The organism is Paenibacillus sp. IITD108 (assembly GCF_036541265.1).
Lineage (GTDB): Bacteria > Bacillota > Bacilli > Paenibacillales > Paenibacillaceae > Pristimantibacillus.
On the sequence record NZ_JAZHCT010000022.1, the window covers coordinates 1 to 57,671 of the forward strand.

The 57,671-nt window shown below is 45.7% G+C and carries 43 protein-coding genes and 1 pseudogene (1 of these 44 running past the window's edge); 29 read left to right on the plus strand and 15 right to left on the minus strand.

What is annotated here, in order from left to right; genetic code table 11:
* Nucleotides 1–452 precede the first annotated feature (452 nt).
* The 7 genes from V1L65_RS18585 (at nt 453) to V1L65_RS18615 (ending at nt 9,403) form a co-directional block, all read left to right on the plus strand.
* Complete coding sequence (locus tag V1L65_RS18585; protein ID WP_331700727.1) at nt 453–977, plus strand: RNA polymerase sigma factor; 525 nt, start codon at nt 453–455, stop codon at nt 975–977.
* Entirely contained in the window at nt 961–1,746 is a 786-nt protein-coding gene (locus V1L65_RS18590; RefSeq protein WP_331700728.1) for a hypothetical protein, read from the plus strand. Before V1L65_RS18585 ends, V1L65_RS18590 begins: the two co-directional genes overlap by 17 nt.
* Nucleotides 1,747–2,232: 486 nt before the next feature.
* On the plus strand, nt 2,233–3,615 hold the full coding sequence (locus V1L65_RS18595) for a hypothetical protein (protein WP_331700729.1): 1,383 nt from the start codon (nt 2,233–2,235) through the stop codon (nt 3,613–3,615).
* Between the two features lie 27 nt (nt 3,616–3,642).
* Nucleotides 3,643–5,547: an LPXTG cell wall anchor domain-containing protein gene (locus tag V1L65_RS18600; RefSeq protein WP_331700730.1), complete on the plus strand. Its 1,905-nt coding sequence runs from the start codon at nt 3,643–3,645 to the stop codon at nt 5,545–5,547.
* A 6-nt stretch (nt 5,548–5,553) separates the two neighbouring features.
* The gene (locus tag V1L65_RS18605) at nt 5,554–5,922 is read left to right on the plus strand and encodes an aspartyl-phosphate phosphatase Spo0E family protein (RefSeq protein ID WP_331700731.1); all 369 of its coding nucleotides are present in this window, start codon (nt 5,554–5,556) and stop codon (nt 5,920–5,922) included.
* 76 nt (nt 5,923–5,998) lie between these two features.
* Complete coding sequence (locus V1L65_RS18610) at nt 5,999–6,670, plus strand: class D sortase (protein WP_331700732.1); 672 nt, start codon at nt 5,999–6,001, stop codon at nt 6,668–6,670.
* Between the two features lie 303 nt (nt 6,671–6,973).
* A complete protein-coding gene (locus V1L65_RS18615) occupies nt 6,974–9,403 on the plus strand; it encodes a hypothetical protein (RefSeq protein WP_331700733.1) in 2,430 nt (809 codons plus the stop codon).
* A gap of 65 nt (nt 9,404–9,468) precedes the next feature.
* Here the strand turns inward: V1L65_RS18615 and V1L65_RS18620 are convergent, their stop codons facing one another.
* Nucleotides 9,469–10,137, minus strand: a complete 669-nt coding sequence (locus V1L65_RS18620; protein WP_331700734.1) for a PspA/IM30 family protein — start codon at nt 10,135–10,137, stop codon at nt 9,469–9,471.
* Between the two features lie 29 nt (nt 10,138–10,166).
* Nucleotides 10,167–10,388, minus strand: coding sequence for a PspC domain-containing protein (locus tag V1L65_RS18625; RefSeq protein ID WP_331700735.1), 222 nt, complete (start codon nt 10,386–10,388; stop codon nt 10,167–10,169).
* Nucleotides 10,389–10,618: 230 nt separating this feature from the next.
* Between V1L65_RS18625 and V1L65_RS18630 the strand changes: the two genes are divergently transcribed.
* Together V1L65_RS18630 and splB are read left to right on the plus strand one after the other, a co-directional pair.
* Nucleotides 10,619–10,882: a transcriptional regulator SplA domain-containing protein gene (locus tag V1L65_RS18630; protein ID WP_331700736.1), complete on the plus strand. Its 264-nt coding sequence runs from the start codon at nt 10,619–10,621 to the stop codon at nt 10,880–10,882.
* On the plus strand, nt 10,879–11,907 hold the full coding sequence (gene splB, locus V1L65_RS18635) for a spore photoproduct lyase (protein ID WP_331700737.1): 1,029 nt from the start codon (nt 10,879–10,881) through the stop codon (nt 11,905–11,907). The genes V1L65_RS18630 and splB overlap by 4 nt, the downstream gene beginning before the upstream one ends.
* 138 nt (nt 11,908–12,045) lie before the next feature.
* Here the strand turns inward: splB and V1L65_RS18640 are convergent, their stop codons facing one another.
* Nucleotides 12,046–12,525 (minus strand): DUF4362 domain-containing protein, encoded by a 480-nt coding sequence (locus V1L65_RS18640; RefSeq protein WP_331700738.1) that lies wholly within the window; start codon nt 12,523–12,525, stop codon nt 12,046–12,048.
* A gap of 223 nt (nt 12,526–12,748) precedes the next feature.
* Here V1L65_RS18640 and V1L65_RS18645 point away from each other — a divergent pair, with 223 nt between their 5' ends.
* The 8 genes from V1L65_RS18645 (at nt 12,749) to V1L65_RS18680 (ending at nt 23,600) form a co-directional block, all read left to right on the plus strand.
* Nucleotides 12,749–15,064, plus strand: a complete 2,316-nt coding sequence (locus V1L65_RS18645) for a DUF2339 domain-containing protein (protein WP_331700739.1) — start codon at nt 12,749–12,751, stop codon at nt 15,062–15,064.
* A 117-nt stretch (nt 15,065–15,181) separates the two neighbouring features.
* Nucleotides 15,182–15,493 carry a YbjQ family protein gene (locus V1L65_RS18650; RefSeq protein ID WP_331700740.1) on the plus strand — a complete coding sequence of 104 codons (312 nt, stop codon included), beginning with the start codon at nt 15,182–15,184 and terminating at the stop codon, nt 15,491–15,493.
* A gap of 752 nt (nt 15,494–16,245) precedes the next feature.
* Nucleotides 16,246–17,187, plus strand: coding sequence for a DUF2167 domain-containing protein (locus V1L65_RS18655; protein ID WP_331700741.1), 942 nt, complete (start codon nt 16,246–16,248; stop codon nt 17,185–17,187).
* 220 nt (nt 17,188–17,407) lie between these two features.
* Nucleotides 17,408–18,304 carry an aldo/keto reductase gene (locus V1L65_RS18660; protein WP_331700742.1) on the plus strand — a complete coding sequence of 299 codons (897 nt, stop codon included), beginning with the start codon at nt 17,408–17,410 and terminating at the stop codon, nt 18,302–18,304.
* 117 nt (nt 18,305–18,421) lie between these two features.
* Nucleotides 18,422–19,447 (plus strand): DUF4432 family protein, encoded by a 1,026-nt coding sequence (locus tag V1L65_RS18665; protein ID WP_331700743.1) that lies wholly within the window; start codon nt 18,422–18,424, stop codon nt 19,445–19,447.
* 279 nt (nt 19,448–19,726) lie between these two features.
* A complete protein-coding gene (locus V1L65_RS18670; protein ID WP_331700744.1) occupies nt 19,727–22,114 on the plus strand; it encodes a response regulator in 2,388 nt (795 codons plus the stop codon).
* 14 nt (nt 22,115–22,128) lie between these two features.
* Complete coding sequence (locus V1L65_RS18675) at nt 22,129–22,491, plus strand: response regulator (RefSeq protein ID WP_331700745.1); 363 nt, start codon at nt 22,129–22,131, stop codon at nt 22,489–22,491.
* 44 nt (nt 22,492–22,535) lie between these two features.
* The gene (locus tag V1L65_RS18680) at nt 22,536–23,600 is read left to right on the plus strand and encodes an HD-GYP domain-containing protein (protein ID WP_331700746.1); all 1,065 of its coding nucleotides are present in this window, start codon (nt 22,536–22,538) and stop codon (nt 23,598–23,600) included.
* Nucleotides 23,601–23,662: 62 nt separating this feature from the next.
* Here V1L65_RS18680 and V1L65_RS18685 read toward each other — a convergent pair whose 3' ends face one another.
* Both V1L65_RS18685 and V1L65_RS18690 read right to left on the minus strand, forming a co-directional pair.
* The gene (locus tag V1L65_RS18685) at nt 23,663–25,327 is read right to left on the minus strand and encodes a CoA-disulfide reductase (protein ID WP_331700747.1); all 1,665 of its coding nucleotides are present in this window, start codon (nt 25,325–25,327) and stop codon (nt 23,663–23,665) included.
* Nucleotides 25,328–25,350: 23 nt separating this feature from the next.
* A complete protein-coding gene (locus V1L65_RS18690; RefSeq protein ID WP_331700748.1) occupies nt 25,351–25,635 on the minus strand; it encodes an ArsR/SmtB family transcription factor in 285 nt (94 codons plus the stop codon).
* 285 nt (nt 25,636–25,920) lie between these two features.
* Between V1L65_RS18690 and V1L65_RS18695 the strand changes: the two genes are divergently transcribed.
* Together V1L65_RS18695 and V1L65_RS18700 are read left to right on the plus strand one after the other, a co-directional pair.
* Nucleotides 25,921–26,289: a rhodanese-like domain-containing protein gene (locus tag V1L65_RS18695; protein WP_331700749.1), complete on the plus strand. Its 369-nt coding sequence runs from the start codon at nt 25,921–25,923 to the stop codon at nt 26,287–26,289.
* Between the two features lie 21 nt (nt 26,290–26,310).
* Nucleotides 26,311–26,538 carry a sulfurtransferase TusA family protein gene (locus V1L65_RS18700; protein WP_331700819.1) on the plus strand — a complete coding sequence of 76 codons (228 nt, stop codon included), beginning with the start codon at nt 26,311–26,313 and terminating at the stop codon, nt 26,536–26,538.
* Between the two features lie 522 nt (nt 26,539–27,060).
* Here V1L65_RS18700 and V1L65_RS18705 read toward each other — a convergent pair.
* The 6 genes and pseudogenes from V1L65_RS18705 to V1L65_RS18730 form a co-directional block, all read right to left on the minus strand.
* The gene (locus tag V1L65_RS18705) at nt 27,061–27,633 is read right to left on the minus strand and encodes a hypothetical protein (RefSeq protein WP_331700750.1); all 573 of its coding nucleotides are present in this window, start codon (nt 27,631–27,633) and stop codon (nt 27,061–27,063) included.
* Nucleotides 27,634–27,698: 65 nt separating this feature from the next.
* Nucleotides 27,699–28,473 (minus strand): annotated as a pseudogene (locus V1L65_RS18710) (3-hydroxybutyrate dehydrogenase).
* Nucleotides 28,474–28,526: 53 nt separating this feature from the next.
* Nucleotides 28,527–29,192, minus strand: a complete 666-nt coding sequence (locus V1L65_RS18715) for a 3-oxoacid CoA-transferase subunit B (RefSeq protein WP_331700751.1) — start codon at nt 29,190–29,192, stop codon at nt 28,527–28,529.
* Between the two features lie 19 nt (nt 29,193–29,211).
* The gene (locus V1L65_RS18720; RefSeq protein ID WP_331700752.1) at nt 29,212–29,901 is read right to left on the minus strand and encodes a CoA transferase subunit A; all 690 of its coding nucleotides are present in this window, start codon (nt 29,899–29,901) and stop codon (nt 29,212–29,214) included.
* Between the two features lie 17 nt (nt 29,902–29,918).
* Entirely contained in the window at nt 29,919–31,112 is a 1,194-nt protein-coding gene (locus V1L65_RS18725; RefSeq protein ID WP_331700753.1) for an acetyl-CoA C-acetyltransferase, read from the minus strand.
* Nucleotides 31,102–31,992, minus strand: coding sequence for a 3-hydroxyacyl-CoA dehydrogenase family protein (locus tag V1L65_RS18730; RefSeq protein WP_331700754.1), 891 nt, complete (start codon nt 31,990–31,992; stop codon nt 31,102–31,104). The genes V1L65_RS18725 and V1L65_RS18730 overlap by 11 nt, the downstream gene beginning before the upstream one ends.
* A 149-nt stretch (nt 31,993–32,141) precedes the next feature.
* On the opposite strand from V1L65_RS18730, the gene V1L65_RS18735 reads away from it, so the two are divergent.
* Nucleotides 32,142–33,020, plus strand: a complete 879-nt coding sequence (locus V1L65_RS18735; RefSeq protein ID WP_331700755.1) for a LysR family transcriptional regulator — start codon at nt 32,142–32,144, stop codon at nt 33,018–33,020.
* A 106-nt stretch (nt 33,021–33,126) separates the two neighbouring features.
* Here V1L65_RS18735 and V1L65_RS18740 read toward each other — a convergent pair whose 3' ends face one another.
* Together V1L65_RS18740 and V1L65_RS18745 are read right to left on the minus strand one after the other, a co-directional pair.
* The gene (locus V1L65_RS18740) at nt 33,127–33,867 is read right to left on the minus strand and encodes a spermidine synthase (RefSeq protein ID WP_331700756.1); all 741 of its coding nucleotides are present in this window, start codon (nt 33,865–33,867) and stop codon (nt 33,127–33,129) included.
* A 16-nt stretch (nt 33,868–33,883) separates the two neighbouring features.
* Nucleotides 33,884–34,126 carry a DUF1761 domain-containing protein gene (locus V1L65_RS18745; RefSeq protein ID WP_331700757.1) on the minus strand — a complete coding sequence of 81 codons (243 nt, stop codon included), beginning with the start codon at nt 34,124–34,126 and terminating at the stop codon, nt 33,884–33,886.
* A gap of 183 nt (nt 34,127–34,309) precedes the next feature.
* On the opposite strand from V1L65_RS18745, the gene V1L65_RS18750 reads away from it, so the two are divergent.
* The 3 genes from V1L65_RS18750 (at nt 34,310) to V1L65_RS18760 (ending at nt 37,134) form a co-directional block, all read left to right on the plus strand.
* Nucleotides 34,310–35,107, plus strand: a complete 798-nt coding sequence (locus tag V1L65_RS18750; RefSeq protein ID WP_331700758.1) for a helix-turn-helix domain-containing protein — start codon at nt 34,310–34,312, stop codon at nt 35,105–35,107.
* 198 nt (nt 35,108–35,305) lie between these two features.
* Entirely contained in the window at nt 35,306–36,277 is a 972-nt protein-coding gene (locus V1L65_RS18755) for a Gfo/Idh/MocA family protein (RefSeq protein ID WP_331700759.1), read from the plus strand.
* A 29-nt stretch (nt 36,278–36,306) separates the two neighbouring features.
* A complete protein-coding gene (locus V1L65_RS18760) occupies nt 36,307–37,134 on the plus strand; it encodes a sugar phosphate isomerase/epimerase family protein (RefSeq protein WP_331700760.1) in 828 nt (275 codons plus the stop codon).
* Between the two features lie 95 nt (nt 37,135–37,229).
* Here the strand turns inward: V1L65_RS18760 and V1L65_RS18765 are convergent, their stop codons facing one another.
* Nucleotides 37,230–38,609 (minus strand): MATE family efflux transporter, encoded by a 1,380-nt coding sequence (locus tag V1L65_RS18765; protein WP_331700761.1) that lies wholly within the window; start codon nt 38,607–38,609, stop codon nt 37,230–37,232.
* A 134-nt stretch (nt 38,610–38,743) separates the two neighbouring features.
* On the opposite strand from V1L65_RS18765, the gene V1L65_RS18770 reads away from it, so the two are divergent.
* From V1L65_RS18770 to V1L65_RS18785, 4 genes are all read left to right on the plus strand, one after another.
* Nucleotides 38,744–39,919, plus strand: coding sequence for a phosphopentomutase (locus V1L65_RS18770; RefSeq protein WP_331700762.1), 1,176 nt, complete (start codon nt 38,744–38,746; stop codon nt 39,917–39,919).
* 67 nt (nt 39,920–39,986) lie between these two features.
* Nucleotides 39,987–41,312 (plus strand): pyrimidine-nucleoside phosphorylase, encoded by a 1,326-nt coding sequence (locus tag V1L65_RS18775; protein WP_331700763.1) that lies wholly within the window; start codon nt 39,987–39,989, stop codon nt 41,310–41,312.
* A 790-nt stretch (nt 41,313–42,102) separates the two neighbouring features.
* Nucleotides 42,103–43,542, plus strand: coding sequence for a catalase KatA (gene katA / locus V1L65_RS18780; RefSeq protein ID WP_331700764.1), 1,440 nt, complete (start codon nt 42,103–42,105; stop codon nt 43,540–43,542).
* A gap of 871 nt (nt 43,543–44,413) precedes the next feature.
* The gene (locus V1L65_RS18785) at nt 44,414–48,622 is read left to right on the plus strand and encodes a DUF4855 domain-containing protein (protein ID WP_331700765.1); all 4,209 of its coding nucleotides are present in this window, start codon (nt 44,414–44,416) and stop codon (nt 48,620–48,622) included.
* 478 nt (nt 48,623–49,100) lie between these two features.
* On the opposite strand, the gene V1L65_RS18790 is transcribed toward V1L65_RS18785, so the two are convergent.
* Complete coding sequence (locus V1L65_RS18790) at nt 49,101–49,760, minus strand: phosphatase PAP2 family protein (RefSeq protein WP_331700766.1); 660 nt, start codon at nt 49,758–49,760, stop codon at nt 49,101–49,103.
* A 189-nt stretch (nt 49,761–49,949) separates the two neighbouring features.
* Between V1L65_RS18790 and V1L65_RS18795 the strand changes: the two genes are divergently transcribed.
* Both V1L65_RS18795 and V1L65_RS18800 read left to right on the plus strand, forming a co-directional pair.
* The gene (locus tag V1L65_RS18795; RefSeq protein ID WP_331700767.1) at nt 49,950–51,161 is read left to right on the plus strand and encodes a glycoside hydrolase family 88 protein; all 1,212 of its coding nucleotides are present in this window, start codon (nt 49,950–49,952) and stop codon (nt 51,159–51,161) included.
* A gap of 92 nt (nt 51,162–51,253) precedes the next feature.
* A protein-coding gene (locus V1L65_RS18800; RefSeq protein WP_331700768.1) for a polysaccharide lyase family 8 super-sandwich domain-containing protein crosses the window boundary here: on the plus strand, nt 51,254–57,671 show its 5' portion. The gene runs 56 nt beyond the window's last position; only the first 6,418 of its 6,474 coding nucleotides appear in the window; its start codon is at nt 51,254–51,256; its stop codon lies off the right edge, out of view.

Sequence of the window (57,671 nt, forward strand, 5' to 3'; positions counted from 1 at the left end):
CGTTCCGTTATTGAGACATAATTCGCAGAAAAAGCCTCATTTAGAGCCGGATAGCGGAACGTGTGTCCGCGAAAATTGGAAAATGGCGGTTTTAAGGCAAATAACGGAACGTGTGACCATCTAGATTCTTTTGGGCAAACGTAGGTAAGCTAGGAAGCGCCAAAATACACAATGTTCGAAAATTCACAGATAGAATAAATAACGTCCATACTTATAGGAACAGGAAGCCCATAATCTACATGATTATGGGCTTTGTTTCATATAAGAGATGATATAAGTTTTTCTCTTATACTTGTTATTATTTTTCATCGGTAAACGCGCCGTCCATAGGACGGCGATAGACGTTTATCCTTAGTATTTTGACGGGGAAGCCGTTTCTTTTTATCTGCAGCAAACTTTATTGAGTTATGAAGGGTAATACTTATAGAACAGCATGAAAGAGGTGAGTGGGGTTGGAGCAGGAAACTCTCAGTCGAATACTACAAGGTGATCGGGAAGCATTCCGAAGTCTTTATGACGAATACTTCGACTACGCGCTTCGTACGGCGAAGCTGGTGACGAAGAATGGGGAGTGGGCAAAGGACGCCGTGCAGGAAACTTTCCTGCGTGTCTACCGGAATATATGGCAATATGACAGCGGGAAGCCGTTTAAGCCCTGGTTCTACTGTATTCTTCTAAGAGAGTGCTATCGGGTGATGGAACGAGAGAAGAAGGTTATGCCATTCGGGGAACAGCTTGAGCGTATCGCGGTGGAGCAGAAGCTGCCGGATGTGAGGCTGGATATTTACGACGCTTTGCAGTCGCTGCACGATATGTACAGAATCCCGCTGATTTTAAAATATTTGCACGACTATAGTGAGAGGGAAATCGCAGACATTTTGGAGCTGAATGTCAATACGTTGAAATCCAGATTGTTTAAGGGCCGCGAAAAGATAAGAAAATGCCTGGGGGGAAATTCATATGGATCGAAAGCTTAAAGAACAATTAATCGAAAAAACTAATGCAGACGACGGGGTGAAGGAAGACATTTGGGCACGCCTAGAATCGCAATTGGATAGTCAGGCATCGCAAGAGTATTATGCCAATCGGGCCACAGAGGCGGCTGCAGCAACTACGAATAGCAAAGGAAGAAGTAAAACTATGAAAATGATTAAAGTAACGACGGGTATTGCCGCTGCTGCTGTAGCCATAACCGCATTTCTATCTTTACCAGCAGGTACGGCGCTGATGAAAAGTATGCAATCCTGGTTTGAACCGGAGAAAAAAATTGAAATCTCAGTAGAAGGCGAGAAGGAAGAAACCAATGGCCAGGTTCACGTCGATAAGGAAAGCCGTTACGCGATTTACTATGACAAGGATCGTTATAAACTCGTTCAAGAGAATGGCAAAGATACAATTACAACTATCGATCCGCTGCCAGATCCATATCCGCAAGTATCGCTAACGATTGAGCAGGAAGTAGATAAGCTGCCTGAAGATCTGGCAAAAGAAATTGCTGCGAAGCTCGCCGATCAGTTCCTGGAGGTGCGCGACGTTGAGCCGGTAACGGAGCCGGTGAATGGATATCTGATCCATGCGATTAACGGTCATGACCGTCTCAGTGAGGTCGTATCCGTCTATGTGACGAGCAACGAGCAGCAAGGCAGTTTTATTTTGACGTCGAGCTACTTCCTGGAAGCGGCCGAAGGCCATGGCTCCCGGTTTAGACAAACGCTGGAGCAGTTCGAGATACTGAAAAATGACTAAAATTGAATGAGGTATCCCTTCATAGTGGATAACTATTAATTAGCAATAAGAAAGGGGAGCGGTGAGCAAGATTGGGAATGGAGAAGTGGCAGCATCCCCCTTTGTAGGCCGATTTTATCCTTTACAGTGGATAGCTGATGAAAAAATTGGACTACAACAGCGGTCGGAATCCCAAACTTGATCGTAGTAGCCTCCCTTTTCATTGCTTCTTGCCCTATTCACAACAAATCGACAGCTTCGATATTTTTATAATTCTTCTGCAAACAGGACCTGTCTAAAGAACGGTTAAGTCATTTATTTTTGTGACCTGGGCATTAATTTAGGCATTTTTCGACATTTTTTTCACTATTTCACCTCTGAATAAACCATTTTGCACATGTCTATATTTTCTCCAGTTGTGTCTTTCTTCCGATGACAGTAATTCGTCATTTTTCTATAATATTCGATATATCCCAAGGTTGTTGAAAACTGGAAGGGGGTGAATGAATGAACACATGGATAAAGTGTTTGTGTGCCTTCTTGCTTGCTGCTAGTGTGTCCTGCGTTTTCCAGGAAACAATTGATGCGCGTGGCCTATTGGGTTTATTATCAGGAAACAAAGAAAGCGCGGAAGAAGAGGCATCTGGAAGTTCCGGCTTGTTTCAAATTGTCGACGGGTTAACGGATGTGGTAGATAAAACTGTTTCGGAAACCGTCAATGTTGTCAATTCTGCAACGTCGGAGGGAAAACTGTTGTCTCCGTTTGGATTAGGCGGGACTACGGAGCATCTGACTGAAGTCGTCAAGTCGACGGTGAACACGGTGACAGAGACGACCTCTACCGTCACAAGGGAAGTCGAAAATGTAACTAATGAAGTCAGTACTGTTTTAACTGCTGAAAGAGATTTATTGTCGGGACAAGGTGTCACACAGCTTGTACAGGACGTTGCTGGCACGGTGGATTCGACTGTAAGCGCTGTTGTGAAGACAGTCGAGACAGCTGCAGGCGGTACTGAAGGTATTGTTAAAAATGTCGAAGCTACCGTTGTTTCTACTAAACCGTTATTGCCTATTCCTGAGCTTGTCGATGGTGTAGGGCAAATTGTAGGGGGTGTAGGCGAAACGGTCGGCCATACAGGCGATCTTGTAACCAGTGTCGGTGATTTGGTAAGTGGACTGATTGGAGCCGGACAGAATGAAAACAAACCTGTTGACTCTGAGGTTGACTCTGAAGTTGATTCTGAAAAAGAGAAGCCGGATACATCTCCTTCTGACGAGAATGGGAAAAGTTCGAATGAGAATACGGAAGGTTCCTATCCTCGTGAAGAGACCAGCCATTCTGAAAAAACTGGCTTCACAGAGAAACTAGAAGAGGATAGAACCTCCGGGAACATTGGAAATTCAGTAAAGTTGTCTCTTTCGCCCGATGATAGTGAACAAACTCATTATGCGGAACAATCTGTAGCTCAGCGAGAAGATTCAACAACTGAAGCAGTTGACCATGACGGCGATGCTTGGCTATTCGATCAATTGGATACTGCTGCAGACAAAGGGTTAAGGCAAGCAGCTGATGGCGAAGATATTCAATCCAAGCCAGACCAATCGAATCAGTTACCATCGCAACATCCGCTTCAAAAAGAAGATAAGGGAACCGATCCTTTTACGCTAGCTATTATTTTTGCCAAGCCAGCGCCTAAAAATGGAACGGGTTCTGGCAGTGGAAACTCGTCATCAGCAGGCGGAGTGGATATGATTCTTGGTGAAAGCGTTTCCGAGAAAGAGGCTGGAAGAAGAAACATAGCAAAAGATACGAGACAACTCATTACCAAGTGGGCCAATGAACCGCCAACAGAGCCGCCTCAGCATTTCCTTTTCTCTATATTTGCATAAAAAATGAGAAAAGGAAGTGTAACGAATATGAAAAAAAGTATTTCTTTCGGCATTGTTCTAATGGGGTTGATGATTGGTTTTTTAATGACACTAGGAAATAGCAAGGCACATGCGGCATTGCTTCCATTAAATCTTGACGAGGTTATTGAGGAGCAAGCTGGCGGCTTGTTGAACATCGGTTCCTTGCTTGAGCATACCAATGACGCTAAACTGCTCGATTTGAAGGTAGACGTTAATCTGGATGCACTTCTGCCAACAGTGGAGTCAGGTACTGACTTTCTGCTGGACGTTGATCTGAATGTGTTGTCATCAGAAAAGAAAGCGGACAAAGACAGGAGCTCCTTGCTGGATGTAAATCTGGGCGAGCTGTCCCCGACAGATAATGGCAGTACAGAAAAGGGAACCTTATTGGATGTGGACCTGGATGTGTTGTCACACAAAGGAAGAGAAAGCCAAGGTACGGAAGCTTTACTGGATGTAAACCTAGACATCCTGTCTCCATCAGATAAAGGCAGCGCAGGCACTGGCTCCCTATTGGATGTCGATTTGGACGTGTTGTCCCCAGATAAGAAGGGGACTCAAGACAAGGGCTCCTTGCTGGATGTGAACCTGGATATCCTGTCTCCGTCAAATAAAGGCAGCGCAAGCAGTGGCTCCCTATTGGATGTCGATTTGGATGTGTTGTCCCCAGATAAGAAGGGGACTCAAGACAAGGGCTCCTTGCTGGATGTGAACCTGGATATCCTGTCTCCGTCAAATAAAGGCAGCGCAGACACTGGCTCCCTGTTGGACGTAGATTTGGACGTGTTGTCCCCAGATAAGAAGGAGACCCAAGACAAAGACTCCTTGGTTGGTATAAACCTGGATATCTTGTCCCCGTCAGATAAAGGCAGCGCAAGCAGTGGCTCCCTGTTGGACGTAGATTTGGACGTGTTGTCCCCAGATAAGAAGGGGACTCAAGACAAGGGCTCCTTGCTGGATGTAAACCTGGATATCTTGTCCCCATCAGATAAAGGCAGCGCAGGCACTGGCTCCCTATTGGATGTCAATGTGGACGTGTTGTCCCCAGGAAAAGGCAGTCAGGGGAGCGGTTCTTTAGTGGACCTGGATGTGAATGCTGGTCTGGATGGCTTGCTGCCAAATGTCGAAAGCTTGCTTCCGGGTTTGGGCAGTACGGTAGAAACGGTTTTGGATTCGGTTGACGCGGTTCTGCCGATTTCAACCTCAAATCTGTTGGATACTGTGGACCATATTATCGGCGGTGTTGCCGGCTCAGCTTGTCTTGATCCGATTTTGACGCTTCAATTGCAAACGGATAGCGACTGCTCAGATAACGGCGCAATTATTCCAGAAGAGGGCAATGGTAACACTGGCGGAGGCGGAAACACTGGCGGAGGCGGAAACCCTGGCGGAGACGGAAACACTGGTGGAGGCGGAAACCCTGACGGAGACGGAAACACTGGCGGAGGCGGAAACCCTGACGGAGACGGAAGCACTGGCGGAGACGGAAACACTGGCGGAGGAGGAAACCCTGACGGAGACGGAAACTCTGGTGGAGGCGGAAAACCCGGCGGAAGCAGTAACTCTGGCGGTACAGGCAGTGCGGATGATAACAATATCATCGGGGGAGATGACAGCACAAATAACTCCGGCAAAGATGATGAGCATGCCAGCAGCGGCGCCATAGGCAATGATGGAGGCGCAAGCGGCCGCGATGGCGGAACGGGCGGCAAAACAACTGGCATTAACGATTCAGGTCAATCGACCAAAAATGCAAAGCCGGAAAAAAGCTCCTGGCAAGCTAGCTACTCTGACAAGCACGGGCTAGCTGTTCTGCCTAAAACCGGCGGTTTGCTGGATAGCAGCGTGCTTCTCATTGGAGCAATGCTGCTTATGGCTGCCGGGTTGTTAGTCAGAAGAAGAAGAGCATGATGCCATATGACAAAAATCGAGACATTGCGCAGCGAGTTGGCGGAGCTGATTCAACAGCGGGGCTTGCAGGATTCCCTAGTTATAAAAAAATCACAGCAATTGGACAATCTTATCGTGCTTTATATGAAAGAAATACCGCAAAGAAAGGCAGCGTCTGCACCGCTGAAGCGTTTGAACAGGATCAAAATGAATTATATCAGCCGCATTGAAAATTCTTTGAAGAAGGAGCTGGAACATAATTTTGAGCGAGCCGAACAGCTGAGCAAGGACGTCGAGGAGCTCACCAAGCACTATCATTTGTTTGATCCTGTTGTAATGGAGAAATCCCGTGAACTGGACCAATTGATCATGAGCAGCATTAAATTAAAAAAATAAAGCCTAACAGCAGCAAATGATCGATCCTTTTGGAGCAGACTGTGGAAGGACACTGTCCTTCCCTTTCTATTGGAGGATGATGATGAAAGTTTTGGGCAATTTGATGATCATTTTCGGTGTAGGAGTTATCATTTATCTTATGGCGGGACAGTATATACAGGAAGCGAAAACCGCGAGGCTTGTGGAGGAATTCGTACAGCTGCCCTTTGAAGAGCTGAATGAGGCTTTGCCAGATGCCATTGAGATTGCAGAATTGGCAGAGGCTTCCCCAGTTTATGAGATTGGCGACGTGCTGGCTATTTTGGAAATCCCTAAAATCGATTTAGCAGTCCCTATCGTGCACGGTGCAGGCACCGAGCAGTTGTCCGCTGCAGTCGGCCATCTTGCTGAAAGCGGAGATTTAGGTGAGACAGGCGCTAATTTTGCAATTGCAGGGCACCGGTCGGCGACATTTGGTCAATTTTTTAATCGCTTGGATGAATTGGAGCCAGGTGACGGTTTTATCGTCAGAACGCCTACAGAAACGTATTCGTACGCTATTGTCAACAAAACAGTTGTCATGCCAACGGATGTACAGGTCATCGATCCTGTTGAAAGCAAATCGCTTGTAACATTAATTACATGTCATCCTTTCCGTTCCAATAAGAAAAGACTTATCGTTGGAGCAGAATTGGTTGAGCATAAGCCCGGGGACGCCGCTGCGTCCGCCGGGCTTTCCCAATTAAATATAGGAAAGCATAAGTTTTAACCTTCTGGTTGTATCTATATTTCATCGGTAAATGTGCCTGTCCAAAGGACGGCAGAGCCGTTTATCCTTGACGCGTGAATGTCGCTCAATAAAGAATTCGTCTAGTTTTGTTTGCAAAGCTGACTATAATGCATATATGCTAGATACATAGAAGAATAACGATGATAAGCTTTCAAAAAAAGCAGCGATAAGTCTGGTAGTGACACGCTGTACAAGTCTATTACATGAAACAATTCCCAGCTGCATAGCGTTTATAAGTTATAGTTGAATTCAATGTTAATAACCGTTTAAGGGAGGATTATGATGGGAATTAAGCGAAAGTGGATGCTGCTCAGCGCGATTATCATCATCGGCTTGCTTGGAGCTGGAGTCTGGTATTATATGCACTTGCAAAGAGCTGCCGCTCCTGAAGAGGAAACTCCCTTACAGACAATAGAGATTTGGGAGCAAGTAAATCAGCGGTTTGCTACCGGAACGACGGAGCAATTGGTGTTATGGAGAAAGGATAGCCAGGAGTTATATGTCCAGCATAATCAGCTCTATTACTCGCCTGGGAAGGAAGAAGCCCCTGTGCTGCTGCAGCAGTGGGCGAGCTCGCTGCCTGCCCAAGCCTTCGTCAATGGCAATTACTTGCTGATCGGCGCTCAAACGCGTACCGCAAGCGCAAGCCAGACGGAGCCGGCTGGTCTATGGCTTGCCATTGAGCTGGCAGAGAAGCCAAAAGTAGTGGAAAAGGGAGAGCAATTTTTCGGACCGAATGAAATCGTAGCGTCTGCTTTCACGCAGTCTGCCAATTTGTTTAGCTTCACTATGAAATTACAAAACAGTTTAACTCAGCGTATATATGATCCAGCTAACAATCGTTGGCATCAAGTGTCTGACAAGCCGATTCCAGGTGAAGAGTTAGCCTTATTTGAAAAAGATAATGCGGTCCATTATTTACAGCAGCAAGAAAGCTACGAGCTTTCCGAGGATGAGACGATGGATGTTTTTGACGACAGTGGAAGCAGCCTTGTCTATTTCAGCAATCCCAGCAAGGAGATGCTGAGATTTGACGGTTATGAGCTTTTAGTTGCGAGGCCTATCCATAAGCCGGATCAGACGTTGATGATTTTAGGGCATCTTCGCGATTCCGCCGGCAATGAAGCAGCTGTTTTTTTCGAGCGGGCAGATTTAGTGCTTCCTATTGACGAGCGGTTATGGCAAGGCAAATGGCTTGCGGTCGATCCATACAATTTTGTGCAAATTACGAGTGAAGCTATCGATGTACTGCAATATGAGGAAGGTTTTGCTTCAATAGACAATGAGCCAGTCTATAAGCAATTTCAGCTTGGTGCAGCTAAGCTGATAAGCGAAAACGGCTTGCTGGCCGAATTTGAAGTTGAAGGAAAAAAGCAGCTGCTGCATTTTTATGATCTTGTTCATACAGAAGCAGATACGCTGGATTCTATTTGGGCCGAATGGATGCAGGACCCGGATGTGCAGGCAGTAGACAATTCCGAATTGGACCCCGTATGGGAAAACCATATAATTGTAGAATGGAGCGGGGAGGAGCGAAATGCGAATGCCGAAGTGCCGCCTGCGCTGCAGCGTGCCGTTGATGAGCTGTATTCGGATTCGGATTATGTTTTTGCCAAAACATATAGATACTTGCAATCAACCTGGTATGTGCTTGTAGAGAAGGATTTTTATCAATATCAAAATAATAAGCTGACCAAGCTGGGTGAGTGGCCTGTTACCATTGAAGTAGCTATTGGCGAAGGGGCGAGCGGCTTTGGTGCAATGGATTTTGTTAAGCTGGAGCAGGGCTGGCTTGTAGCCGATACGAAGGCCAATCGTGTCATCAAGCTTGACCGCGATATGAAAATAGCAGCAGAGCTATCTGTGCCGGTGCCTTCCAAACTGATTGTTAAGCAAGGCAGCGTTCATATTGAATCGCTTCTTAATGAAATAGTAACTGATTTGGACCTGCTGATGATGGAGACAAACATGCAGGAATTTAAAGCAGTGACGGCTGTTGTCGACCAGGATTATTTAAAGCCAAGGCAGTGGTATAAGGATGAAGCCAGCGGACTGGTCTGGTACAGCTTTATGGGCCGCCTTTTTCAATATGACGAGCAGAATGAACAATTTAAGTCAGCCTTCTTGGGAATTAGCCGAAATGCGCATGCAAAAGCGCAAATTTTCCCTTACAAAGATACAATTGCGGTTATGCTGGATCATCGATTAGAGCTGTTTGACCGCGAAGGAAACTGGCTGGGCGATATTCAATTTCCGAGATCCGAGCCGGACGGCATTTATGATCGGACGCCTGAAGCAGAAAACAAAGCGATCATAGATGAGGCTGCAGGAAAAATATTTTTGGTGCAAGGCTATCGGATACTATCAATCGACTTGGAATTGAAACAGGCAACTAGCTTATTCAGGCAAAATTATGCCGAAATAGCAGATATGCAAATGCATGACGGAAAACTGTATTTGCTGCTTCATAATCATATTGAAGATCGTTATCATTATTCTAATCCGGTTGGTGATGAGTCGCAGCAAAGCTATTATTCTGAGCTTGTTCAAATCGATCCAGCTGATAAGCACATTGAGCGAGCTATCGCAGAGGGCTTTTATCGTCGCATAGTATGGCTGCAGCAAGAGATTGATGAGGTTGAGGAAGGAAATGAAGAACCGGCCCAAAGTTTTGAAAAAATAGTTTTTTTGAAGGCTGAGGAAGCTCGTTAGCAGGAATTTTAACGAAAACAGTCAGGGCATTTGTCCCTGACTGTTTCGTTTTTATATGAAGACATTTAGCCTTGTCCGTTTTGTTTTTGCATCAAGCGCTGAAGCTCTTCTTCTACTCGAGTATTACGCAGCTCCTGCTGATAGCTAGCCTCATGTTGGTTTGTGTATGCGGAATAAGGCTTCGCAATTGTTTGATGTGCTTCCCATTCCATAATTTTTTGTTCGATGCGGTCAAAGCCTTGAGATGCCGTACCGCCGTATAAGGAATGAGCTGCTGAATCATGCTGTTGTTTTTCTGTATGATTTATCCGAGTCATAAGTTCGCTTCGTCTTGACTGCAGGCGGGTACGCTCTTCTTTCATTTGCTCCAAATTTTGCTCCAGCTCAGTAACGGATTTTGCTGCCATTTCCTGCAATCTTGCAGTTTCCTCTGCCTGCTCTGCATAAAGAAGCTTGGCTTCCAGTGCTATGCGCGCATCTGTTTCGCGCCCTTCAGCAATAGCCTTTCCAGCCTTTTCTTCATAGAAGCTTGCTTGCTCATGTTGGTCCTGATATTTGCCGTGAAGCATGCGCTCCTGAACCTTTTGTGTCGAAATCGCATTTTCCAGGCCGGAAATTTGCTCATCCAAGTCTCTTAAATACTGATTCAGCATCATGCCTGGCTTTTCGATTTTGTCCAACACTTCATTTGCAGCGGCTTTTGTCATATCAACTACACGTTTTAGAATACCCATATTTCAATCTCTCCTTTTAAAATTATAATTTAGTAATGATATTGGTTGTGGTAAGAAAAATGATTGATTGGCGCTTTAGGGACTAGAATGGATGCGATAATGTAAATCAGCAGAACTGATCCAAAGCTGCAAACCGCCAATACCGCGAAAACAAGTCTAATGATGGTTGGATCAATTTGCAGCAGCTCGCCAATTCCTCCGCATAAGCCAGATAGTAGTTTATTTGTATGGGACCGGTATAATTTTTTCATATTGCATTATCCTTTCGCTTCGTATTCGATGTCTTAATTGTAAGCTGTAAGCTTAGTCTAAGTAACAGTCCGGAGACTGTTTGTTATACTGGCCTTTGGTAGGGGAGAGACTGGACGGATGGCTAGGCATAATGGCAATAGCGAAATGGTTTTGCTGTGAAAGACATAGTTTGACAGCTAATAGGGAATATTTAACCATTATCTATTCACTTTAAGGAGGCTGTTGAAATATGTCATTGGAGCATGCTGCACAATCTTATCAGCCAGGCGATATTGTATACGTGCTGTATCGCAATCCGCATGTTCAAAATGTTGCGAACGTGCAAGCTGCCGCTGTCGTCAGCAATCCTGGCAACCCAGGTGAGCTGGCTGTATTTTTGTATGATCAGTATTATCCGCTTACGGAAGAAATGGCTGTATTTTCTTCAGAACAGGAGGCTGAGCAAGCGTATCAAGAGAGCTTCGGCTTAAGCTGGGAAGGCGGCTTTGAATGAACGCTCCTTTTATGCCGCGGCTCGTTTATTTTGAGCCTGATGCATTAGAGTATCCGCTTGGAAAAGAGCTGCTGGACAAGTTTACGAAGCTTGGCTTAGAAATCAGATATACGACCTCGCATAATCAGATTCGCAATTTGCCAGGGGAGTCTTATTTGCAGCGCTATCGGATTGCTAAATCAACACTTGTAGTAGGCATCCGCAAAACTTTGAAATTTGATACTTCAAAGCCTTCGGCTGAATATGCCATTCCTTTCGCAACAGGCTGTATGGGGCATTGCCATTATTGCTACCTGCAAACGACAATGGGCAGCAAGCCGTATATTCGTACCTATGTGAATGTGGATGAAATTTTGGAGGCGGCAGATGCGTATATTGCAGAACGGGCGCCTGAGCTGACGCGCTTTGAGGCTTCTTGTACCTCTGATATTGTAGGAATTGATCATTTGACCCATACATTGAAGCGTGCTATAGAGCATTTTGGACAGTCGGAGTATGGAAAGCTGAGGTTTGTTACAAAGTTTCATCATGTCGATCATTTGCTTGATGCCAAGCATAATGGAAAGACTCGGTTTCGGTTCAGTGTCAATGCCGATTATGTCATTAAAAATTTCGAGCCTGGCACATCCTCGCTTGAGCAGCGTATTCAAGCGGCTGGCAAGGTTGCCAAAGCTGGTTATCCGCTAGGCTTTATAGTTGCTCCCATTTATTTGCACGAAGGCTGGGAAGCCGGTTATGAGCACATGTTCGAGCGACTGGATAATGAATTGGATAAGGATGCGCGCGAAGACATTACCTTTGAATTTATTCAGCATCGTTTTACTAAACCGGCCAAACGGATTATCGAGCAAAATTATCCGATGACGAAGCTGGAGCTGGATGAGGCCAAGCGGCGTTATAAATGGGGGAAGTACGGCATAGGCAAATATATTTATCAGAAGGAAGAAGAGGAACAGATTAAAGAACATCTTATGGCTAGCATGAATCGTTATTTTCCGCATGCTCGATTTGAATATTTTACGTAGGGGCAAGGGGAAGGCGTCCTTCCCCAGACTTCCAATGCACAGAAAAGTATATGCTTTCAGTTTAACTTTCGCAGGATCGTGATTTTGTAGGATGCAAATGAATCAGTAACTCGCCTGTCCAAAGGATGGCAGAGCCGTTTATTCTTGTTCAATTGGCAATTGATAAACGATGATGGAGTCTGGTTCTTTGTATCTCATTCCAATCGTTTCCTCACAGCCTTTCAGTATATACAGCTTTGAAACAACAACATTGCCTTCCAGCTGTTCTTCTATCGTTTCGATTGTGCTGCAGGCAGTCTTGTAGCGCAGGTCGTTTCTTTTTTTGTTCAGTTTACTTCGTGTAGACCAGGAATATTGAATTTTCCCGTCTTTGTATTCCAGCTTTCCGATATCTGGCTGTCCTTCTACAGTAAAGTTGACGACCGTAAGCTTGGCTTGCTGCCGGCTGGCGGCATGATCCACGAATTGATCAAGCTTTTCGACATGAAGCGGACCTCCAGGCCCTCCGATAACATCTCCGTTTTTGACTGCGTCTTTATAGGTATAACCGCTGCAGCCTGTTAGTAATGTAATAAGGGTAATAAGCAGCCCAATGAAAAGGATTAATAGTGTCTTCACATCATTTTCCTCTCATTCCTGTATTAGTTATTAAATAATAGCATACTAAAGGTACTGTATGATTGTGAAAAGGAATCATTTATTGCGGGACTTTAGTAGTGAATTAGCTTTTAAATTGCAATTTGCTGCCTAATCAAGCAAGAAACGCTTCATAAAGATTGGGAAAATAAGCTATAATATGGCGATGTGATTTAGGAGTACAGCTGCAGGAGGTGGATCAAAAGTGGATGATAATCAATTGAAGGATTTATTACTAAGATTAGAGCAAAAAATCAACTCTTTAGAGGATGAAATAAGCCAGCTGCGCAGCGCTCAGAATGCGCAAACTGCTGGAGCGCAGCAGCATACTCAGCAACATGAGGCCCAGGAGTCCGGCTCATCAGAAAGTCAAGAGCCGTCGCAGCCGTCCGCTCCATACGGCTATGGGCCGCAATCGGCGCAGGGCCATTCGCAGCCGTCCGCGCCATACGGCTATGGGCCGCAAGCAGCGGAAGGCCAGTCGCAGCCGTCCGCGCCATACGGCTATGGGCCGCAATCGGCGCAGGGCCAGTCGCAGCGATCCGCGCCATATGGCTATGGACCGCAATCGGCGCAGGGCCAGTCGCAGCGATCCGCGCCATACGGCTATGGGCCGCAATCGGCGCAGGGCCAGTCGCAGCCGTCTATGCCATACGGCTATGGGCCGCAATCGGCGCAGGGCCAATCGCAGCCGTCCGCGCCATACGGCTATGGGCCGCAATCGGCGCAGGGCCAGTCGCAGCCGTCCGCGCCATACGGCTATGGGCCGCAAGCAGCGCAAGGCCAGTCGCAGCCGTCCGCGCCGTATGGTCAAGCACCTCAACAGCCGCAGGGGAGCATGCCGCATCCAGGGCAAGCAACTGCCCAGCCGCCGATACAGCCTTACGGCTATCCGCCGCCGTACCGGCCAATAGATTCCAATGGCCGATATAAAGAGAATCAGAGCTTGGAGCATGTGCTGGCCAGAGTATGGTTGCCGCGCGTGTTCATAGTTGTTCTGCTGTTGGGTGTGCTGTGGGGTTTTCTTGCGATTGTTGTAAACGGACATTTGTCGCAAGAGGTGCGGTGTATACTCGGCGTTTTGCTGGGAGCTATTTTGTACGGAACTGGCGTGCAGCAGACGAAAAAGGATCGGGCCGGGCTCGGCAAAGTATTACTCGGTGGCTCGCTTGGCGTATTTATATTGTCCATATCGGCAGCTCATCTGCTTTATGATTTAATATCAGCCCCAGTCGCTATTATATTGTACATGGCGGTATTGGTGCTCATTACGTACACATCGCTTAAATGGCGTTCCCAGACCTTGCTGGTTTTGTCAACCTTGTCAGGCTATATGATACCGTTTTTGGTCGCGTACAACAGCTCGAGCGAGTATTTGTTTATTGGCTATCAGGTCGTATTTTCTATTTTCATGTTCCTGCTGGCGACACGTTATAACTATCAAGTCGCTTACTGGTTTTCATTTGGCCTGCTGCATTTCTCGTTTATATTGGCACTGGCCCTTGATTACACAGAAAACGAAGCGCTCCTTTTAACAGCATTAACGATTCAGCATCTTGTATTGCTCGTTCAGTTTATAAGGCGCAAGCAATCAAATGCCGAACAGCTTGCTATGCAGTTTGTTTCATTCCTGCTGCTGGCGATGTGGGCAAATTTGCTGTATAACGACAGCAACCTTTATCCGATTATGCTGGCTGCAGGAGCGCTCATTTATGGAGCGGCGGCGTACCATTTTATGAAAATCGCTTCCCAAGCCGCTGCTGATCATGAGCAGCAGTCCTTTCACCGCCATCGTGTAGATGTAAGCATGGTGATAGCGACAGCTGCAGTGTTCCTGTTTATTATGAATTGGAGCGGCATGGCCTATAGCAGCATAGCTGTATTTGCAGAAGGAGTATTGGCATTAATTTTAGGGGCAAAAATAAAATATACTCTACAAAAAATTACTGGCAGCATTTTAGCGATTATATCAGGCGTTTGGATTATAACGAACGCTCCTGTGAAAATTGTATCAACTGAAACATTGGGCTGGATTGTTCTGCTGGCGGGTATTGCGGTTATTTATGCTGCTTATTCCAAATGGATTTTTCCAAAGACGCAGCAATCAACAGAAGCTGATGGTGCGATCGGGCACGACAACAATAAGCTGTTATTATCAGCGCTGTTATGGCTGGAAGCGGCTCTAGGCCTTATTTTTGTATCAATAATCGTTAACCTTGCAACCAAAGGGATGGAAAGCGATATACGGCACTTTATTTTGTCGGGGGCTTGGTTGCTGTATGCTTTAGGCGCTATCGCTGTAGGTATGATTTTCAAGCTTTCAAAAGCTAGACTGACCGGCATGCTGTTTTTATTTGTCGTGTTGATGAAGGTTATTCTTATCGATGTACCCGATGTATCGCTTTCGATCAGAGCGATTATGTTTATCGTGCTGGGCGCAGTAGGAATAGCCGTATCAAGATTACTGTACGCGGGCAAGGAAGATGCCAGCAAGCAAGCCGAGGAAGAAACAAATATATAAACGGTGTTCAAGTTGCAGTTTCAGCTGGAAACCAAAGCATAGCTCTATTCGTAATACCGAGTGTCATTCACTTTACGTGTCTCCTCTTTGAAGGGACATCAAAATGGAGGAATTAAAATGATCGTTACAACAACCCCTATAATCGAAGGATATCCAATTAAACATTATGCAGGAATCGCAACAGGCGAAGTTATTATGGGTGCAAACGTAGTGAGAGATTTTTTGGCCTCTATTACGGATATAGTAGGCGGACGTTCAGGCGCTTATGAGAGCAAGCTTCAAGAGGCAAGAGATGCGGCATTTGCAGAGATGAAGGAGCAGGCTGCCAGAATGGGTGCCAATGCCATTGTCGGTATTGATATTGATTATGAAGTTGTTCGCGAAGGTATGCTGATGGTAGCGGTAAGCGGTACGGCCGTTATTATTTAACTAGGCGGCGAAGCCGTTTATCCTTGAAGTATAGGAAAGTATAAGTTTTCACTTTATAACTGTTCCTATACTTCACCGGTAAACGCGCCTCCTTCGTTCAAGCGAAGGACGGCGGAAACGTTTATCCTTGAAATATAGGGAAGTATCTGTTTTCATCTTATACTTCATCCTATATTCATCGAGAAACGGCACATCCTTAGACAAGGACGCGCAGCGTTTCTTCTTGGTTGCTGATGTAGTAATAAAGAAGCTGTTAAGCGGTCAAGCTGACTGAAGCGTTTGTACAGTTAGCTGATGCTTTGACAGCTTCTTTTTTTGTATCAACTTGTGGATAACTTTTCAAAATCAAGTCATCAGCATGCGTTTTTGAAGAAATTCGTGCACAACCTGTGAATACTTTTGTTGATTATGTGTATAACCTCGATTCATATGTTAGTAATGCTGTGAATAACTTTGTTGTCCGCTGAATGAGCTTTAATGCGTTTTCTTCGTACAGCAGGCATCGTACACAAGCTGATACTGGCAAGTTGAATCTTTTTGACTATGAAATTGCGGTTAATAGCCTACTATTAAATCTAAAAAAAACCAAATAACGGAATAATGAAATGTCAAATGGTAAAATAAAACAGTTCTTAGTACCCAGTTCCATAGATATGGAAATATGTTACTATACAACGAGTGTCATTATTTCCAATTGGAAATGAATGGAATTCAAAGAAAATATGTTAGTAACATTTGTCGGAGGTCATGGAATGCGTTACATGAAAATGATGGTTTGCACGGTATTAATATTTTTACTTACAACAGGCACAGTATTTGCAACAGCAGAAAGTAACCCGATTGAACCGAACTGGATTGAAGGGGGAACTACTGTTAATGTAGGAGATATTTCTACACTTGAACTGGATGAATCCCTTCTTTATCTGGATCGTGAAGATACGATGGACGTTCAGGAATATTTGGGAAATAACGTAATGGGTACAGAGATGGGAAGCGTTTTTCCTGTTAATGAGGAAGAAAGCTGGTTTGTTTTATTCGAGTACGAGGATGTAGGTTATATTTCCGATAAGGATAAAAACAAAATTAATGCCAAGAAGCTGCTAAAAAGCTACCAGGACGGCACTGATGCAAGCAATGAGACGCGTGCAGAAGAAGAAAGACTGTTCGTAAAGGGCTGGCATACAGAGCCTTACTATAATGAAGAGGATCGTACTTTGATCTGGGCTTTGCTAGCAGAAGATTTCTATGGCAACGCAATTATTAACTATAATGTGCGTATTCTTACTCGCGGCGGCTATGTGTCTGTGCTTCTCGTTACAGATGAGGCTACTCTTGATAGAGAGATAGCGACGCTAAATAAGCTGATTCTGCCAAAATACTCCATTACAGCAGGCTCTACCTATGAAGATTTTGATCCTAGCGTGGACAAGAAATCTGAAGTTGGCTTGACGGGGCTAATTTTGGGAGGAGCGGGACTGGTTGCTGCGAAGAAGGCAGGTCTTATTGGCGCAGCGCTAGTATTGCTTAAAAAGTTCTGGTTTGTGCTGCTGGCGGTTCCTCTGGCGATTTGGAGATGGATTAAGGGCAGATCAGGACGCAGACAGGAAGAGGAGCAGCAAGAGCAGTCATATGTAAATCCGTATGGAACAGATAACTCATCATCGGATCAAACGATTAATAATGACCCTAAATAATAAGGGAGCAATACTATAATTTGCTGAAAATGGAAGAAGATCGTCACCCGCCTCGATTGGCAGGGGCGATCTTTTTGTTTGTTGATAAGAGCGCGTAAAAGCCGCCGCCGAACGATTCATGGTATAGTTATAAAAAGGTATGTATTTAATCATATCTTCCATGACATATAATAGTAGTAAGGATGAATACTTTCTATTTTCAGATAAGGGAGCGATCGATATGCAATATAGAAGATTAGGAAAAACGGGTTTAAATGTATCCGTTATTGGCGTCGGCACTTGGCAGTTCGGCGGGGAATGGGGTGTCCAGTATGAGCAGTCAGAGGTCGATGCTATATTGGACAAGGCACATGAGCTGGGCATTAATTTAATCGATACGGCGGAATGCTATGGCGATCATTTGTCAGAAGCTTTTATCGGCAACTATTTGGCCAAACGTAAACGTGAAGATTGGATTGTAGCAACAAAGTTCGGCCATCATTTTCACGAGCGGTTTACACGTACGGATGTATTTGAGCCGGGTGATGTAGTGAAGCAGCTGGATGCCTCGCTTAAAGCGCTGCAGACAGAGTACATAGATTTATATCAATTCCATTCCGGTCCGGACCATGTATTCGATAATGATGAGCTATGGACGGTGCTGGATAAGCAGGTGCAGGCGGGAAAAATTCGTCACCTGGGCACCTCTATTGCTAAAAATGACAATGTGCATCAGACGGAAGCTTCCACACAAGTAGGCTCTAAAGTGATTCAAGTCGTATATAACCGATTGGACCGCAAGCCTGAGGAGGCAGTATTCCCATCCTGCCAGCGTCAGGATTTGGGTGTGCTGGCTAGGGTGCCGCTAGCGAGCGGCTACTTGAGCGGGAAGTACAAACCCGGTGCTACCTTTGATAAAACGGATGTGCGCCATCGCCATGATGCCGCTCTCGTACAGACGCGCTTGCAGGAGGTCGAGCGCATTTCGCGTGAGGAAGTGCCTGCCGGCGTAAACATGGCCAGCTGGGCATTGGCTTGGTGCCTCAAGCATGAAGCGGTAACGGCAGTTATTCCTGGCTGTAAAAACCCGCAGCAGGTGGAGGCGAATGCCAAAGCTGTAGAGCTGCTCCATTCATAATAGAAGCATCTGGAGCAAGCCATTTGGCAGATGGCTTGCTTCAGGTATTTTTGTATAGCCAAGCTGCAATCACAAGTAATCTATTCTATGACATAAGAGACAGGGGCATACGGCAGCATGCAAATATTCGGAGAGCAATGGACAAGGCAACAGGTCATTAATCGTGTAGGAGACATAAGCCAGCTATGCGGAGTGAAGGGCATTCATTTTATGGATGGGCTGGAGCATGGAACGAAGGGGCTGCATGCCTGGAATGCTGCTGGCTTGCAGTTTTATGCACTGCCTGATCGCGGCATGGATATCGGGGCTTTTTACTATAAGGGAATACCTCTGGCATGGATGAGCAAGTCGGGGTATGTTCATCCTGCGCATTTGCACAAAGGGGGCTGGCTTGCCGGATTTCATGGCGGCATGCTGGCGACCTGCGGATTGAACAATGTAGGCCGGGCATGCGAGGATGAGGAAGGACAGCATGAGATGCACGGACGGATAAGCAGATTGCCTGCTGCGGAGGTTAGTTACGGCGGAAGCTGGACTGGCGATAATTATTCGCTTGCCATAAGCGGCAAGGTTAATGATGCCAGCTCGCTAGGCGACCATATGCAGCTTCATCGCCGTATTGAAGTCCCGGCCGACCAGCCTGTTATTCGCATTTATGATCAAGTAACGAATCTTGGCGCAATGAAAATGCCATGCATGATTAAATATCATATGAACTTAGGCTTCCCGCTCGTACAGGACGATACGAGCATCGAAGTAGCCAACCGTCGCCGTTTGCTGCGAAACAGTACCGAGCTGATTGATCCGCGAGCTGATTATTTCCGTAATTCTGTAAATACTGATGTAGAGATGCTCTACCATGAATGCGAATACGAGCATGATCAGATGGGAGAAGTGACTGTACGTGCACCATATCCTATTAACAATGAACAGCTTGCTCTTAAAATTCGCTACAAGCATGATACCTTGCCTCATTTGTGGCAATGGAATAATGTAATGGACGGATTGTATGTAACGGCGATCGAGCCATCCAACTGTCTTGTTAAGCCGCGCTCCGAAGCACGCAGACAAGGGCTGGTCACCGAGCTGGAGCCAGGTGAAAGCATGGATTTTGCCGTAGAGGTTTCGATTGTAAATCATTAGTAAAAAGTGGTAACTATAGTCTAAGTCGAAAGCATACTGAAAAGGATAAAGTATGCTTTTTTGCATGCCATTACGTAACAGCTATGCTGTTAATAAGGTTCCTGATTTCGCAGAAAATGCCGAAAGTAGGACTTTGTTACTGAATTATTATAAATTCGGTAAGTATTTTATAGGAAAATCGACAATAATCGAGTATAATGAATGACTAGAATTCGGGAAATTTAGTTGCTTTTCATAGTCTTTTGGTCACTAATTGATAGAGATGAGGTGGAGACCTGCATGCAGCATATTCATGGCTCACATGATATGTTACTAGTTGTTTGCTCCTATATTGTTGCTGTTATAGCCTCTTATACCGTTATTAATTTGATAGGCCTTATTAAAAGCCGAACGGGGCTAAGCCGTCTGCTATGGATTGGCTTCGGGTCAGCGGCTATGGGGATGGGCATATGGTCGATGCATTTCGTAGGCATGCTGGCGTTTTCTCTTCCAGTTCCGGTTGCCTATGATGTTCTGATCGTAGTTTTATCTGTTATAGTAGCGATTATAGCTGCATTTATCGCTTTAGTGATAGTCAGCAAGCCGCACTTGTCGGCTTCCAGACTAGTTGCGGGAGGAATGGTGCTTGCAGCGGGCATCGTAGCTATGCACTATATAGGCATGGCTGCCATGGTTATTGATATTACATACAACCCATACTATGTAGCGCTGTCTATACTCATAGCAATCGTTGCTTCTATTACGGCCTTCTGGTTGCCCTTATATTTGCATCAAGACAAAGATACTTACGTTAATTTAAAAAAGCTGGGCAGTGGACTAATTATGGGACTGGCCATAATTGGCATGCATTATTCTGGCATGCTGGCTGCAACGTTTCATATGGGCGGTAAAATAGAAGCGTCCACAGGAGTTGTGCTGGACCAAAGCAGGCTGGCTTATTTTATTACAATCGTTACGATATTCACTTTGGGATTGTCACTAGTAGCCATATATATTTCAAGAAAAATGTATTATAAGGATTCAGAGATTGAACAGAAAAGTGCCGAAATACATGCGATGAATGAACAGCTGCGCGAGCTGAACGGCAACTTGGAGCGGCTTGTGCAAGAGCGCACTGCCCAGCTGGAGCAGGCTCACGACGAGGCTATACGCGCCAACCAAATCAAAAGCCAGTTTCTTGCTAATATGAGCCACGAGCTGAGGACGCCTCTAAATGCGATTATTGGCTACAGCGAGATGCTTATGGAGGAAGCGCAGGATTTGAATCAGCCGCTTTTTGTAGATGACCTGGGTAAAATCAAAAAGGCCGGGCATCATTTGCTGACATTAATTAATGATATTTTGGATATTTCAAAAATCGAAGCAGGAAAAATGGATATTCATATTGAGAGCTTTGAATTATCGCAGCTTATTTACGATGTGGCCGGCACGATGCAGCCGCTCGCTGATAAAAATAACAATGAGCTGCGTGTGTCTGCTGCACTTGGCGAATTGTCATCAGATATGACTAAGCTTAGGCAGGTTTTAATTAACTTATTAAGCAATGCCATTAAGTTTACAAATGGAGGCGTTATTAAATTAGATGTTGCAGCTCAAAGGCGCAACCAGAATGACGGATTTGTATTTCGAATCGAAGATTCAGGCATTGGCATGACTGAGGAACAAATGAGCCATTTATTCCAGCCCTTTGTTCAAGCAGATTCATCTACAACCCGGCAATATGGCGGAACGGGGCTCGGGCTTGCAATCAGCCGCAGCTTTATGAATATGCTGGGCGGAGATATTTCGGTTGAAAGCAAGCCAGGCGAAGGCAGCATATTCACTTGCTGGCTGCCGACTATTTGTACGAATCAAACCGAATTTCGAGCAATTGATGCTGACGGGACGCCATACACGGAATGGAAATCTAGTCAAAGTCCCAAAATTTTGCTTATTGATGATGAGCCTTTTAATTATGATTTATTAAAACGGTATGTCGAAAAGGAAAACTGGACGATTGCGTTTGCCAGCAATGGCCAAACAGGCTTGAAGCTGGCTAGAGAATTGAAGCCTCAGGTGATCTGTCTGGATATATTAATGCCGAGTATGGATGGCTGGCGCGTATTGGAATCTATTAAAAGCGATCCTGAGCTAAATCATATTCCCGTCATTATATGGTCCATGACAAATGATAAGCAGCTTGGATATGCGCTTGGCGCATCGGAATTTCTTGTAAAGCCTGTCAGCAGAGATGCGCTCGTTCATGTAATTGATAAGTATGTTACGAATCTGGCGGGCAAAGCTGTACTCGTAATCGAGGATGATGAACCAACGAGCGAGCTGATGGCCAGATTGCTGTTAAAGGAAGGTTATGAAGTTACCTGTGCGCGCAACGGCAAGCTTGCACTTGACTGTGTGGAGGAAGAAACGCCTGAACTGATACTGCTGGACTTGATGATGCCGGAAATGGATGGCTTTCAGTTTGTTGCCGAGCTGCGCAAGCATGACAAGTGGAGGCATATTCCCGTTGTAGTCGTAACAGCTAAAACGATAACAGCAGCAGATTTGTTAATGCTGGGCGGTTCAGTGAGCGGGATTGTAGAAAAGGGCTCTGTAGATTATACTGCGCTGCTTGCAAGAATAAATGATTTAATAGGTTCTGCCGATAATAATAATAGAGACGATTAGGAGAAGGTGAAAGCTTGCCTACAATTTTATTAGTAGAAGACAATGAGATGAACAGGGACATGCTTTCTCGCAGGCTAATTCGTAAAGGCTATACAATCCTGACGGCAGATGATGGACAGCAAGGTGTGGATATGGCTCTCGCGCACGTACCCGATGTAATATTGATGGATTTAAGCCTGCCAATTATGGATGGCTGGGAGGCAACAAGAACGTTAAAGAGCTGTGAGGCTACTAAACATATTCCTGTAATTGTACTAACTGCTCATGCTATGACAGGAGATAAAGAAAAAGCGTTTCAAGCCGGTTGTGATGACTTCGATACGAAGCCTGTTGAATTCAGCAGGCTGCTGGGAAAGATAGTTTCTGCATTAGCATGATAGGCTTATCACGTTTTGACAGTTAAATGGAGTGTGGGAACAAAATGGGCGAATTAAAAAAGTCGAAGCTGCTGATTATCGACGATCAAGAATATAATGTCTCTCTGCTTGAACGAATACTTAGACGAGCAGGCTTTGAGCATATTCATACAACGATGAAAGCAGAAGACATTAAACATTTGCTTCACACCTATCGACCGGATATCGTTCTGCTTGATTTGCATATGCCTGTTATGGATGGCAGGGAGGTGCTCCAATTTATACGTGAACAAGTTGGAGAGGAAAATTACCTGCCTGTACTTATGCTTACCGCAGATATTACGCCTGGTGTAAAGCAGGAAGTGTTGGAGGCTGGCGCTAATGATTTTCTAGTTAAGCCTTATGATCGGACAGAGGTCATTCTTCGGATTAATAATTTGTTGAAAACCCGCCAGCTGCATAAGCTGCTGCAGCAAAACAACAACAAGCTAGAAGAACGCGTCAATCAAAGAACAGAAGAGCTGCAATATGCGAAGTTCGAAATATTGGAGCTGCTTGCAAGAGCGGCGGAGTATCGGGATGATATGACCGGGCAGCACACGCAGCGGGTAGGCTGGCTATCCGGAAAAATTGCAGAGCAGCTAGGTATGCCGGAGCAGCAAATCGAGATGATCCGAGCAGCGGCGCCGCTTCATGACATTGGCAAAATAGGCATTCCGGATGCCGTGCTGCTAAAGCCGGGCCGCTTCGAGCCAAGCGAATTTGAGCTTATGAAAACTCATACGACGATTGGCTATCGTATATTGGAAGGCACTTCATTTAGCATTTTGCAGCTGGCAGGCATTATTGCGATGTATCATCATGAGAAATGGGACGGATCTGGATACCCGATTGGCTTAAAGGGGGAAGAGATTCCTTTGCCTGCGCGAATAGTCGCATTAGCGGATTTTTATGATGCGCTTACGCATGAGCGTCCTTACAAGCGTGCATGGACGCCGGAAGAGACGATTCGCGAGGTTGAGAACCAGCGCGGCAAACATTTTGACCCTGTCGTAGCGGATGCGTTTATACGTTTATACAAGGATGGGATACTTACATCATTTACTTTGGACGGTGTTCATGTAGGGTAGAAATAGGAATAACGGAGAGCGACCAAATTTTGGTCGCTCTTTTTATTGAAACTATTATGAAATTAGGCTAGTGTAAAATTGCTCATCGTATAGCTTTTATACCCGCCGGTTAAATTTTTAACTATAAAACCATGTTGAGCAAGTATGCGTAATGCAGTATAGCCGCGCAAACCGACCTGGCAGTACACCCAGATTTCTTTATCGCGGTCCAGCTCATCCAGCCTGCTGCGAAGCTCGTCAACTGGAATAGAGATCGAGCCTGGAATATGCCCGTCATTATGTTCTTTCGGGGTACGCACATCAACCAGCATTGTATTGTCCAGATCTCTGTCTGCCAAATCCCGCGGAAGAAAAACAACTGCTCGTTCGTCAACAATATTTTGAGCAATGTATCCTGCCATATTAACCGGGTCTTTTGCGGAGGAGTACGGCGGAGCATAGCAAAGCTCAAGCTCTGTCAAATCTTCCACGGTGCCTTGCATGCGAATAACGGTTGCGATCACATCTATTCTTTTATCGACGCCATCCTTGCCAAAGGCTTGCGCGCCTAGTATTTTGCCTTCATAGTCAAAAATAAGCTTCATCGCTATTGGCGATGCGCCAGGATAATAGGTAGCATGCGAAGCGGGATGAAGATGTACGACGTGATACGGTTGATTCAGCTGCTGCAGCATACGTTCGTTCATGCCAGTGGCGGCTCCGGTCAGCTTGAAAATTTTAATGATAGATGAGCCTTGCGTTCCTTTATAAGCGCTCTTCAGACCTGCTATATTGTCCGCTGCGATTCGGCCTTGCTTATTGGCCGGTCCGGCAAGCGGAATAGCCGTTTGCTGGTTGCTTACAAAATGTGTTACCTCTACAGCATCGCCGACCGCGTATACGCCAGCAAGATTAGTTTCCATATATTCATTGACTAGAATATGCCCTTTGGCTCCCAAATTTACATTGGATTGCTGCAGAAATGCTGTGTCTGGTTTAACGCCAATGGCAAGTATGACCAGATCAGCCAGTAAGGTGCTGCCACTTTGCAGCTGCACGGTGATTTGCTCTGTTTGATGCTGTTCATTTTTTGTGAAGGATGCAACACCGTCGCCAAGCACCAGCTCGACGCCATGCTTTTTCAGCTCCTGCTCGGCATGGGCGATCATATCCGTGTCGTAAGGGGCTAAAATATGAGGCGCTGCTTCGATAACGGTAACCCCTATCCCGCGTTCACGCAAGTTTTCCGCCATTTCAATGCCGATAAAGCCGCCGCCGACAACGATGGCCTGCTTGATTGGCTTCTCATCTACAAGCTGCTTGATGCGATCCGTATCGGCAATGTTGCGCAGGCTCGTAATGCCAGGCAGCTCAATGCCAGGAATAGGAGGAACAAGCGGCTTGGCGCCTGGAGACAGCACCAAATAATCAAAGCTTTCCTCATAAGTGCCGCGATCCTTGCTGCGAATCGTGGCTGTTTTGTTATCGCCGTCAATGGCGATGACCTCGCTGAAAATTCGTACATCAATGTTGAAGCGCTTTTTCATGGCTTCCGGTGTTTGGATTAGCAGCTTAGAACGCTCTTGAATCGTTTCGCCAATATAATAAGGCAGTCCGCAGTTAGCAAATGAAATATGCTCATCGCGCTCAAGCATAATGATTTTGGCTTGCTCGTCCAGTCTGCGCAGTCTTGCAGCAGCGGATGCTCCGCCAGCTACTCCGCCAACGATTAATACTTTTTTGCTCATATAAAACCCTCCAGTTATAAAATTTATTCGTGCGAAAATAAAATAGGAATAAGCTGCTTTACTTTTTCATTATGAATGACATAAAAAACTTCTAGGCCGTTGCGCTTCGCGGTAACGATATTTGCTGAACGCAGCTTTTGCAAATGGGTAGACAATGTGGACTGAGGAAGCCCCATGCAATTTTGCAAGTAGGTTACGTTGCAAGGTTCCTCATCCAATAGCCGTTTAATAATACAAAGCCGCGCAGGATGACTGATTGTGCGCAGCAGCTCAGCGGCTTCTTCAAGCATTTGCTGCTCTTTATCCATAATGTAGCTCCTGTCTATAAATCGTTATATCTAGATAATACGATATTGAAACGGCAAGTGCAATGACGAAAGTGTGAATAACCTGACGCTGGGGAGAGTTGACATCGAAGTTGCATTTCGCTATTCTTATACCTATACGGGTATATCTAATTTCCTATTGTCTGCTGCTGTCTAATTAGGATGCAAGAAGCTGTCCGCATGAACGGCCTGTAAGTTGATCATATTATTAAATATGAAGAACATATGGATGGACATCCATATATCGGGTATAGGAGGTGTGGGGGGATGTGGAAGCATTTTATTCGCAAATCTGAAGCTAGTAAAGGGAAGGAAGCGATTAAGCATCCCCACGTCATAGGCAATGATCAGCTGTATAAGCAGTTAAGCACAGGTATGACGTGCAAGCTGATCGATGTACGAGAGCCGGCGGAATTTGCATTTGGCCATATCCCTGAAGCTATTTCTATACCGCTCGGACAGTTGGCAGAACGAATGAAGGAGCTTGATCCGCAGGACAGATATATTGTTATTTGCCAATCGGGTAATCGCAGCGATACGGCGTGCATGCTGCTTGCAGAGCAAGGATTTACCCATATTATTAATGCTTATGAAGGCATGAACAATTGGAGCTATCCTCAGGATCGCTCCGTTTAACAACAAGGGGAGGAATGAATGATGAAAAGCGATAAATTATTAGATGCTACAGGACTTGCGTGTCCTATGCCGATAGTAAGGACGAAAAAAATGATGGCTGAAATGGATGCCGGACAAATTCTCGAAGTTCATGCAACAGATAAAGGGTCACAAGGCGATATTGCTGCTTGGTCTAAAAGTACTGGCAATGAGTTATTGGAATCTGCGGAGGATAACGGTCTGTTTAAGTTTTGGATTAAAAAAAGTTAAAAAACAAGCAACTGACAATCCACTACTGGAGTTATGTTTGGGTATGGGTTGTGATCTTTCTAAGGGTTGCCACAAACGCTATTCCTGCAAAAATGGCAGCTTGAATTTTCTAACGGTTGCTATTGCGCTTAATTTCTCCAAAAGCACTGATTTTGCTCGATAAATAGTACAATAGCACTCGTGGCAACCGTTAAATGCTGAAATTAGCTAAAATAATCGAAATAGCAGCGATGGCAACCGTTAGAGCAATTTTGCCAGTTGATTATAGGGTACGTTACGAAATGTAATTTTCTAAAATATAGAACAAGCACAAGGATTCACCTTATACTTGTTCCTATAATTCATCAGTAAATGTGCCTTTCCAGTGAACGGCTAAGCCGTTTATTCTTGAAATATTAGAAATTATAAGTTTTCTGCTTATACCTGTTCTAATATTTCTCCGGAATGAAACTTATGATCGCAATAAGGACGGCGACAGCCGTTTCACCTTGATACCGTAAATAGGTTGCTTCTTGTAAAACATCAGCTTTTGGCAAGAGCATTCAGAGTATGTTGAAATAGAGCCTTTATCTCAATAGCTTGAATATGCTTTAAAAGCTCTTCCAGGATGGCATCGTTTGAACGCAGGCACGTCTGGACAAGGTCTGTAAATTGCATGCTGTTCCAAGCATTATTAAGCTTGAAAGATTCCAATATGTGAGCGCTGGCCGAGTCCGCCAGCTTGCTGTGCCAATTTTGCTGCAGCCATTGTGCAACGATCGCTTTGATCTGCTTCATAACGGGATGATTGCCAGCTTGTCTAAACCAATAATTGGCATTCCAATAATCGCCTTCCATCCGATGCATGATGCCATGCCAATAAGCGCCAGTTGGATCATGCTCGATTTGCTGTGCGTAGAAATGTGAAAGCGCCAAGCTGTCATTACGCAGATGAAGGGCGGCAATAAGAGTGATCATAGGCGTGCTAGTCGCTTCTTGCTTCAAAGATTCGATTTTTGTCTCTAGCTGTTCATCCCATGAATACAACGGAGACAGCGGCTGGAGCGTTGTTCTTTGTTCAAGCTGCTCCATAATGATAACGATAGCTGGATTCATTGCGATACTCCTCTCAACATCATGTTAATTAGAGCAAGTGTATCATAATTTCCCGCTAAATAGCGCTATTGAGCTGTATAGCCCCCATCCAGCACGACTGCTTGACCTGTTACACCTTTGGTGCGCTCGTTGGCCAAAAAAAGTGCATAATCCGCTATCTCATCCATATCCAACAAGCGCTTTTGCGGAACAAGCGGGTAGATGACCTCCTCCAGTACGCTTTTGAGCGGTACGTTACGTGTTTTAGCTAAATCCTCAAGCTGTCCGCGTACTAAAGGCGTATCAACATATCCCGGACACAATGCATTTATGGTAATGCCAGTCGGCTGTTTCTAGAGCAGCAGCTTTTGTTAAGCCGATGATACCGTGCTTAGCGCTGTTATAAGCGGATTTGCCAGCGAAGCCGACAAGCCCGTTGATCGATGACATATTTATAATTCTGCCAAAGCCTTGCCGTTTCATAATAGGGATCGCATGCTTGATAGCTATAAAAGGAGCAGTAAGCATCAGTTTAATCATAAGCTCAAACTTATTGGTGGGAAAATTTTCAAGCGGTGCAACATGCTGAATGCCTGCATTGTTGATTAGAACGTCCAGTCTTCCGAACCGGGCAACCGTTTGGTCAATTAAATTTATAATATCCTGTTCTATTGTCATATCAGCCTGAACAGAAGCAGCTTGATAGCCAAGCTCATCAAGCTGCTTTCTGGCGGTCTGCAAGGCAGAATCGTTTAGATCGGACAGCATGACTACCCCGCCTTCTCGAGCGAATCGCTCAGCAAGCTGAAGACCAATTCCTGAAGCAGCGCCTGTAACGATAATGACACGCTTATTGAACATTGCTATTTCCTCCTTCAGCAGTGAAGCCAGTCTGTCATCAAAGCAGATGCAAATTAAAATGCATTCATCCTAATATCCTCGGATAAAAGCAGCGGCGGTTCTGTTATCGCTTTAATATCTTCGACCGAGCAGCCCCGTGCAACCTCGACGAGCAATAGACCCTTGTCGGTAATATCGATAACGGCTCGATCCGTTATAATACGATGCACCACTTGCTTGCCGGTGAGAGGGAGCTTGCAATCATGCAGTATTTTCGGTTCATTGGCTTTATTGACATGGTCCATAATAACAACGACACGTTTGGCGCCGTGCACTAAGTCCATCGCGCCACCCATACCCTTTACCATCTTGCCAGGGATCATCCAGTTAGTCAAATCACCTTTGCTCGAAACTTCCATGCCGCCAAGAATAGCCAGATCTATATGGCCGCCTCGAATCATGGCGAAGGATTCTGAGCTGTTAAAATAAGAAGCGCCCAGAGCAGCTGTGACCGTTTCCTTGCCGGCATTAATCAGGTCAGCGTCAACTTTATCGGCTTCAGGATAAGGCCCTATGCCTAGCAAGCCATTTTCAGAATGTAAAATTATTTGTTTGTCAGCTGATATAAAGTTGGCTACTAGTGTCGGAATGCCAATGCCAAGATTGACATACATGCCGTTTTCTATTTCTTTTTCGGCTCGAAGGGCTATACGTTCTCTTATAGAGAGTTGTGTATTCATAAAGGGAGGCTCCTTTCCGCTAGGCTTTCATCGTTAACCGTTCGATGCGCTTCTCTTGCTTGCCGACAATAATCGCCTGTATATAAATGCCGGGCGTATGAATCAGCTCAGGATCAATTTGCCCCGTTTCTACTAGGCATTCTGTCTCGACAATCGTAGTCGTTGCAGCAGCAGCCATAATAGGGTTGAAGTTGCGGGCTGTTTTATTATATACAGCATTGCCCATACGGTCGCATTTGGCCGCTCTGATTAAGCTGTAATCCGCTTTAAGGGCATACTCAAGCACGTATTCCTTATTGCCGAACATTTTTGTTTCCCGACCATCTGCCAATGAAGTGCCGACCCCTGCTGGCGTGTAAAATGCAGGAATGCCAGCGCCGCCAGCCCGTATCCGCTCTGCCAGCGTGCCTTGGGGCACAAGCTCGGCCTCTATTTCTCCACTGAGCACCTGGCGCTCGAACTCTTTGTTCTCGCCGACATAGGAGGCTATTATTTTTTTTATCTGTTTATTTTGCAGCAGCAGGCCCAGTCCCCAATCATCGACTCCGCAGTTATTCGATATAATTGTTAAATTTTTTGTTCCTTTATTAGCCAAAGCTTTAATAAGCTGCTCAGGTATGCCGACGAGCCCAAAGCCGCCAACCATAATTGTTGCCCCGTCATGAATGTTTTTAACGGCATCTGGGAAGGAGGTTAGTATTTGCTTCATCCAAGGCCAGCACCTTTCTAATGAAATGAATTTTCTATAATCATCGCCACACCTTGACCGCCGCCTATGCACAGAGAGGCTAGCCCATATCGAGCTTTTCTGCGCCGTAATTCATACAGCAAGGTAACCAGCACTCGCGCTCCGCTGGCGCCAATAGGATGGCCCAATGCAATGGCCCCGCCGTTTACATTAAACCGGGACGGATCGATGTCAAAATGTATGGAATAGGCTAGTGCTTGCGCTGCGAAGGCTTCATTTACTTCAAATAAATCTATGTCCGTCAGTTGAAGCCCTGCCCGCTTTAGGACACGCTCGGTTGCAGGTATTGGACCTAGACCCATATAAGCTGGGTCAACTCCTGCGGCAGCATGCGCTCGAATGCTGGCAAGCGGCTTCAAGTCTAACGCGCGTGCCTTAGCCTCTGTCATAAGAAGCAGCGCAGCAGCACCATCATTGATGCCTGATGAGTTGCCAGCAGTGACGATTCCAGCAGGCTTAAAGGCAGGCCGCAGCTTTCCTAGCGCGTCTAGATTTGTATCTGGGCGCGGGTATTCATCTTCGGCAACCGTTATTGCGCTGCCTTTTTTTTGCGGCAGGCTAATCCTGACAATTTCATCCTTGAAATTACCGGCAAGCACAGCTTCTTTCGTTTTAAGCTGGCTGTTGTATGCGAATTGATCTAGCTGCTCACGCGAGAAGTTGAATTGCTCGCACAGATTTTCTGCCGTTATCCCCATCGCATAATCATTTGCCGCGCAGCGGAGGCCATCATGCATCATGCTGTCGATCACGTTTTGATTGCCCATTCGATAACCAGCGCGTGCTGCAGGCAGCAAATAAGGGGCGAGGCTCATATTTTCCATGCCGCCTGCTGCTATAATGTCGCTATTTCCGCATGAAATAGCATTAGCGGCTATACTGACTGCGCTGAGACCTGAACCGCAAACATGGTTGATCGTTAGTGCGCGGCTGGCTGCAGGTATACCTGCAGCCAGCGCCGCTTGCCTGGCAGGATTTTGCCCTAGTCCAGCCTGAAGCACATTGCCCATTATGACATCGTCTATCGCAGTTAATTCAATGCCCGAACGGTCGATCGCTGCTTGAATAGCTGCTTGGCCAAGCTCTATAGCAGATTTATCTTTAAATATCCCGCCAAAGCTGCCAATAGCTGTTCTTGCTGCGCTTACAATGACGACAGAATCAGATGTCATTGTCATTCTCCTCCTTATGCTTCATATAGGCGAGCAGCTGCTGCAGCTCTTTCATCATCTGTCTGTTTGCATGCTCCTGCTGGCTGTACGTATAATAGCCTCCGCCTGACTTGACGCCAAGCTCGCCGCGTGCGATATGGTTTATCATGCTTGCAGGGGGCTCTGTACCGTTGTTAAGCGCTGGAAAGAGATGGCCGGTCACCTTCGACCAAATATCCAATCCTCCCAGATCTGCGATTTGAAAAGGGCCTCTAAGCGCCCAGCGCAATCCAAGCCCATTCCTAACGACAGAATCAATCTCCTCTGCACCGGCGATGCCGTTTTCGAGCAGAAAGTCGGCCTCGCGCAGCAGCGCTGCCTGCAGACGGTTGGCTATAAAGCCTGGAATATCCTTGCTTAGCACAACAGGAGCCTTGCCCATCTGGCGGAGCAGCTCTGCAAGCACCTCCAAAATCCCAGGACGAGTGTTAGCCAAGCCTACAAGCTCAACCAATGGAATAAGATGCGCAGGATTAAAAAAGTGAGCGATTACGATACGATCCGCATAGGGCAATCCATCAGCCAATTGCTGCAGTGAAAAGGTAGAGGTGTTGGAGGCGACGATCGCTTCTTGCTTCAGCAGGGTAGTTAATTGCCTGTAGAGCGGCTGTTTGATTTCCATAGTCTCGGGCGCGCATTCTATGACAAGGTCGGCATTTGAAACCGCTTCCTCAAGTTCGGATACTAAATGAATCGAAAGCGCTTCTTGCGAAATCTTTTCCCTTGCAGCCTGAAGGCTGAACGGCTCATACAGCGCAACACTATAATGATGCTCGGCAAATAATTTGGCTATTGAAAATCCCATCGTTCCGGCTCCAAGAACAGCAATATGTGTCATCATTTTTGGTCTCCTTATGAGATGTAATTGAAGAGAGCTAAAGCTTTTTCTTTTTATTTTACATGAGATGGTAATATAGGGATAATACATATATAGAATACGATTTATTACTAATATCTATAAATGATAAACGCTTGAAGCGAGGTGCGGAAATGGATATTCGGCAATTACAATATTTTCTGGAGGTAGCCAAGCATAAGAGCTTTTCCAATGCGAGTAAATCTATTCATATATCACAGCCAACTCTAAGCAAAATGATTAAAGGTCTCGAGGAAGAGCTCGGCGTTGTGCTGTTCAATCGATCAACACGCGCAGTTGAGCTGACCGAGGCAGGGCAGGTTGTTCAGCTTCATGCCCAGGCTGTCTCACAGGCTATGGAAAATTTGCAGTCCGCTGTCGCAGATCTATCGGAGCTAAGAGCAGGGAGCTTCAGTTTGGGGCTGCCGCCTGTAATAGGAGCAAGCTTCTTTCCAAAAGTCATTATGGAGTTTAGGCGCTTGTATCCGCAAGTTACAATTAAGCTGACAGAGGAGGGAGGCAAGCAGATTGAGCAGAGACTATTGGCAGGCGAGCTGGATTTGGGCGTTGTCGTGCTGCCGGTGGATGGGCAATTATTCGAAACTGTGCCGATCGTCAATAGGCATTTGAAGCTTGTCGTACCCTTGGATCATCAGCTGGCGCATAAGAGAAAGGCTGTGCTTGCTGATTTGAAGGATGAGCCCTTTATATTATTCCGACAGGAATTCAGCCTGCATGAGCGAGTCAAAGAGGCGTGTATCGCGCAGGGCTTTACGCCGAATATTGCTTTTGAAAGCAGTCAGTGGGATTTCATCTATGAGCTTGTATGCGCGGGGCAGGGCGTATCTTTTCTCCCGGAAACGATTTGTGCGAGGATGGATAAGCGCAAGGTGGCCGTTATTCATGATGTTGAGCCGCCGATTAATTGGAATCTCGGTGTAATATGGAAGAAGGACAGTTACCTGTCCCATGCTGCCAAAGAGTGGATTCAATATGCGAAGAAAGTATTTTAAAATATAGCAAAGTATAAGTTTTCACCTTATATTTGTTCCTATATTTCATCGGTAAACGCGTCTTTCCAAAGGACGGCGAAACCGTTTATCCTTGCGATGAATAGAACTAATCGTCTTCTATTATATAACCGGCATTAGGCGTGTAAGGGATAAAGCCAGCCATGCTTCGCAAGCGATATTGCATTGCCTGGTTGCTGCCGACGAGCAGGCTGTTGCGTATATCTCTTTCGCTCTCGGATGGCAGAGTGAAAGCATAGACATAAGGAAATACTTGCTGCAGGGTGCTATAAATTGCGCTTGTCTGTATATCCTGCTTGCCTCTGCCAATTGCGTTGCAAAGAATGGCTCCATTTGGCTTTAAGTGTGATCGAACGATTGAAAAAAAGGTCCGCGTGCATAGATGCTTGGGAATGCCATCGCTTGTAAAGGCGTCAATAATCATATATTGATATACGTTCGTATCCTTCTCCAGCACATCCCGTCCGTCACCAATTCGTACAGCAGCCCCGTTATAGTCAAAATATTGCTTGCTTATTTGCGCAATTTGCTCGTTAATTTCCACACTGACACAATGCTTGTCTGAAAAATAACCAGCGAGCGTGCCAATGCCGTGACCGATTATAAAAATATCATCCAGCAAGCCCGAGGCGTTGTATTCCATCAGGTGAATGAGGGCACGCGGATATTCAAATACTATACGTTCTGGATGATGACAATCTATAGCTCCTTGAACGGCTTCATCTGCAAATTGCAGCACGCGAAAGCGTCCTTTTTCACCAAATAAAGTATCGGTTTCATAAACTTGTATTTTGTCCGAATCCTCGCCATATGTAGTTAGTACATTCATTCTTATTACATGGCTCCTAAAATAATGCCCGACAGCAAATAAGTAGTAAAGCAAGCAGATAAGTGCCGCCGTGTGCAGTTAATGCCGTAAGCACGTAAGTTATTGGACCGCCGCTCGACATCTCTTCTTTATTCAGACCGATTTGCTTCACCCAAGCGTTGCCGAACAAAACAGGCGAGTACCACAAGAAGCCGAGAACCATCGTTACGGCAGTTGCAATCAGAACAGCGAGATAATTAATTTCGCCAAATTGAAGCATGATTAAATCCTCCTAAATAAAGATAAAATTGAACACCTGCAAGCAGTGTAAAGGATATTTGTATAGCTGTATAGTGTTTTTATAAAGTATGATAAAGTAAGCTTAATATAAATAATAATATTGGTAACTAAGTACATAAATATTTGTAAGGCGATTGCAAAAGGCAGCGGGAGGGACAAGCTGTTGGCAGACAAAACATTTTCGATTTTAAGCGGTATTGGAACGTATAATGAAGACTGGGAAGACCCCGGCTTTCATCAAAATGCTTCACTCGAAATCGAGATCGTGCTCGAAGGCAGAGGCATATTTGAATGGGTCGACCGCAGAGTATCCATCGAAGCAGGGCATGTGATCATTATTCCCCCAGGTATTCCGCACCGCTTTGAAGCAACTGCTAAAATAAGGTTTGGCGTTATTCATTTGCAGCATATGACGCCTGCTTTAACGAGCGTAGCGGACAGGCTGGCACAGGATTATAAGTATCCGCGCATATATGCCTTGTCCCGTTTTGATCAGACTCGTTTTGAGAAGCTATACAGGGAGTGGATTCATGTTCTTTCTTCGCCGCTGAAGGAGAAGGAGCGAACGCATGAGGTGTGGGCCGAGCTGCTGCTGCTATATTTATTTGAGCATTCACAGTCTGACCTGCAGGCAATGACCATTACTAAGGCGGCTGATTACCTGCGTGAAAATTTACATGAGCAAATTAAAGTTGCCGATTTGGCCAAGCTGACTGGCATGACTGTAGTAGGATTTCGCCGAACGTTCGAGAAATTTTATAAGCTGAGCCCCAAGCAGTATCAGCAGCAATGCCGTATGCAGGAAGCGAAGTGGCTGCTCAGCGCATCGGATAAAGATATGAACGAGATTGCGGAGCAAATCGGCTTCAGCAGGCTGCACTCTTTTTCGCAGTGGTTTAAGAGCGCCGAAGGCATCTCGCCTTCACAGTGGAGAAAGCAGCGCTGGCGGATGCATGAATAGATCAGATAGCGTACTTAATCTTCGTTACAATTTCAAAACGGCTATTTTTGATCAAATAGCGCTCCTGATCTTCGTTAGAGTAAAGAGGCTGTCTTTTTGCGTAAATTAAAGCTCCATTTCAATGAATACATAGAGCCAAATATGAACTATCATTTGAAGAGAAATAAGTAAAAGCGTTATTTTGAGGAGGATCTCGACGTGGAAAAAGTAAGAATTGGCTTTATAGGTGTAGGCGGTATGGCTGAGCATCATATGAATACATTGAAGGATCTTGAAACGGCTGAGCTTACAGCTGTATATGATCTTAATGAAGAGCGAGCCAAGCAAATTGGCGAAAAATTCGGTGCTGAAGTATTTGCAAGCGAGCAGGCGCTAATGGATTCGGGCAAAGTGGATGCACTTTACGTCTGCACGCCTCCATTTACGAGAGGCAGCACTGAAATTGCGGCAGCGCAAAGAGGCATCCACCTTTTATCAGAAAAGCCGATCGGGCTTGATATGGACACGGTTAACCGTATCAGCAAGGCGATTGATGAAGCTGGCATTATTAACAGCTCTGGCTATTGCTTGCGCTATCTTGAAAGCGTGCAAAAGGCCAAGGCTTATTTGGCAGGTAAAAGAATCAATATGGTTATCGGCTATCGCATCGGCGGTCTTCCGCCTACAAAATGGTTTGCGCAGCAGGACAAATCCGGCGGTCAAAATGTCGAGCAATCGACTCATCAAATCGATTTGATCCGTTATTTGCTCGGAGAATTCGATCAGGTGCAATCGTTTTACGCGCAGCGCAGCATTCGCGATATTGACGCGGATGCCACTATTGACGATGTAGGTGCAGTAGCCTTTACTTTGCAAAACGGTGCAGTAGGCTCATTTATCAATACTTGTGTATCCAACTATAAAAATCATGGGGAAATTGAAGTTTACGGCTCGGATTTTTACTTGGAGCTGAACATTCATTCCTTAACGATTCGCGATAAAAATCAGAACATTACAGATACATGCAGCACAGACTTCTACGTTGCTCAAAATCATGCTTTTGTAGAAGCAGTACGTACCGGCAAGCAGGAGCTTGTCCTTGGCAGCTATGCGGAAGCGGCTGCTACACTTGCATTGACGCTAGCCTTCAATGAATCTGCTGAGCGCAACAGCGGTGCAGCCTTGAAATAATAATATATATTTAGGCGGTGAATGTAACAATGTTGAAGGGTGTAAACCAGTGGTGCTTTCCGGAAGGAACAGATTTGAAAACCGTATTTGAAGTTTCTCAAAAAGCAGGCTTTGATGCAGTTGAGTTAAATGTGTATGATGCTGGTGCGCCAGCGGGGTTCACAATGGATACAACACCGCCAGAGGCGGATGCTATCGCCAAGCAGGCTGCCGATCAGGGGCTTAAGCTGCGCAGCATTTCTACGGGACTGCTGTGGGGAGCACCGCTATCCTCACCGGATGCCAGTGTTCGCGAACGAGGCCGTGCCATCGTACAGAAGCAGCTCGAAATTGCTGAGCGGATCGGCGCAGATACGGTACTTGTCGTGCCTGGAACGGTTAATAGCGATTCTTCCTATGATGACTGCTACGAGTACAGCAAGCGCGAGCTGGAGCTGCTTATCCCGGAAGCGGAGCGGCGCGGCGTTAAGATTGGAGTAGAAAACGTATGGAATAAGTTTCTTCTCTCGCCGCTAGAAATGAAGCGCTACGTAGATGAGTTGAATTCACCGAATCTTGGCGTGTACTTCGATGTGGGCAATATTTTGCTGTATGGCTTTCCGGAACAATGGATTCGAATTCTCGGCAGCCGAATTGCTAAAATCCATGTGAAGGATTTCAAAACCTCTGTAGGCAATGGCGGCGGCTTTGTGCCTCTAATGGCAGGCGATGTGAACTGGCGGAAGGTTGTCGAGGCTTTGAAGGAAATCGGGTATACAGATACGCTTACTGCCGAAATCGGCATCTATCAATCCAGTTCTTATCAGGCTGTATATGATACAGCAAATCAGCTGAATGCGATCATTTCAGGTAACTAGAAATATTTTTACTCTGTTAGAAAAATAGATGGATTAGAAAAGGGTCATCCTATCGTCATTATAAATGACTGATTGGGATGACCCTTTTGGTGAGCCTATGCAGAGACGGTTTTTGCGATGGAGCCGGATTGCTGTGAGGTACGCTGAATATAGCGCAGTCTGATTAAAAAACCGATTGCCGCGCAGGATAAACCGGCAATAATACCGAGCCAAAAGCCGTAAGGACCGAGCTCTGTGCGCGCCGCAAGGAAATAGCCAAACGGAATGCCGATAATCCAATAAGAGACGAGCGCAATTATAAATGGCAAAGTGACATCTTTATATCCTCTAAGTGCCCCTTGCAGGGAGGCTTGTGCTGAGTCAGACAGTTGAAAAAAGATAACGAAGATTAAAAATTGCTGTGCCAGCAAGGCGACTTCCGATGAGTCAGTAAACCAGTAGGAAACGATATCGCGATTAAAAAATAATATAATTGCTAATGTTCCAATGACGCCAACTGCGGAGAATACACCGATCTTGCTGTAGGCTTTTGCATGTGACAGGCGCCTTGCTCCAACCTCAAAGCCGACGAGAATGGTAAGCGCCATTGAGATGCTTAACGGAATCATAAACATCATGCCTGACCAGCTTGCAGCCGCCTGATGCGCAGCAATGGTCGTTGTATCAAACATAGAGCCCATGAACAAAGCGACCAGAGAAAAGATGCTGGCTTCAAAAAATACAGACAGGCCAATTGGGATGCCGATAGCTAGCTGCGACTTCCAGGCGCGCAAGGAAATTTTGGGCCAGGAAAGAAGCAGCTTGTGCACCTTCATTTTTTCTACAAGAAAAGTCAATAATATACTCATGGCAAGTATAAACCAATAGGTGGCAGCTGTCGCGTAGCCTGCGCCTGCGCCGCCCAGCTCGGGAAAGCCGTATTTTCCATAAATCAAAAAATAATTAAGCACGATATTAAAAGGAACGGCAATTAGAATAATAAACATCGTAATCCATGTATGTCCTTGCGAGTCAAAAAAATTGCGAATAACGCAGGATAAAAATAACGGAATAATGCCAAAAGACAGACCAATTAAATATTGCTTGGCGATATAATGCACGTTCGTTTCCAGCTTCATAAGCATCAGCACAGGATCGACTAGAAAGATACCCGCTGCAATGACGCCAATACTAATAAAAAAAGCTAAATACAGCGCTTGTGTAACGGAAGGAGCGATTTGCTCCTGCTTTTTGGCGCCTACCAGCTGGGAAATAATCGGCGTAATGGCAAGCAAAACACCATTGATCGCGACAAAAACCGGCATCCACAGGTTTGAACCGATCGCAACTCCCGCAAGATCATCGGTACCGTATTTGCCGGACATAATCGTATCGAATAATCCCATCGCATTGTAGCCTACCTGCGTAATGAGAATTGGCCACATGATGAGCAGGAAAAGCTTTATTTTGTCTTTCGTTGATTGAGCGTGATACAACCTGTTTCCCTCCATCCATAAAGCTACATTATACACTACAAAAGCGCCTGCTGCTGATTTTTTAGTTATAAATTGTTATAATTTAATGCATATACAACAGCTGCTCATTCTACCAGGATTGGAGAGATTGAAAAATGACATTCAAACGAGTGTGCTTAATTGTTCTTGATAGTGTAGGGATAGGTGAACAACCGGATGCTGAGCTTTTTGGTGATGCAGGCGCTCATACGCTGGGCCATATAGCTGAAGCAGTACCGGGTTTTTCATTGCCTCATATGGAGAAGCTCGGACTAGGACGGATAGCTCCGATAAAGGGAATACATAAAGTAGACAATCCGCAAGCTTATTACGGTAAAATGCAAGAGGTTTCCTCTGGCAAGGATACAATGACAGGCCATTGGGAGATTATGGGGCTGAAAATTACAGAGCCCTTCAACGTATTTCCCGAAGGATTTCCGAGCGAGCTGATTGATCGCTTTGAAGCGGCGACAGGCCGCAAGGTGCTGTGCAATAAGCCAGCCTCCGGCACGGAGGTAATTGCGGAATATGGCGAGGAGCAAATGAAAACAGGTTCGTGGATCGTGTATACCTCATCGGATAGCGTGCTGCAAATTGCAGCCCATGAGGATATTATCCCGCTTGATGAATTGTACAAGGCGTGTGAAATTGCCCGTGAAATAACGTTGGAGGAGCCTTACCGTGTAGGCAGGGTCATTGCCCGCCCCTATAAGGGAACGCCAGGCCAGTTCGAGAGAACGCCGAATCGTCACGACTATGCGCTCAAGCCGCCTGCGCCAACGATGATGAACAAGCTGAAGGATGCTGGTTATGATGTCATTGCTGTGGGCAAAATCAATGATATTTTTGACGGGGAAGGCGTAACAAAGACAACCTCTACCAAAAGCAATATGGACGGAATTGAAAAAACGATCGAATTTCTTTCACAGCCTTTCAACGGCTTGTTATTTACCAATCTGGTAGACTTTGATTCGTTATACGGCCATCGCCGCGATCCGGCAGGCTATGCCAAGGCGTTAGAGCAATTTGATGAGCAGCTGCCGCGCATATTGAAGCAAATAGGCGAGGAAGACTTGCTAATTATAACAGCTGACCATGGCAATGACCCGACCTTCAAGGGTACAGACCATACGCGTGAATATGTGCCGCTAATAGCGTACAGCCCATCTTTGCAAGCGCCAGATTCTCTGGGCGTGCGAGCAACTTTTTCTGATTTAGCGGCGCTGCTGGCGCATAATTTCAATGTTGCTTCCACCGGCAACGGCGAATCCTTTCTTGATGCGCTCAAATAATTCTCAGCTTATTCGTGCTAATACAAGTGAAGGCTAGTATTCCAAGATACTGGGAAGGATGAGTGATATGAGAGCTTATGATATTATTGCCAAAAAACGCGATGGCGGAAAGCTGAGCAAGGAAGAAATTCACTTTTTTGTCGATGGCTATACAAAGGGAGCCATTCCTGATTACCAGGCGTCTGCGCTGAATATGGCGATTTATTTTCAAGGCCTGGACACAGAGGAAACAGCTGAATTGACGATGGCTATGGTGCAATCTGGCGATCAATTTGATTTAAGCGGCATTAAGGGAACGAAGGTGGATAAGCATAGTACAGGCGGAGTTGGAGATACGACGACGCTTGTGCTCGGCCCATGGGTAGCGGCGGCCGGAGCGCCGATGGCAAAAATGTCCGGCAGAGGGCTTGGACATACAGGAGGCACACTGGATAAGCTGGAGGCGATTCCCGGTTTCAATATTGAAATGAATGCGGAGCAGTTTATCGAAGCGGTTAATAAAATCGGCGTGGCTGTTGTTGGCCAGACGGGAAATCTCGTACCGGCTGACAAGAAGCTGTATGCGCTGCGTGATGTTACCGCAACAGTTGAGAGCATTCCTTTGATCGCGGGCAGCATTATGAGCAAAAAAATAGCGGCAGGCGCTGATGCTATCGTGCTTGACGTCAAAGTAGGCAGCGGCGCATTTATGAAAACGATTGAGGATGCGTTTGAATTGGCGCATACCCTCGTTTCTATAGGCGAGCAGGTCGGACGCAAGACGGTAGCTGTCATTACGAGCATGGATCAGCCGCTTGGCTATGCTGTTGGCAATACGCTTGAGGTACAGGAAGCGATCGCGACGCTGCAAGGGAAGGGTCCGCAGGATTTACAGGAGCTTTGCATTGTGCTTGGCGGTCAAATGCTGCAGCTTGCTCAGGTTGTTGACAGCGCTGAAGCGGGTGAACGCCGCATGCAGGAGGTGCTTGACAGCGGCGCTGCACTTGCAAAGCTTCGCGAAATGATTGCTTGGCAGCAAGGCGACGCCGCTGTAGTGGAGGATCCAGGCAAGCTTCCTCAGGCAAGCATAACGCGTCAAGTATTAGCGCCAAAGAATGGCTATGTTGGACGCATTGAAGCTGAGCAGGTAGGACTTGCTGCAATGATTATGGGCGCAGGCAGAGCGACCAAGGATGACATTATCGATTATGGTGCAGGCATTATGCTCCGTAAGAAGGTTGGCGACGCCGTCAGCCAGGGAGAATGCATGGCAGAGCTCTATACAAACCGCGAGGACAGCCTGCAGCAAGCAGAGGAAATGGTGCTAGCGGCATACGAATGGACAGAAGAGCAGCCGGCCACATCCAAGCTCGTTTACGGCATCGTTACGTCCGCCGAAGAAAAGCGATTTTAAAATTTACAGCGCACCAGTTATTTGCGATCAGCAGCAAATAACTGGTGCTTTTTTATTAAAATATAGGAAAGTATATGTTTTCATCTTATACCTGTTCCTATATTTCATCGGTAAACGCGCCTGTCCAAAGGACGGCGGAGCCGTTTATCCTTCTTAAACAATCTAAACGGTCACACGTTCCGCTATTGGGCTTAAAACTGTCATTTTTTAAATTTCGCGGTCACACGTTCCGCTATTTGGCTCTAAACGGGACTTTTTCTACGATTCTTTAGCTAATAACGGAACGTCTGTCACTTTACCAGCTCAAAACTGCGATTTTGGATGTAATAACGGAACGACTGACCAGCTAGGGGAGCGATCTATTTGGATTAGGAACGAGCTATTGTAAGGGATGCTGCAATCAAATTTAGGTGGAGGCGTGCATGCTGACGAATCATGAGAGAGTGTCGATTAATTGTGGATAAGGCAACAAGCAAACGAAAGGGATGTTACTACGATCAAGTTTGGGATTCCGACCGCTGTTGTAGTCCCGTTTTTTGATAAAATAACCCCTGTAAAGGATAAAATGGGCCTACAAGGCGGACGCTGCCGCTTCTCCATTCCCAATCTTGCACATCAATATTCTGACATACCTTTGTCCAACGAGTCATACAAATAATAAGGACAGGCTTGGAATTAATAAACAATTGTATTATTTATAATAATTATTAATTAGTAATTGACTTATAAATAATAATTGTTATCATTAAGGTATTGCTAATTTATAATAATTCTAATTGAGGTGATCGTATTGAGTACAGACAAAAAGCATTTGACGACGAGCTGGGGCGCTCCTGTAGGCGACAATCAAAATTCGGTAACAGCAGGCTCAAGAGGCCCGACGTTAATCCAGGATGTGCATCTGCTCGAGAAATTGGCTCATTTTAACAGAGAACGCGTACCGGAACGCGTCGTGCATGCCAAGGGCGCAGGTGCTCACGGCTATTTTGAGGTGACGAATGATTTGTCGGCTTATACGAAAGCGAGCTTCTTATCTGAGGTTGGCAAGAAAACACCTTTATTTATACGCTTTTCCACTGTAGCAGGTGAGCTTGGGTCTGCGGATACGGTTAGAGATCCGCGCGGTTTTGCTGTGAAATTTTATACGGAAGACGGAAATTACGATTTGGTTGGCAATAATACGCCTGTCTTTTTTATTCGCGATGCGATTAAATTTCCAGATTTCATTCATACACAAAAGCGCCACCCGCAAACTCACTTGAAAAATCCGAATGCGGTATGGGATTTCTGGTCGCTATCGCCCGAATCTCTACATCAGGTTACAATATTGATGTCTGACCGCGGAATCCCGGCAACATTCAGACATATGCACGGCTTTGGCAGCCACACGTTCAAGTGGGTTAACGCTCAAGGGGAGGCTGTATGGGTCAAGTACCATTTTAAAACCGAGCAGGGCGTTAAAAATCTGGATGTAGAGCTTGCGGCCAAGCTTGCGGGCGAGAATCCAGATTACCATACGGAGGACTTATTTAACGCTATTGAGAAGGGCGACTTTCCTTCCTGGAAGCTATGCGTACAAATTATGCCCGAGCAAGATGCCAATACGTATCGCTTTGATCCATTTGACGTCACCAAGGTTTGGTCGCAAAAGGATTATCCGCTTATCGAGGTTGGTAGGATGGTGCTGAACCGCAATCCGGAAAATTACTTTGCAGAGGTGGAGCAGGCTACGTTCTCCCCAGGCTCCTTCGTGCCGGGAATTGAAGCTTCTCCGGACAAGATGCTGCAGGGCAGACTGTTTGCCTATTCAGATGCGCACCGCTACCGCGTAGGAGCAAATCATAATAGCTTGCCGATCAATCGCCCTCAAGCAGAGGTCAACAATTATCAGCGTGACGGCGCAATGCGTGCGGACAACAATGGCGGGGGCTCCGTCTACTATGAGCCTAACAGCTACGGCGGTCCGCAGGAGTCTTCGCAGCATAAGACTACGCCATTTGCAGTTACAGGAGAAGCCGCGAGCGTTGCTTATGATCATAATGATCATTATACACAGCCGGGCGATCTGTACCGCTTAATGAGCACTGATGAACAAACACGACTTGTAGAAAATATTGTAGCGGCGATGTCACCGGTTGAGCGCGACGATATCAAGCTTCGCCAAATTGAGCATTGGCGCAAAGCAGATGCTGAATTGGGCCAGCGCATTGCTGATGGCTTGGGATTGTAAAGGAATTATATACTGTCTTGGACAGGCAAAGAATGACCCTTTAGCGAGGGTCATTTTTTGTATTTGTAAGCATGTATAACGCAACTTTGGCAGCGCGATTTAAGCAGGTAACCCTTAATATAGTTGGTCAGACTGGTTACCCGTTCGTGTTGTTGTGGTTGGAGGGACGAAACGAGTGCGCAAAAAAAAGTGGGGGGATTGCATATAAATTCTGCACAATCCTCGCTGTTGAAAAAGTATGCAATGTAGAATGGATAAGTGCTACATCCGTGCTCGCGGTAACTAAGTACATTTTGTGCATCTAGATTCTCATTTTTTGCTGAATAAACGATTCTAGATGTATTTCATGTATCTAGTTTTATTGAGTCCCCCTATATCCTGCGAATTCCGTCAAACTAAAGGCAGTTTTTCCCTTTAGAATCACTAAAAGGCCAAATTTCTTCAAACTAAGTACAGGAAATACAGTTAGCTCAGCGCGCGTGAGTACTTGTTTCGCAAAACAGAGTTTGCCATTGTTGCAAAGTACTTGTTGCGGTTTTTCAACAGCCTGACAATCGCAGGACTTTTGGACAATAGTAATAAAATTGGAAGAATCGATGTGTTTTTTAGCATCATTTTTGGATTTTAGCGATGAAATAGTCAGGCAAGCTTGTCGATTTCGGAGAAGTAAACAATTGTATACGAATGTAATGATTTATCTCTTTGAAACAGGCTGTATTTTTTTTAATGTTACAGTAAGAACAATTTTTCTTTGCAGCGCATGCTGTGAAGAAAGTTAGGAGGCTAAAAAAAGAAAGCGTTTTATTTGAAAATAAGGACATTAATTATCCTTGCCTTACATGTAAACTATTTATGAAGGAGAGATGAAGTAATGAAGACCAAGAAAAGCTGGATTTCTCTAATCGTAGTTGCGGCAATGCTATTGTCCTTCGTTCCGGCTGCCTATGCTGCGGAGGGCGATGAGGAGCAAAGCGGAGTGAAAAACTTGGCCCCTGAAAGCACGTATACATGGTCGAAGGAACCGCTCGCTCAGTATCCAGATGAAGATAAAGCATTGACTGACGGCTTGCGTGGAACCGAGACATTGAATAAAGGCAATTGGGTAGGCCATCAGTATGGCGACTACCGTGAAGTTATTTTTGATTTGGGCGCTTCGAAAGCAGTTGAAAAAGTAACCGCTAACTTTTTGCAGGATTGGCCTGAAGCTTCGAGAGGCGGCAGCAATGTGCTGATTCCGCTAACGGTATCGTTTATGGCTTCGAATGACCAGGAGCAATGGCAGGTACTTTCGCATAACGCACTTACAACGTTGTGGAAGGACAGCAAATATATCGAGGAATTCAAGTGGGATGGTGCACCGGAGCCGCAGCTTTCGGATGACGATATGCCGGAGTTTCTGAATGTGCCTCGCCAAGCTTATACGGAAGGCAAAATAAATGCGCGATATATTAAAGTGATCTTTTCCTTGCATTCAAGAGCGATGAGCATGATCGATGAAATTGAAATTTTCGGTTATGACACAGAGCAAGAGGATGCTGGGGAATTGAGCAGCTTTATCGGCAATGAGTTTCTGCAGCCGGGAAAGTCCACCACAGGCGGAATTCAACATATGGGCCTGTTGTATAACGGATATTATGAGGATACGAATTGGGACTTGACGCCAAACAAAGGCGACTGGAACAAAAAAAGATTAATTCCTAATATTGCTTATGTGGATAAGCAGGGAGAGCCGCAGGACTGGCTGTTTGACGGTGTACTGATTTTGGGTTTGGCTTCATATGCAAACGGAGACGTCCGCGGATTTGCGGCAGCGTCTGAGAAGGCAAATAAAGCTGATTGGCAATGGTATCTGGACAAAACGCTTAAAAAGAACGGTGAAGTAAACAGCGATTTGCATGAGCTTAATGCTGCAACAGCAGAAGTTGCCGGAAAGCTGAATGATCCTGATCACAAAACAAAAGTCGTACTTATGATCCCGGAACCGGGTGCTTATCAAAGCAACTTCGGAGAAGTAAACGGTGAAAACCTTGATTTTAGCATCAGTAAAGTTGGACATAAGAAATCTATTGAAAACCGTGCCAAAGCGATAGAGTGGTATATTGACGAAGCGCTCAGCATGTTTGAAGAAGCCCAGTTCAGCCATTTGGAGTTTTCAGGATTTTATTGGCTGGAGGAGCAAATCGACACAGACAGCACCGGTCCGAAAATGGTAAGTGTTGTAAGTGATTATATTCATAAACAAGCAGGTGACTTGAAGTTTTTCTGGATTCCACATTCTTTGGCCTATAAAAAGTTTATGTGGCAGGATGTAGGAATTGATGCAGTGAACCTGCAGCCAAACTACTTTTTCGAGCAGCTGGATCCATCGCGTCTGCAAGCAGCGGCTGACATGGCGAAGCGCTACGGCATGTCGCTTGAGATTGAGTTCGATGACCGAATGATCAATGATGCTGTATTCCGCAAACGGTATATCGAATATTTGAATATGGGCGTTACCACAGGATTGATGAATGAAGGCTTTAATGCCTATTACCAAGGCAATAACGCTGTCTATGATGCTGCTATAAGCACGGACCCTTCTACTCGTATTTTGTATGATTGGCTGTATAAATATACGAAGGGGCAATACGAGGTGCAGGATGCAGCTCCGCCTGAAGTTGAAGTTCTGCTTAACGGCGAGCCGTTCCAAAGCGGTACGAAAGTATCTGACCAGACGAAGCTGAAATTTACGTGGAAACTTGCGGAGGAAGTTGAAGAAGGATCTGTAAAAGTAACAGCCAAATTCAATGACAAACCGTATACAGAAGGTTCAGAAATTGATTTGACAGATAAGCCTGGCAAGCATGCCTTGGAAATAACAGCTGCCGGAACCGAAGCTAAAATTACTTATTTTGTTGTAGAGGTTGAATACGGCGCGAACCGTTTGATAGACAAAGTAACACAATATGTCAATGAAAATAAGCTTAAGGACATCAAAGCAAGCAGCATTATGAAAAATACGCTTGAGATGATGAAGCGCAATGAAGCGAGCAATGCCACTGAAGCGCTAAATTACTTGAAGCAGTTCAACAGCCAGCTTGACAAGGTGTATCAGGAAAACCATTTAGACAAGGAAGCTTATAAGTTTTTGAAAAATGCAGTGCTGTCACAGCTGGACAATATTGCCGAGAACAAACCGGCAAAAGCCTCCTCTGTAGAAGCGGCACATCTTGGCGCAGATAAAGCGTTTGACGGAGTATCGGCTACAAGATGGGCAAGCGAAACTTCAGACAATCAGTGGCTGCAGGTCGATTTTGGCGAAACTAAAACCTTTGATACAATCCTTGCCAACTGGGAGTTTGCCCGTGCCAGCGAATATCAATTGCTGATCTCAAATAACGGCGTTGATTGGACCCCTATTATAGTGGATGGCACAGATAAATTTAACGCAGATCAATATGTTAATATCTATACTTTTGAGCCTGTGCAAGGCCAATATTTGAAAATGAACGGGATTCATAGAGCGACCGGGTACGGTTTCTCGCTGTATGAATTGGCGGCTTATGATACTTCATTTACGCCTAGCAGCAAGGTGCTGGACGGTATTGAGACAGCTATAGACGCCAAAACAAAGAAAGTGACAATTACGGGCTTGGCGATGAGCAATGAAGCTGAGCATGTTGACATTGCTGTTAAAGACCCGAAAGGTGATATCCAATTTACCGGCAGTACGATTATTAATGATGAAGGCCGATTTGTGCTTGAGTTTACGCTTGTCGGAGAAGTAGAAGGCGTTTATACGGTTGAAATTGAAACGGAAGGTATGACAGAGGCGGAAACCGTAACTTTTGAATACAAGAAATATGTTACTCCTCCTGGCGGCGGAGGCGGGCCGATTATTACGGTACCCGATAAATTCAATGAACAGTCAAACGGTTCGATGAAGGCTGAGCTGGATACTACGATTGGAGCAAACGGCACGGCGGCTGCAGCAATTACGGCTGCAGATTTGAACACGGCTTTGTCTAAAGCGAAAGCGGATGCGAAAGGCAAGAAGCATATTATAGTCGTACTGAAGAAGAACGGCAATGCTGCTTCTTATGCGATTACTATTCCGGCAGCTGCAGCGGCAAATGAGCCGAATGTTATGTATCATGTCGAAACGCCAGCCGGAAATATTGATTTGCCTGGCAATGCTTTGAGGAATACTTCTGACCAGCAGCTTACGATTATCCTTTCAGATATTATAAAAGGAAGCGTTAATGCGGAACAAGCAGCAGCTATTGTGGGCAGCAGACCGGCCGTAGCCGCTCAGCTTCTCGTCAATGGCGAGGCAGTTGAATGGAATAAAGCTGCAAAGCCTGCAATAGTGACATTGCCTTACGTTCTTGGCAGCAACGAAAGAGCTGAGAAGGTTCGCGTATATGAAGTTACAGCTGACAGCAAGCTCAAAATGATTGGCGGCGTGAAGTACGATGCTGCAGCAAAAACAGTAAGTTTCCCGATCTCGCATAATGGAAATTATGCTGTTGGATTTGCACAGCCGGTAAACTTTACTGATTTGGGAGCTCATGAATGGGCGCGCACAGCGATTGAAGAGCTTGCAGAACGCGGTATTGTGAAAGGAACGAATACAGCTCAGGGCACATTCGCTCCGGGGAATCGTGTAACACGCGCTGACTTCCTGGTGATGTTGGTTAACACGCTTGGATTGAAGGCGGAAGCAGCTTCCTCCTTTGCGGATGTATCGGAAAACGACTACTTCTACGAGGCAGTATCCGTTGCCCGTGCACTTGGCATCGTATCCGGCGTTGACGCTAATCATTTCGCTCCTAAAGCGAATATTAGCCGTCAGGATATGATGGTGATGATGGATAGAGCGCTGCAAAAGGCAGGATATATTAAAGGTAAGTCTGTTGACGAAATTGATGCATATAAAGATGCTGACAAAGTAGCAGGATATGCAGCAAACAGCGTTGCGGCAATGATTGAGCATGGTTTTATTAACGGCTCAAACGGTTACTTGAAGCCGCAAGGCGAAACAAGCCGCGCAGAAGCAGCAGCAGTGCTGTACCGCGTGTTACAATTTGCAGATTTGTAATGTGATATCTAGTGACAACGTGTAACGACGATATCTAATGGCAACCTGTACTCGGCATATCTAAATGCAGCTTTTAACGGGATATCTAATGATAATTTCTAATGGCGTTTTCTAACGGTTGCTGCAAACGTTATACGTGTGAAAACAAGGCAATAAAATTTCTAACGGTTGCCATCGCGCTTAATAACGTAAAAACGACTGATTTCTTCGCTAAATGACGAAATAACGCTCATGGCAACCGTTAAATTTTAGAATCGGTTAAAACAACCGAAATAGCCTCGCTGGCAACCGTTAGAGCAGTTTTAACGACGAAAGCTGTTAAACGTCTGCTAGTGTTCGGCAACGAAGGAAAAAGCGTAAGTTCTCGGGATAAATGCATCCCTCGAACTTACGCTTTTTTAAGTTTTCACCATATAAGCCGTTAATCTTGCTGAATAAAGCTGCTTACGAAACAGTACGTATTATGGTTTGTTTGCGGCTAGCCATTCATCATTGCGCTTGTTTCACTATTTTTCTTATGCAAGGCTTGTTGTCTGCCTGCAGCGTAATACACGATTCTGTAAACAGCTTCCGCCAGAACGACGCCGCCTATCACGTCAACCCATGCATGCTGTTTGATAAAGACAGTTGAAGCAATGATAGAAATAAATACGATGGAAAAAGTTACTCGTAGTCCGGTGTTGAGCAATTTATGGCGATTCATTGTAATGAGCAGCAGGTAGCTGGTTAAGCAATGTATGCTCGGAAAGCAATTGACAGGCTCGTCATTGCTGTAAATAAATTGTACAAGCGTTGTGAAAATATCATTTCCGGAAATTTCCGGACGCGGCATATGAGTAGGGAAAAGAATAAATATGATATTGCAGACGATGACGGCTGCATTATACGTAATGATAGTTCGCCAGTACAGCGAGCGATCCTTTAACCCTAGATAAATAAAAGAAATATAAAGCAGAGGCATCCATATTGCGTAAGGAATGACGAACCAGATTAGGAAGGGGATGCGATCATCAATCCAATTGTTAATTCCTATGCCCTTATCACTGAACAGATAACCGATGAGCATATAGATAAATCCTTGTCCTGCGATCGACAGAACAGCAAGCAAATGAATATTTTTTTTAATCAGCTGAATCATTAAAACCTCCGATACAGTTGTTTTTACCCTACCTATAGTAACACAAACCAGGCAGGAAGCAACCGACTTTAGTCGTAATGGACTAGCTCGACGATTGGCGGGGGTATAAGATTTACCCCTTATATTACCCGCAAGCTGCCATTATATTATTAGTTGATTACAAAATATGCGAATAAAGGGGGAACTGTAATGGCTGTCAATCCAGACAAATGCCAAAAAGTACAACAACCGCATCGTTTTGAGAAAGCGTTTTCCAGAGAAAAATTTCAATCTTCGCTTGACTTTGTTATGAACCGCATCGATCAAAATTTGGAGCAATTCACCCATCAATTCCCTTCGGCACATACGGTAAACAATGTTTACCAGCCAGTCGGGAATGCAAGCATGAAGTACTTTTCGGACTGGACTTCTTCTTTCTGGACAGGAATGATTTGGCTTGCTTATGAATTGACGAAGGATCCCAAATATCTTGATGCAGCAAAGGTCCATGTGGACAGCTTCAAACAGCGTCTGGAGGACCGCGATATATTAAATCATCATGATATCGGTTTTTTGTATACGTTGTCATGTGTTGCCGGCTATAAGCTGACTGGTGATCAAAAAGCGAAGCAGACTGCGCTCGACGCAGCAAAATTGCTTGCTATGCGTTTTAGGGAGAAGTCGGGCATTATTCAAGTTCGAGGTTATTTGGAAGATACAGAGCATAAGGAGCGCGGTGTATTTATAGTCGATTGCTCAATGAATGTGCCGCTTCTATATTGGGCCGCTGAAATGACAGGCGACAATACTTATTATGATAAAGCGTATCGGCATATGCATAATGTTATAGCCCATATGGTGCGCGAGGATGGTTCTGCCTATCAAATCTTTCATATTGATGCGGACACTGGCAAGCCTGTGCGCGGCTGGACGGGTCAAGGACATGCCGATGAGGATTGTTGGTCGCGCGGACAGGCTTGGGCTATGTATGGTCTGCCATTAAGCTATCGTTACACGGGAGACAAGCAATTTATTGAAGTGGCAAAGCATGCCTCTAATTACTTCTTAAATAATTTGCCTGAGGATTTGGTATGCAATTGGGATCTGGTTTTTCTTGAGCAAGACGGTCAGCGGGATACCTCGGCTGCAGCGATCGCAGTATGCGGCTTGCTTGATTTGGCGCGCCAGCTGCCGGTATTGGACGATGACCGCACGCTTTATGAAAAAGCCGCTTTAGCTATATTGGAATCACTTGCAGACCATTATACTACCGTTAATGACTCGAAAGCGAATGGTGTATTGGGACATGGAGTATACAGCTATCCTAAAAACTTGGGCGTAGATGAGTGCAATACATGGGGCGACTATTACTATATGGAGGCGCTTGTGCGTGTGCTCCATGACTGGAAGCCTTATTGGTAAGCGATACAAGCGGCAGAATATTTTTTTGAAAACTGCCGCTTTTTGAAGAAAAATAATGTAAGCGCTTAATATAACGAGAGGAAGTGAAATAATTGATTCGCAAATCTGCAATGTTAAGTCTTATTTTATTACTTATACTGACTTTATTGCCGCAAGGAAATTGGAGCAGTATGACGGCTGAAGCAGCTGGGAGTACTTATTTGCATTTGGATTTTGACAATTATTCTTTGGAGCCGTCGACGGCAGGACCGGCAAGCACAGCTGGAGGCGGGGGCAATTGGAGTTTTTTTGATACAGTCGCAGGGACAGATTATGCTTTTGGGCAGGTGTTTCCAGATAAAGCAGGCAGGAGCTTTACAATGGTTTCCAATACGACAGGAAAAAATTTGAATACTCAAAAAAGCAATCTGACCATTCCTGGAGATAGCACAAAGCAAATCGTTGTTATGGAAGGCCGTTTTTTATTTGATACGATTACACACGAGCGCAGATTGTTTTATGCGAATTTAACCAAGCAGCCCGATACGGCGGTTTTAGGTTATGTCACTGTTATTATGGATGCCCAGGGCAGCATGAAGCTCGAGTATCCTGCACCGGATGGCAAAAAAACACTGATGCTGGGCAGCTATGAGCCTAATAGCTGGTACCATATTCAAGTTTATATGGATCTTCATAATAAGCAGCTGCAGCTGTATGTCAATGGAGAGCAGCTGGCTGAAAATGTGCAGCTAATAGAAAACTGGGATAATTTGCGCCATTTTCGTTTCACGCAAATCGGGAAAACAGGGGAGCAGGGCCAGATGACCCTAGACGATATTAAGGTTTACGACTATAGCGCTGTTGAATCTGTTGCTTTGAGCGAAACAGCATTGCAGCTCTCTCCCGGCGATCAGAGGCAGCTGCTCGCTTCCGTATTGCCTGCTGATGCTACTAATACTTATTTAATCTGGTATTCCGACGATCCGGCTGTTGCAGCAGTCGATGAGAAAGGCATGGTTACGGCCGTTGCTAATGGAAGTACAACGATTTATGCAGCCAGCAAAGAGAATAGCCAGCTTTTGGGCACAGCTGCTATTACAGTGGATACCTATGTGCCAGTTGAAGGAGTAACGGTCAATCCAGCTGCGGCTGAGGTACAGACTGATCGTACAATAAGCCTGGAAGCCGTTATTACTCCTGAGGAGGCAACAAATAAAGCAGTAGAATGGACAAGCAGCGATCCTGAGATTGCGACGGTCGACAGCAATGGCACAGTGTACGGCCTTACGACCGGAACCGTGAATATAACGGCCAGCAGCCTGGATGGCGGACATTTGGGGGAGAGCACAATTACCGTTATTGCCAGAAATACGCCTGCTGAAAGCATTGAATTGCCGATGTCTATTCGAGTAGTGAAGGGTGACAAGGTTAAGCTCACCCCTGTATTTTATCCGGCAGACACTACTAACCGTGAAGTACAATGGTCTTCTGAGGATGATTCAATTGCCATAGTTGATTCGTCGGGCGTTATAACAGGCCTGGAAGCAGGGACCACTGTTATTCGCGCCTCGGTTACAAACGGATCTGAGACAGTACAAGCCGAGACAACCGTTGAAGTAGCTGAAGCGAAATTGCCTAAAGATGAGTTCGATGAAATGCGTCTTCGCTGGAAATCGATGCTGGATGGCGGGCCGCTGCTAAATACAAGCCATCAAGATATTAACAACCAGGTTCAAGCAGCTAATACGAGTGCCCAAAAATTATGGGATAGCATGATTACGGATGGAAATACGGCTGCCTTATGGCCGGATATTTTGCCTTCCACTACAGACTCAAGCTACTTCAATACGTATTTAACAAGGCTGCGCGATATGTCCTATGCCTATTCGATGCAGGGCGGTTCGCTATACCATAATTATTCACTGCTGCAGGCTATTAAATACGGCATGGATTGGGTCTATGAAAATGCCTACAATGAACATACAGCTGAATTTGGAAACTGGTGGAATTTCGATATCGGAGCTCCATTGCGTGCAATGGATATATTAGTCATGCTTTATGACGAAATGTCTTCGGAAGAAATTGACCGCTATGTTCGGACAGCGGATCATTTTATTGGCGATATTATGTCGCCGTCGTTTAATTCCACTGGCGCTAATCGTTCAGATATTATGACGATTGAAGCTGTAATCGCCATTTTAACTAAAGACGGGAGTCGTTTGGACGATGTGCTTGTCCAGCTCCGTCCGCTGTTTATTTACGTGACAGAAGGAGACGGATTTTATGAGGACGGATCGTATATTCAACACGGGACCATTCCATATACCGGCAGCTATGGTGAGGTTTTAATAAGGGGCATCGGCAATTTGTTTTACTTGCTTAAGGATACGGCTTGGGAAGTGACAGATCCGAATGCTGTGAACGTATATCGCTGGATTTATGAATCTGTGGCGCCGGTTATATACCGCGGTGAGACGATGGATATGATTCGCGGCCGCGCTATTGCCAGAGAAGCACTAAGCGGGCATCAGGCTACGATTGGCATTATGTCTGGAATGATACGGCTGGCCATGGCGGCACCGGAAGCCGATGCCAAAAACTTCAAGCAAATGATGAAGCACTGGGTGCTGACTACCGATGCCCAGTTGAATGTGTATAAAGCTTTGCGTTTGGATCTTATCGAGCCGCTGGAAGCGATTATGAATGATGCTTCGCTTATCCCTGCTGCCGATACGCCAGCCCATTACGAATTTGGCGCTATGAATCGCACCGTTCATATTCAAGAGGATTTTGCTATCGGCATTAGCAAAAGCTCGCGCAGAATTGCAACCTATGAGCTGACAAACGGAGAGAATGGAGAAGGCTGGTATACGGGAGATGGCATGACGTATCTTTATACGAAGGACGCAACGCAGTTTGCCGATGACTTCTGGGCGACGGTGAACCGCTACAGGCTGCCGGGAACAACGGTGGATACTCGTCCGCGTAAAAATGACCACTATCAGTACGGTGACGGCGAGACAACGCCATCCAACAATTGGGCAGGAGGCGCAGTCTTGGGTTCCGACGGCATCTCAGGCATGAACCTGCAGCAGGTAGGAACTACGCTCAGCGCCAATAAATCCTGGTTTATGTTTGGAGATAAAATCGTTGCGCTCGGATCGGGCATTACAAGCAAGGATAATCGAACAATTGAAACGATCGTAGAGCAGCGAAAACTAAATGAAGCCGGCAATAATGCTTTAACGATTGACGGAACTTTGCAGCCGGACACACTGGGCTGGAGCAACCAAACTTCTGGAACGGAATGGATCCATTTGCAGGGCAATGTCAGCGGGTCGGATATCGGTTATTATTTCCCTGATAAGCCTGTATTGCAGGCAAGCCGAGCTACAAATAGCGGCACCTGGTACGCTATCAACCAGAATGATTCAGCAAGTAAGGATGTGCGGACAAGGAACTATCTGTCTATTTGGTTCGATCATGGCAAAAATCCAGTAAATGATACGTACAGCTATGTGCTGCTGCCAAACCGTACAGCGGCTGAAACGGAGAAATTTGCCAATTCGCCGTCTATTGAGATTATAGAAAATTCTCCTGAAGCGCATGCTGTGGCTGATCGCGCTACGAATCAAACGGGTATTAACTTTTGGAAGGATGCAGTTAAAACAGTAGCTGGGGTAACGTCAAACCGGCAAGCCTCCGTTATGCTGAAGGAAGCTGGTGATGATACTTTAGAAATGGTTGTTGCCGATCCTACTTTTGTAAATACTGGTATTATTGAAATAGAGATTGATCGCTCTGCTGCGGCTGTTATCGAAGCGGATGAGCAAATTTTCGTCACACAGCTGCACCCGACGATTAAGTTTAACGTAAGTACGGGCAGCTCCTTAAGCAAAAGCTTTCATGTGAAGTTTGACCTCGATCCGGCTAAGGAAAGGCCTGACCCGGAGCAGGATATACCTTCCCTGGAGAATGTGAAGCAGCCGCCAGCAGAAGAAGTGCCGATTGCGCATGTGCATGCTTCGTTTGACCAAGAGAAGCTGGGCAATCAGCCGCAAGGCTGGACGATCAAGCAAGCCGGCAATACAATTGCGACAGTTGCATCGCCTGAAGGGGGCGAAGATTATGCACTGCGTTTAGTTGACAGGAATAACGCTGGTGCAGCTGTTGCGTCAACCCATTTCCCGGCACAAGAAAGCTTTATAAACGTTGCCTGGACATTTGCGGATATGCTGGGTGCTAGTGGCTCGAAATTCCAATGGCTGCAAGGCGATCAGACCGCTATTGAACTGGAGCTGAAGGATAACCGGCTGTATTGGAACGACGGACAGGGGAACAGTCATTTAATTAAAGAAGCTGCTCCAGCTAACTGGCATACGGCCAAATTGCAGGCTGATATCGCCAATCAGCGGTGGGATTTGTGGCTGGACGGCGAATTAGTTGTCGTTCAGGGTGCTTTTAAACAGTCATTATCTGCAATTGACCATATGCAAATACAAACGGGCTATGCAGAGGACAATGTTTGGCTGTACGTTGATGACGTGACGGTATTTGTTACAGGGGCTGTTCCGCTTATAGCAGAAGAGTTCGAAACCTATGAGACTGGCGGATCACCAGGAGACTGGATCGTTGTGGAAAATAAAAACAATGCGCCTGTTTATATCGTTTATGATGAGGATGAACGAAATAAAAGCGTGCTAATGGACGACCAGAATACTTCTTTCAGAGCGACAATTAAAAAGATGTTTGCCCCGCAATCGGGCCGATTTATTGCGCAGTGGCGGTATAAAGAGCTCGGAGGCGGCAAATATCCGGAGTTTCAGCTGTTGAATCAGGCTGCGCCAGTCATCCGCTTAAGCTCCAGCTCGAACAATTATTTGCGTTATTACGGTCCAGGGGCAAGCGCCAACTCTACAGCGGAAAAAGCAAAAACGAAAATTGGCGCATGGCATACAGTAAAGCTGGATGTGGATACGGAAAAACAAACCTATGATATTTACTTTGACGGACAGCTCGTTGAGCAAGGACTTGGATTTTACGCACCTGCAACGCAAATTGACGGAATTTTATTTGGCTCCGCATACAGTGCGGCCGACGCTCCTCTATATATCGACAGTGTAAAGGTATATGCTTTTGACAGTGAGGCTCCGGAATGGGAGTCATCCGCTGATCTAGCGTTTTCTGAGGTAACTTCAAGCAGCGTGCGGCTCCAGTGGCCTGCTGCAGCAGATAATATTGGTATTGGTTCTTATGCCATTTTTCAAAATGATACTTTGGCGGCAGCAGTAAGCGGCAATCAATCAGAAGTGACGATAAGCAGCTTAAAGCCGTCAACGAGCTATAACTTTGCTGTATACGCAGTTGATCAAAGCGGCAACCGGTCTGCTTTGCCATTGGCTGCGGATATGAAAACATTAGCTTCGCCTGTACAGCCGCCAATTTTTCCTGATGGAAATGCAGGCGGCGGCAACGGCACAGGTGAGGCTGTTAACGAAGCTGTACTGAATGCAGACTTGATCAAGAAGTATTTACAACAAGGAAAAGCTGTTGTTAAAGCCGGAGAGTATCAAGCAAAGCTGCCTGCACAGTGGCTGGCCTGGCTGCTGGAGCAAGAACTGCCGCAGTTTGCCAAGGCGCAAAAGCTGGCGCTAGAACAGGTACAGGTTATTGTCCAATTGGGCAAAGCCGCGGAAGAACTGTCGCCGAAATGGCTGGAAGCGATACAGCAACAATATGGCAGCCCAGCGGCTGCAATGGCAAGGCTCGAAGTTACACTTCGCAATCCGTCAAGCGGAGAGCAGAAGCTTGTCAGTATGCCTAGAGGGTATTATGCGGAGTACTCGCTGCCTCTCGATGAGCGGGTCGACCTCAGCCGTTTGTCCGTTGTTCAGTGGAATGAAGCAAGCGGGGAATTTGTATTTGTTCCTGTCAGCTTTGAGACTGTAAATGGAGTGAAAAAAGCGATTATAAAAAGCTCCAATACAGGGTGGTTTGCCATTGTGCAATTGCCTTCTGCAGCCGCTTCATTCTCAGATATAAAGGGGCATTGGGCAGAGGAAGCGATAGCTTTGCTGGCATCCAAACAATTGCTGAAGGGAATGTCCGCCGCTTCCTTTGCTCCCGAGCAATCTTTAAGCCGGGCGCAGCTGTCCGTTATTCTTGTAAGAGCGCTGGGCTTATACGCACCTTCGTCTGAAAAGGCGGCATTCAGTGATGTGAACGGCGAAGAGTGGTTTGCGGAAGCTCTTAATATTGCAGTAGAAAGCGGATTGATTACTGGCTACCAGGACAACAGCTTCCGTCCTCATGCTTCTGTATCGCGTGAAGAAATGACGGTAATGATTGTCCGCGCACTGCAGCTTGCAGGCTATGAGGCGGACCATTCAGACGCCAAGAAAAGCATTTCTGACTTTGCGGATGCGAGCGACATACAGCCATGGGCCAGGTCTTCAGCCGAATTGCTTGTTCAAGCAGGCATTATAAACGGCGTAAAAGCAGACCAGTTCATGCCTCAAGCTGAGCTGACCC

Excerpts from the sequence above, each read along its gene's own strand:
- V1L65_RS18685 (WP_331700747.1), bottom strand. The coding sequence starts at position 25,327 with ATGAGCAAAAAAGTATTAATCGTTGGCGGAGTAGCTGGCGGAGCATCC.
- V1L65_RS18720 (WP_331700752.1), bottom strand. The coding sequence starts at position 29,901 with ATGAAGCAAATACTAACCTCCTTCCCAGATGCCGTTAAAAACATTCAT.
- splB (WP_331700737.1), top strand. The coding sequence starts at position 10,879 with ATGAACGCTCCTTTTATGCCGCGGCTCGTTTATTTTGAGCCTGATGCA.
- V1L65_RS18715 (WP_331700751.1), bottom strand. The coding sequence starts at position 29,192 with ATGAATACACAACTCTCTATAAGAGAACGTATAGCCCTTCGAGCCGAA.
- V1L65_RS18670 (WP_331700744.1), top strand. The coding sequence starts at position 19,727 with ATGCAGCATATTCATGGCTCACATGATATGTTACTAGTTGTTTGCTCC.
- V1L65_RS18760 (WP_331700760.1), top strand. The coding sequence starts at position 36,307 with ATGTTGAAGGGTGTAAACCAGTGGTGCTTTCCGGAAGGAACAGATTTG.
- V1L65_RS18785 (WP_331700765.1), top strand. The coding sequence starts at position 44,414 with ATGAAGACCAAGAAAAGCTGGATTTCTCTAATCGTAGTTGCGGCAATG.
- V1L65_RS18595 (WP_331700729.1), top strand. The coding sequence starts at position 2,233 with ATGAACACATGGATAAAGTGTTTGTGTGCCTTCTTGCTTGCTGCTAGT.
- V1L65_RS18630 (WP_331700736.1), top strand. The coding sequence starts at position 10,619 with ATGTCATTGGAGCATGCTGCACAATCTTATCAGCCAGGCGATATTGTA.
- V1L65_RS18690 (WP_331700748.1), bottom strand. The coding sequence starts at position 25,635 with ATGGATAAAGAGCAGCAAATGCTTGAAGAAGCCGCTGAGCTGCTGCGC.
- V1L65_RS18625 (WP_331700735.1), bottom strand. The coding sequence starts at position 10,388 with ATGAAAAAATTATACCGGTCCCATACAAATAAACTACTATCTGGCTTA.
- V1L65_RS18650 (WP_331700740.1), top strand. The coding sequence starts at position 15,182 with ATGATCGTTACAACAACCCCTATAATCGAAGGATATCCAATTAAACAT.
- V1L65_RS18655 (WP_331700741.1), top strand. The coding sequence starts at position 16,246 with ATGCGTTACATGAAAATGATGGTTTGCACGGTATTAATATTTTTACTT.
- V1L65_RS18600 (WP_331700730.1), top strand. The coding sequence starts at position 3,643 with ATGAAAAAAAGTATTTCTTTCGGCATTGTTCTAATGGGGTTGATGATT.
- V1L65_RS18745 (WP_331700757.1), bottom strand. The coding sequence starts at position 34,126 with ATGCTTCAATTTGGCGAAATTAATTATCTCGCTGTTCTGATTGCAACT.
- V1L65_RS18775 (WP_331700763.1), top strand. The coding sequence starts at position 39,987 with ATGAGAGCTTATGATATTATTGCCAAAAAACGCGATGGCGGAAAGCTG.
- V1L65_RS18620 (WP_331700734.1), bottom strand. The coding sequence starts at position 10,137 with ATGGGTATTCTAAAACGTGTAGTTGATATGACAAAAGCCGCTGCAAAT.
- V1L65_RS18700 (WP_331700819.1), top strand. The coding sequence starts at position 26,311 with ATGAAAAGCGATAAATTATTAGATGCTACAGGACTTGCGTGTCCTATG.
- V1L65_RS18680 (WP_331700746.1), top strand. The coding sequence starts at position 22,536 with ATGGGCGAATTAAAAAAGTCGAAGCTGCTGATTATCGACGATCAAGAA.
- V1L65_RS18695 (WP_331700749.1), top strand. The coding sequence starts at position 25,921 with ATGTGGAAGCATTTTATTCGCAAATCTGAAGCTAGTAAAGGGAAGGAA.
- V1L65_RS18730 (WP_331700754.1), bottom strand. The coding sequence starts at position 31,992 with ATGATGACACATATTGCTGTTCTTGGAGCCGGAACGATGGGATTTTCA.
- V1L65_RS18795 (WP_331700767.1), top strand. The coding sequence starts at position 49,950 with ATGGCTGTCAATCCAGACAAATGCCAAAAAGTACAACAACCGCATCGT.
- V1L65_RS18660 (WP_331700742.1), top strand. The coding sequence starts at position 17,408 with ATGCAATATAGAAGATTAGGAAAAACGGGTTTAAATGTATCCGTTATT.
- V1L65_RS18615 (WP_331700733.1), top strand. The coding sequence starts at position 6,974 with ATGGGAATTAAGCGAAAGTGGATGCTGCTCAGCGCGATTATCATCATC.
- V1L65_RS18665 (WP_331700743.1), top strand. The coding sequence starts at position 18,422 with ATGCAAATATTCGGAGAGCAATGGACAAGGCAACAGGTCATTAATCGT.
- V1L65_RS18735 (WP_331700755.1), top strand. The coding sequence starts at position 32,142 with ATGGATATTCGGCAATTACAATATTTTCTGGAGGTAGCCAAGCATAAG.
- V1L65_RS18590 (WP_331700728.1), top strand. The coding sequence starts at position 961 with ATGGATCGAAAGCTTAAAGAACAATTAATCGAAAAAACTAATGCAGAC.
- V1L65_RS18770 (WP_331700762.1), top strand. The coding sequence starts at position 38,744 with ATGACATTCAAACGAGTGTGCTTAATTGTTCTTGATAGTGTAGGGATA.
- V1L65_RS18740 (WP_331700756.1), bottom strand. The coding sequence starts at position 33,867 with ATGAATGTACTAACTACATATGGCGAGGATTCGGACAAAATACAAGTT.
- V1L65_RS18605 (WP_331700731.1), top strand. The coding sequence starts at position 5,554 with ATGACAAAAATCGAGACATTGCGCAGCGAGTTGGCGGAGCTGATTCAA.
- V1L65_RS18790 (WP_331700766.1), bottom strand. The coding sequence starts at position 49,760 with ATGATTCAGCTGATTAAAAAAAATATTCATTTGCTTGCTGTTCTGTCG.
- V1L65_RS18610 (WP_331700732.1), top strand. The coding sequence starts at position 5,999 with ATGATGATGAAAGTTTTGGGCAATTTGATGATCATTTTCGGTGTAGGA.
- V1L65_RS18705 (WP_331700750.1), bottom strand. The coding sequence starts at position 27,633 with ATGAATCCAGCTATCGTTATCATTATGGAGCAGCTTGAACAAAGAACA.
- V1L65_RS18725 (WP_331700753.1), bottom strand. The coding sequence starts at position 31,112 with ATGACATCTGATTCTGTCGTCATTGTAAGCGCAGCAAGAACAGCTATT.